52 protein-coding genes (2 of these 52 cut by a window edge) are annotated in these 56042 nt (G+C 65.7%); 36 read left to right on the top strand and 16 right to left on the bottom strand.

From position 1 onward, the window contains the following. Nucleotides 1-1789, top strand: partial view of an asparagine synthetase B family protein gene (locus ACR80S_RS12645; RefSeq protein ID WP_435403361.1) — the 3' portion only. The gene continues 107 nt to the left of window position 1, outside the view; only the last 1789 of its 1896 coding nucleotides appear in the window; the start codon falls outside the window, past its left edge; the stop codon is at nucleotides 1787-1789. Nucleotides 1790-2282: 493 nt separating this feature from the next. Then, nucleotides 2283-2567, top strand: a complete 285-nt coding sequence (locus tag ACR80S_RS12640; protein WP_435400190.1) for a PqqD family peptide modification chaperone — start codon at nucleotides 2283-2285, stop codon at nucleotides 2565-2567. Nucleotides 2568-2649: 82 nt separating this feature from the next. Here the strand turns inward: ACR80S_RS12640 and ACR80S_RS12635 are convergent, their stop codons facing one another. From ACR80S_RS12635 to ACR80S_RS12625, 3 genes are all read right to left on the bottom strand, one after another. Beyond that, nucleotides 2650-4362, bottom strand: a complete 1713-nt coding sequence (locus tag ACR80S_RS12635; RefSeq protein ID WP_435403360.1) for an ABC transporter ATP-binding protein — start codon at nucleotides 4360-4362, stop codon at nucleotides 2650-2652. A 104-nt stretch (nucleotides 4363-4466) separates the two neighbouring features. Then, nucleotides 4467-5660 carry a nucleotidyltransferase family protein gene (locus ACR80S_RS12630; RefSeq protein WP_435403359.1) on the bottom strand — a complete coding sequence of 398 codons (1194 nt, stop codon included), beginning with the start codon at nucleotides 5658-5660 and terminating at the stop codon, nucleotides 4467-4469. Further along, a complete protein-coding gene (locus ACR80S_RS12625) occupies nucleotides 5650-6678 on the bottom strand; it encodes a hypothetical protein (protein WP_435400187.1) in 1029 nt (342 codons plus the stop codon). Before ACR80S_RS12625 ends, ACR80S_RS12630 begins: the two co-directional genes overlap by 11 nt. A gap of 177 nt (nucleotides 6679-6855) precedes the next feature. On the opposite strand from ACR80S_RS12625, the gene asd reads away from it, so the two are divergent. From asd to ACR80S_RS12550, 15 genes are all read left to right on the top strand, one after another. Continuing rightward, nucleotides 6856-7968 carry an aspartate-semialdehyde dehydrogenase gene (gene asd, locus ACR80S_RS12620; protein ID WP_435400186.1) on the top strand — a complete coding sequence of 371 codons (1113 nt, stop codon included), beginning with the start codon at nucleotides 6856-6858 and terminating at the stop codon, nucleotides 7966-7968. A 300-nt stretch (nucleotides 7969-8268) separates the two neighbouring features. Next, nucleotides 8269-10965, top strand: a complete 2697-nt coding sequence (locus ACR80S_RS12615; protein ID WP_435403358.1) for a FimV/HubP family polar landmark protein — start codon at nucleotides 8269-8271, stop codon at nucleotides 10963-10965. Nucleotides 10966-10972: 7 nt separating this feature from the next. After that, nucleotides 10973-11893, top strand: a complete 921-nt coding sequence (truA, locus tag ACR80S_RS12610; protein ID WP_435403357.1) for a tRNA pseudouridine(38-40) synthase TruA — start codon at nucleotides 10973-10975, stop codon at nucleotides 11891-11893. Beyond that, nucleotides 11890-12528, top strand: a complete 639-nt coding sequence (locus tag ACR80S_RS12605; RefSeq protein ID WP_435400183.1) for a phosphoribosylanthranilate isomerase — start codon at nucleotides 11890-11892, stop codon at nucleotides 12526-12528. Before truA ends, ACR80S_RS12605 begins: the two co-directional genes overlap by 4 nt. Nucleotides 12529-12620: 92 nt before the next feature. Next, on the top strand, nucleotides 12621-13835 hold the full coding sequence (gene trpB / locus ACR80S_RS12600; RefSeq protein WP_435400182.1) for a tryptophan synthase subunit beta: 1215 nt from the start codon (nucleotides 12621-12623) through the stop codon (nucleotides 13833-13835). A 9-nt stretch (nucleotides 13836-13844) separates the two neighbouring features. Continuing rightward, nucleotides 13845-14660 carry a tryptophan synthase subunit alpha gene (gene trpA / locus ACR80S_RS12595; protein WP_435400181.1) on the top strand — a complete coding sequence of 272 codons (816 nt, stop codon included), beginning with the start codon at nucleotides 13845-13847 and terminating at the stop codon, nucleotides 14658-14660. Nucleotides 14661-14739: 79 nt separating this feature from the next. After that, entirely contained in the window at nucleotides 14740-15759 is a 1020-nt protein-coding gene (accD, locus tag ACR80S_RS12590; RefSeq protein WP_435403356.1) for an acetyl-CoA carboxylase, carboxyltransferase subunit beta, read from the top strand. Between the two features lie 22 nt (nucleotides 15760-15781). Continuing rightward, entirely contained in the window at nucleotides 15782-17107 is a 1326-nt protein-coding gene (folC, locus tag ACR80S_RS12585) for a bifunctional tetrahydrofolate synthase/dihydrofolate synthase (RefSeq protein ID WP_435403355.1), read from the top strand. Then, entirely contained in the window at nucleotides 17104-17784 is a 681-nt protein-coding gene (locus tag ACR80S_RS12580) for an SPOR domain-containing protein (protein ID WP_435403354.1), read from the top strand. The genes folC and ACR80S_RS12580 overlap by 4 nt, the downstream gene beginning before the upstream one ends. Before the next feature lie 2 nt (nucleotides 17785-17786). Continuing rightward, complete coding sequence (locus ACR80S_RS12575; RefSeq protein ID WP_435403353.1) at nucleotides 17787-18371, top strand: CvpA family protein; 585 nt, start codon at nucleotides 17787-17789, stop codon at nucleotides 18369-18371. Nucleotides 18372-18446: 75 nt separating this feature from the next. Further along, nucleotides 18447-19967 carry an amidophosphoribosyltransferase gene (gene purF, locus ACR80S_RS12570; protein WP_435400176.1) on the top strand — a complete coding sequence of 507 codons (1521 nt, stop codon included), beginning with the start codon at nucleotides 18447-18449 and terminating at the stop codon, nucleotides 19965-19967. Further along, complete coding sequence (locus tag ACR80S_RS12565; protein WP_435400175.1) at nucleotides 19960-21171, top strand: O-succinylhomoserine sulfhydrylase; 1212 nt, start codon at nucleotides 19960-19962, stop codon at nucleotides 21169-21171. The genes purF and ACR80S_RS12565 overlap by 8 nt, the downstream gene beginning before the upstream one ends. Before the next feature lie 134 nt (nucleotides 21172-21305). Continuing rightward, on the top strand, nucleotides 21306-21989 hold the full coding sequence (locus ACR80S_RS12560) for a type 1 glutamine amidotransferase domain-containing protein (protein WP_435400174.1): 684 nt from the start codon (nucleotides 21306-21308) through the stop codon (nucleotides 21987-21989). A gap of 98 nt (nucleotides 21990-22087) precedes the next feature. Next, nucleotides 22088-22642: a cytochrome b gene (locus ACR80S_RS12555; RefSeq protein ID WP_435400173.1), complete on the top strand. Its 555-nt coding sequence runs from the start codon at nucleotides 22088-22090 to the stop codon at nucleotides 22640-22642. Between the two features lie 136 nt (nucleotides 22643-22778). Next, the gene (locus tag ACR80S_RS12550; protein WP_435400172.1) at nucleotides 22779-23363 is read left to right on the top strand and encodes a YceI family protein; all 585 of its coding nucleotides are present in this window, start codon (nucleotides 22779-22781) and stop codon (nucleotides 23361-23363) included. 119 nt (nucleotides 23364-23482) lie between these two features. Here the strand turns inward: ACR80S_RS12550 and ACR80S_RS12545 are convergent, their stop codons facing one another. Then, nucleotides 23483-24277 carry a 2OG-Fe dioxygenase family protein gene (locus tag ACR80S_RS12545; RefSeq protein WP_435403352.1) on the bottom strand — a complete coding sequence of 265 codons (795 nt, stop codon included), beginning with the start codon at nucleotides 24275-24277 and terminating at the stop codon, nucleotides 23483-23485. Between the two features lie 282 nt (nucleotides 24278-24559). On the opposite strand from ACR80S_RS12545, the gene ACR80S_RS12540 reads away from it, so the two are divergent. Next, nucleotides 24560-26398, top strand: a complete 1839-nt coding sequence (locus tag ACR80S_RS12540; protein WP_435403351.1) for a putative bifunctional diguanylate cyclase/phosphodiesterase — start codon at nucleotides 24560-24562, stop codon at nucleotides 26396-26398. Nucleotides 26399-26565: 167 nt separating this feature from the next. Further along, the gene (locus tag ACR80S_RS12535; protein WP_435400397.1) at nucleotides 26566-27861 is read left to right on the top strand and encodes an MATE family efflux transporter; all 1296 of its coding nucleotides are present in this window, start codon (nucleotides 26566-26568) and stop codon (nucleotides 27859-27861) included. Here ACR80S_RS12535 and ACR80S_RS12530 read toward each other — a convergent pair. Continuing rightward, complete coding sequence (locus ACR80S_RS12530) at nucleotides 27852-28451, bottom strand: cupin domain-containing protein (RefSeq protein ID WP_435400169.1); 600 nt, start codon at nucleotides 28449-28451, stop codon at nucleotides 27852-27854. The genes ACR80S_RS12535 and ACR80S_RS12530 overlap by 10 nt on opposite strands. 179 nt (nucleotides 28452-28630) lie before the next feature. Between ACR80S_RS12530 and mobA the strand changes: the two genes are divergently transcribed. The 7 genes from mobA (at nucleotide 28631) to ACR80S_RS12495 (ending at nucleotide 33999) form a co-directional block, all read left to right on the top strand. Continuing rightward, complete coding sequence (mobA, locus tag ACR80S_RS12525; protein WP_435400168.1) at nucleotides 28631-29224, top strand: molybdenum cofactor guanylyltransferase MobA; 594 nt, start codon at nucleotides 28631-28633, stop codon at nucleotides 29222-29224. Between the two features lie 24 nt (nucleotides 29225-29248). Continuing rightward, complete coding sequence (gene mobB, locus ACR80S_RS12520) at nucleotides 29249-29881, top strand: molybdopterin-guanine dinucleotide biosynthesis protein B (protein ID WP_435403350.1); 633 nt, start codon at nucleotides 29249-29251, stop codon at nucleotides 29879-29881. After that, nucleotides 29878-31158: a molybdopterin molybdotransferase MoeA gene (moeA, locus tag ACR80S_RS12515; protein WP_435400166.1), complete on the top strand. Its 1281-nt coding sequence runs from the start codon at nucleotides 29878-29880 to the stop codon at nucleotides 31156-31158. The genes mobB and moeA overlap by 4 nt, the downstream gene beginning before the upstream one ends. A gap of 10 nt (nucleotides 31159-31168) precedes the next feature. Further along, nucleotides 31169-32023: a cyclic pyranopterin monophosphate synthase MoaC gene (moaC, locus tag ACR80S_RS12510; protein ID WP_435403349.1), complete on the top strand. Its 855-nt coding sequence runs from the start codon at nucleotides 31169-31171 to the stop codon at nucleotides 32021-32023. A 4-nt stretch (nucleotides 32024-32027) separates the two neighbouring features. Next, a complete protein-coding gene (gene moaE / locus ACR80S_RS12505; protein WP_435400164.1) occupies nucleotides 32028-32492 on the top strand; it encodes a molybdopterin synthase catalytic subunit MoaE in 465 nt (154 codons plus the stop codon). Between the two features lie 36 nt (nucleotides 32493-32528). Further along, on the top strand, nucleotides 32529-33521 hold the full coding sequence (gene moaA / locus ACR80S_RS12500; RefSeq protein WP_435403415.1) for a GTP 3',8-cyclase MoaA: 993 nt from the start codon (nucleotides 32529-32531) through the stop codon (nucleotides 33519-33521). A 187-nt stretch (nucleotides 33522-33708) separates the two neighbouring features. Then, on the top strand, nucleotides 33709-33999 hold the full coding sequence (locus tag ACR80S_RS12495) for an H-NS family histone-like protein (protein ID WP_435400163.1): 291 nt from the start codon (nucleotides 33709-33711) through the stop codon (nucleotides 33997-33999). Between the two features lie 177 nt (nucleotides 34000-34176). Here the strand turns inward: ACR80S_RS12495 and ACR80S_RS12490 are convergent, their stop codons facing one another. Further along, the gene (locus tag ACR80S_RS12490) at nucleotides 34177-35787 is read right to left on the bottom strand and encodes a ribonuclease J (RefSeq protein WP_435403414.1); all 1611 of its coding nucleotides are present in this window, start codon (nucleotides 35785-35787) and stop codon (nucleotides 34177-34179) included. A 228-nt stretch (nucleotides 35788-36015) separates the two neighbouring features. Here ACR80S_RS12490 and purU point away from each other — a divergent pair, with 228 nt between their 5' ends. Together purU and ACR80S_RS12480 are read left to right on the top strand one after the other, a co-directional pair. Next, the gene (purU, locus tag ACR80S_RS12485) at nucleotides 36016-36870 is read left to right on the top strand and encodes a formyltetrahydrofolate deformylase (protein ID WP_435400162.1); all 855 of its coding nucleotides are present in this window, start codon (nucleotides 36016-36018) and stop codon (nucleotides 36868-36870) included. Nucleotides 36871-36896: 26 nt separating this feature from the next. Next, the gene (locus ACR80S_RS12480; RefSeq protein WP_435400161.1) at nucleotides 36897-37568 is read left to right on the top strand and encodes an energy-coupling factor ABC transporter permease; all 672 of its coding nucleotides are present in this window, start codon (nucleotides 36897-36899) and stop codon (nucleotides 37566-37568) included. A gap of 35 nt (nucleotides 37569-37603) precedes the next feature. On the opposite strand, the gene dinB is transcribed toward ACR80S_RS12480, so the two are convergent. Both dinB and lexA read right to left on the bottom strand, forming a co-directional pair. After that, nucleotides 37604-38653, bottom strand: a complete 1050-nt coding sequence (dinB, locus tag ACR80S_RS12475; RefSeq protein ID WP_435403413.1) for a DNA polymerase IV — start codon at nucleotides 38651-38653, stop codon at nucleotides 37604-37606. A gap of 40 nt (nucleotides 38654-38693) precedes the next feature. Next, nucleotides 38694-39344, bottom strand: coding sequence for a transcriptional repressor LexA (gene lexA, locus ACR80S_RS12470; protein ID WP_435400160.1), 651 nt, complete (start codon nucleotides 39342-39344; stop codon nucleotides 38694-38696). 260 nt (nucleotides 39345-39604) lie between these two features. Here lexA and ACR80S_RS12465 point away from each other — a divergent pair, with 260 nt between their 5' ends. The 3 genes from ACR80S_RS12465 (at nucleotide 39605) to ACR80S_RS12455 (ending at nucleotide 41951) form a co-directional block, all read left to right on the top strand. Beyond that, on the top strand, nucleotides 39605-40267 hold the full coding sequence (locus ACR80S_RS12465; protein ID WP_435400159.1) for a TetR/AcrR family transcriptional regulator: 663 nt from the start codon (nucleotides 39605-39607) through the stop codon (nucleotides 40265-40267). Between the two features lie 63 nt (nucleotides 40268-40330). Then, on the top strand, nucleotides 40331-41341 hold the full coding sequence (nagZ, locus tag ACR80S_RS12460) for a beta-N-acetylhexosaminidase (protein WP_435403348.1): 1011 nt from the start codon (nucleotides 40331-40333) through the stop codon (nucleotides 41339-41341). 31 nt (nucleotides 41342-41372) lie between these two features. Next, the gene (locus ACR80S_RS12455) at nucleotides 41373-41951 is read left to right on the top strand and encodes a hypoxanthine-guanine phosphoribosyltransferase (protein WP_435403347.1); all 579 of its coding nucleotides are present in this window, start codon (nucleotides 41373-41375) and stop codon (nucleotides 41949-41951) included. Nucleotides 41952-41955: 4 nt separating this feature from the next. Here ACR80S_RS12455 and ACR80S_RS12450 read toward each other — a convergent pair whose 3' ends face one another. The 3 genes from ACR80S_RS12450 to pilB form a co-directional block, all read right to left on the bottom strand. Next, on the bottom strand, nucleotides 41956-42807 hold the full coding sequence (locus tag ACR80S_RS12450; protein ID WP_435403346.1) for a prepilin peptidase: 852 nt from the start codon (nucleotides 42805-42807) through the stop codon (nucleotides 41956-41958). An 81-nt stretch (nucleotides 42808-42888) separates the two neighbouring features. Continuing rightward, nucleotides 42889-44124: a type II secretion system F family protein gene (locus ACR80S_RS12445; protein ID WP_435400155.1), complete on the bottom strand. Its 1236-nt coding sequence runs from the start codon at nucleotides 44122-44124 to the stop codon at nucleotides 42889-42891. Between the two features lie 50 nt (nucleotides 44125-44174). Beyond that, nucleotides 44175-45959: a type IV-A pilus assembly ATPase PilB gene (pilB, locus tag ACR80S_RS12440; RefSeq protein ID WP_435403345.1), complete on the bottom strand. Its 1785-nt coding sequence runs from the start codon at nucleotides 45957-45959 to the stop codon at nucleotides 44175-44177. Nucleotides 45960-46449: 490 nt separating this feature from the next. Here pilB and ACR80S_RS12435 point away from each other — a divergent pair, with 490 nt between their 5' ends. Continuing rightward, nucleotides 46450-46821: a thiol-disulfide oxidoreductase DCC family protein gene (locus tag ACR80S_RS12435; protein WP_435400153.1), complete on the top strand. Its 372-nt coding sequence runs from the start codon at nucleotides 46450-46452 to the stop codon at nucleotides 46819-46821. A 200-nt stretch (nucleotides 46822-47021) separates the two neighbouring features. Beyond that, nucleotides 47022-47468 carry a phasin family protein gene (locus tag ACR80S_RS12430; RefSeq protein ID WP_435400152.1) on the top strand — a complete coding sequence of 149 codons (447 nt, stop codon included), beginning with the start codon at nucleotides 47022-47024 and terminating at the stop codon, nucleotides 47466-47468. Nucleotides 47469-47602: 134 nt separating this feature from the next. On the opposite strand, the gene ACR80S_RS12425 is transcribed toward ACR80S_RS12430, so the two are convergent. Genes ACR80S_RS12425 through ACR80S_RS12410 form a run of 4 tightly spaced genes read right to left on the bottom strand, consistent with a single transcriptional unit; the run spans nucleotide 47603 to nucleotide 51131 of the window. Next, complete coding sequence (locus ACR80S_RS12425; protein WP_435403344.1) at nucleotides 47603-48826, bottom strand: hypothetical protein; 1224 nt, start codon at nucleotides 48824-48826, stop codon at nucleotides 47603-47605. Nucleotides 48827-48829: 3 nt separating this feature from the next. Next, nucleotides 48830-49618 carry a hypothetical protein gene (locus tag ACR80S_RS12420; protein WP_435403343.1) on the bottom strand — a complete coding sequence of 263 codons (789 nt, stop codon included), beginning with the start codon at nucleotides 49616-49618 and terminating at the stop codon, nucleotides 48830-48832. Next, complete coding sequence (locus tag ACR80S_RS12415; RefSeq protein ID WP_435403342.1) at nucleotides 49615-50259, bottom strand: hypothetical protein; 645 nt, start codon at nucleotides 50257-50259, stop codon at nucleotides 49615-49617. The genes ACR80S_RS12420 and ACR80S_RS12415 overlap by 4 nt, the downstream gene beginning before the upstream one ends. Before the next feature lie 41 nt (nucleotides 50260-50300). Beyond that, a complete protein-coding gene (locus ACR80S_RS12410; RefSeq protein WP_435403341.1) occupies nucleotides 50301-51131 on the bottom strand; it encodes a hypothetical protein in 831 nt (276 codons plus the stop codon). 223 nt (nucleotides 51132-51354) lie between these two features. Between ACR80S_RS12410 and mscL the strand changes: the two genes are divergently transcribed. Further along, on the top strand, nucleotides 51355-51786 hold the full coding sequence (mscL, locus tag ACR80S_RS12405) for a large conductance mechanosensitive channel protein MscL (protein ID WP_435400147.1): 432 nt from the start codon (nucleotides 51355-51357) through the stop codon (nucleotides 51784-51786). A gap of 551 nt (nucleotides 51787-52337) precedes the next feature. Here mscL and ACR80S_RS12400 read toward each other — a convergent pair. After that, on the bottom strand, nucleotides 52338-53255 hold the full coding sequence (locus ACR80S_RS12400; protein ID WP_435403340.1) for a beta-1,6-N-acetylglucosaminyltransferase: 918 nt from the start codon (nucleotides 53253-53255) through the stop codon (nucleotides 52338-52340). 506 nt (nucleotides 53256-53761) lie between these two features. On the opposite strand from ACR80S_RS12400, the gene ACR80S_RS12395 reads away from it, so the two are divergent. Together ACR80S_RS12395 and ACR80S_RS12390 are read left to right on the top strand one after the other, a co-directional pair. Next, on the top strand, nucleotides 53762-54154 hold the full coding sequence (locus ACR80S_RS12395; protein WP_435403339.1) for a GNAT family N-acetyltransferase: 393 nt from the start codon (nucleotides 53762-53764) through the stop codon (nucleotides 54152-54154). A 79-nt stretch (nucleotides 54155-54233) separates the two neighbouring features. Beyond that, nucleotides 54234-56042: the 5' portion of a Lon protease family protein gene (locus ACR80S_RS12390; RefSeq protein ID WP_435403338.1), read on the top strand. It continues 699 nt past the right edge of the window; the window shows 1809 of its 2508 coding nt (coding positions 1-1809); the start codon lies at nucleotides 54234-54236; its stop codon lies beyond the right edge, outside the window.

The following is a 56042-nucleotide window of genomic DNA, read 5'->3' as shown; positions in this document are numbered from 1 at the left end:
CTCGGCCTTTTTCGCCGGATGTGCCTTCGGCCATCAACGCCTGGATATCACATCCGCCGCCGCCTTCGAGAGCCAGCCCCTCGAGGAGGTTGAGCTCGTTCTCGTCGCCGATGCGATCCTCGACAACCGCGAGGCGCTGTGTGACCAGCTGGGCATCGAGCGGCGTTTTCGCGCCGCGCTTCCGGACAGCCGGTTGATCCTGCTGGCCTATCGCCGCTGGGGGCGAGACTGTGTCCGGCGGTTGCTTGGTGACTATGCCTTTGCGCTTTGGGATGCCAGTGAATGTTCGCTGCTCTGCGCTCGCGACCATATCGGCGCCCGCCCGCTCTACTGTATCAGCCAGGGCGATCGCTTCTACTTCGCCTCCGATCAACGTGCCTTCAAGGCCTGGCCTGGCCTTTCTCTGGCCATCGACGAGTCAAGCGTGGCCGCCTTCCTGATCGCTCCGGGGGACTGCCATGACTTCAGCTTCTTTCGTGACGCCTATCCGCTGGCCCCCGGCGGTGTGCTGCGCGTCAATCGACATGGGCTGACCCTGGACACCCACTGGTCGCCCGAGGAGGCAACGAGTGTGCGTTACGCTCGGCGCGAAGGCTATGTCGAGCATTTTCGTGAGCTGCTGATGCGGGCGGTGGACGACCGACTCGACGTGACAGCTAAAGTAGGCACACACCTCAGCGGTGGCCTCGACTCGAGCGGTGTGACAGTACTGGCGAGCCAACTGCTTAAGGAGCAGGGTCGCCGCCTCGACAGCAGCTATTCCTGGTCCCCGCCGGTGTCTTCCCGTTACCCCCTGCCGGGGGCTGGGCGCGACGAGAGAGAAGTCATCGAGCGCATCGGTCAGCAGGAGGCGCTGGAATGCCACTTCGGCTCTACCAGCGGTGCTGACTTCCTGTCGTATTTGGAACGGGATATTGCCGTGGATGGCACCGTCGATGTCTTCGAGGAATTCGACGTGATGCGCGTGGCTGAGAAGCGCGGCGTACGGGTGATGCTGTCGGGATGGGGGGGCGATGAGTCGGCCACATTCGGTATTCGCGGCTATCCCGGTTACCTGCTGACCCATGGACGCTGGTGGAAACTGTTGACGCTCACTCGGGAGGCGGCGGGAGGCCTCCGGCGACCGCGAAATATGGCACGCTTTTTCTGGCAGCAGGCCGTTGTACCCTGTCTCCCCAACAGCCTCTTCGCCCGCTATTCACCCTTTTTCGATCCAAGGCGGTTGCCACCCCTTTATCGCGAGATGCTGATCGATCGCTTTCCAGAAGCCGCGGCAAGGCGAGGGCCGGCCTGGCGCCTTTATCCCGACCCCAATCGTATACAGTGCCTGTTGCTGCGCCATGGGCACCTGGGTAGTCGCATGTCGACCTGGGCACACTGGTCAGCTGAGCATGGCTTGATCTATCGCTACCCCCTCACCGACCGACGCCTACTGGACTTTACCCTGGGGCTTCCCCCGGAGCTTCTCTGGGAGCAGGAGCAGCCACGGCGGCTTTATCGCGATGCGATCGGCCAGCGCCTGCCGCCGGGCCTGGGCAAGAACGATAGCGCCAACGAGAGGAAGCGCATGGCAATTCGTGATGAGTGCTGGAGGCTCCTGTCATCGGCGTCTGAGCGGCAAGCGTTTCGGATGCCTTGCGAGTGGTTGAACATGGCAGCGTTTCAGAAGCGACTGCTCACGGTACCCGACGGGGGCATGAACGACAGAGATGTGCCCGGTTTTGTTATGCTGTGTTCTGCGGTACAAGTCTGGCATCTCTGGCAGCGATACATGTCATCGTCTCGATAATGATCTTTTACATACTTTCATACTATGACTTAAGCACTAGTGTAAAAGCATTGACCGGCGGGCATGGCGTAACGACAGTTAATGTATCCACGATCACTGTTTCGATGAAATTCGATGATACTGCGCTCGGCTATCGGAAAGGTCGTTTGGCGGGTGTGATGGCCAGGCCAGTGCAGGCTAGAGGTGGCCAGAAAAGTGGTAAACATATAAAAGTGGTAAACAAATAGTGGAAACAAGGAGTAGTATGATATGAAGCAAACGTTGGAAGTGACTCCGGAAAAAACCGGAAAAAGGGAGTGGATGACGCCAAATTTGACCCGCATGAGTGTGGAAGAGACCTTGTCTGCCCGATTAGATAACCCCTCAGAAAGCATGGCGTCTTCGAATAATCAGGGGAGACCTCCAGGGGGTGGTGGCTCCTGAGCGAGGATGATTCACTGACAGGGATGTTGCACAAGGCCCGTTCCCTTGATCCATTATCAGGTGTCAAACCATGCAGAAACAGTTGGCTATCGGTAGGTGCGTTCAGCGAGCCCCGTCGCCCCTGTCTTCTCAGGTAGGAGATGACCTAGTTCTACTGAGTGTCGAGCGAGGAATGTACTACGGAGTGCCCGTCGTCGGAAGACGAATCTGGGAGCTGATGGAGAAACAGATCACCATTTCTGCGATATGCGATCAGCTGATGATGGAGTTTTCGGTAGATCGTGAGACCTGTGAAAATGAGGTACTCAAATTTATCAGTCAGTTGGAAGAAGAAGAGTTGGTGGTGAAGATCTAGGGAATGGCTAGCCTGAAGTTAGTGTTCGATTGTCAGCCAAGTTTTCGGTTTTTCGTTGGGTAATGCTCTATAATTTATATGCTTACGCATCTCTGTAATGAAATGCCTGCTTGTTGAATAACTTGTAATAAATGCCTCTCTTGTCGATCAGCTCCTTGTGCGTCCCGCTTTCACAAATCCTGCCATGATCCATCACATAGATATGGTCGGCCATTCTAACCGTCGACAGCCGGTGGCTTATCATCAGGGCGCCGCGATGATGGATTCTCTCCCGAAAGTTCTCGAACATGTCGAACTCGGCCTCGGGGTCCAGCGAGCTGGTGGGCTCGTCGAGTATGATGAAGGTTGATTTCCTGAAGAATGCGCGTGCCAAAGCGAGCTTCTGCCACTGTCCGATGCTGATCTCCTGCCCATCGTCAAACATTCGGGTGAGGGCGGTGTCATAGCCGCGCGATAGCCTGCAGATGAAACCGTCGGCGCCGGCGTTGGTGGCGGCCGTCATGATCGATGGTTGCCCACCGGGAGATTGAATGTCTCCAAAGTGAATATTTTCCTTCACGCTGGCAGCGTACTGGGAGTAGTCCTGGAAGATGACGCTGAACAACTTCCGGTATAGCTCCGGACTGTACTGTCGGATATCAACGCCATCGAGGGTGATGCGGCCCTGGGCAGGGTCGTAGAGTCGGCAGAGCAGCTTGATCAGCGTGGTCTTCCCAGAGCCGTTGACGCCCACAAGCGCGACGATCTGGCCGGGCCGGATGCTCAAGTCGATGTCGCTCAGGGTCGGCTCTTTCGATCCGGGGTAGTGAAACCCCACCTTTTCAAAGCGGATTCCTTCATGAAGGGTCTCTGGAATCGCCTCCGGGCGACTAGGCTCACTGATCTCGGGGCGGATATCCAGAAACTCGAACAGTAGCCCCATGTAGAGATGGTCTTCATAGAGCTTGGAAAGTTGCTGTACCAGTTCCTGCCCCAGGGTCTGAGCGCGCTGGAAGATCAGCATGAAAAGCACCAGATCACCGACACTGCTGTGTCCCTGCGCGGTTTGCCAGGCCAAGTAGGCCAAGCTGGCAAAAAAGGCCACTGCCGCCACACTACCTACGACCACTTCCAAGCGGGTACGTCGCTGCGTGATCTGCAGTCGTTCTCGGCGAATTCGCCCCCGTAACTTGGCATATTGATCTCGCAGGTGGTCGCCCAGCTGGTAGATTCGCAGTTCCTTGGCGTGCAGGTTGGAGGTCATCAGCCAATCCAGGTAGCCGGCCCTCCGTTCCATCTGCGTCCGGCGGCGTTGCCAGTCATAGAGATGACGCGTGAAGTGCAACCGCACCAGGAGCCCCGGTAAAATGGCAACCATCAGGATGGGAAGCAGCAGCCAGTCGATTGAAACAAGGAGGACGATGACGGCAGCCAGCATGAGGCCATTTCTCGACAGCATCATCAGATTGCCAATGACCTGGGCGGGTCGCTGGTTGCCCGACTCCCGCGCTCTCTCCAGTGTGTCGAAATAGCGAGGACTCTCATAGAAAGCCAGGTCGGCATTGACGGCCCGCTCATGCACTCTTCCGTCGATATAGTCAGCTACAAGCAAGGCTTGCGCTTCCTTTGCCAGATTCGACAGAGCGCGGGTCACCAGGACCGCCAGGGTAGCTCCCCCCGTCAGGGCAACGTATTGCAACACCAACGCCATGCCCTGGGGCGCGGTGGCTTCATTGCCCAGCAGGGTAGTGACGATATCGACCAGTTGCTTGAGCAGATAGAGGGCCGTCAGACCGAAGCCGACCTCGAGTGCCATGAGGAAGGTGCTGAGGAGTGTCCACTTCCTGCTGCTGGCCCAGAGCAGCGGTAGAACGCGGCGAAGGGTGGTGAGTGGTCCCAGTAAGACTCGCGACGATAGAATCATCGTGCGGGCCACCTGATTCGGCGGCGTTTTGCCACGGCTCGGTAGAGTCGAGCGACGTAGTAGCACCATTGCCAGCGGGGTGGCAAGGGGAGGAGCTGATAATCCAAATACAGTGGCTGGAAGCGGCGAACCCACTCTCTGATCCGGCTCGCCCTTCGATAGGCTACGGACGTTTGCCAGGTGAAGCCGAACTCCGGGGTAGGTCGCTTAAAGCGCAGTGCCAGTTCCGCCTCGAACCCACCCTGCAGAGTCGTGAAGCAGGCCTCAAGCATGTCTCGGCTTCGCTGGCTTAGATGGACTGAGCTCTCAGGCTCGGGGGCGGCGAGTGCCCGATAGAATTCCATGCAGGCGCTGTACGTGGACACCAAACCTCGCTGCTCCGCACAGGCGTGAGCCCATGTTTCATCAAAATCGGGATGGTGCTGGATGGCATCCAGATCGACCAGCCAGTGTAGGTGCGACCAATAGTGGCGAGTGTGATGCAGGCAGATGTAGACGAAAAGCTCATGGGTTGGCATCGAATACAGCAGGGTATCCCCGGCCAGATAAGCGACTCGGTTGTCGAGTAGTGCCTCGGTTTGGTAGATGCCGGCGCCTCGGTCGATCTCATGATGGACTTCAATGCGTACTCCTGAAGGAGAGGCAATGGACACCACGGATTGAGTGCGTATAGCAAACGTGAGACTCTGCCTGTCGGGTGTCAAGGCCTCCGGATCGAGGGAGTGATAGCCGTGCTGCAGAGCGAATTCCAGCAGTTCTACACAGCGGTGGCGCGGTACCAGCAGGTCGATGTCTCGACAGGATCGCATGGCCGGTTCATCATAGTAGCGCGCTGCCAGGGCCGGCCCCTTGAAGAAAAGATAGGGAATGTCCAGTGGATCGAGAATCTCGACAACCAGGCGCTGCTGTTCACCGGCGACGAGCAGGTTACGCTGAACGAGGATCAGGGCTCGTTGATGCATGTGACATATATCAGCCGGAGCCAGCGTCGGCGGCGCCAGTTCGTGCAGGTGGCGATACACCAAGGGGAGCACCAGGTGCCGTTCCGCACGGCGTGCCACTTCAGGCCATGACGCGATGCTATTGCACAGGGTCAGGGCAGCCTGTCGCTGAGCCTCGGTCAGTGTCAGCCTGGCAAGTAATATCAGCAATCGAAGAGTGGCGTCAGGTTGCTTGAGATCATCTGACATGTCCCGCTCCATCATGGAGGAGTTGAGTCAGTGGCTTCAGGTTCTCTTCGACCCTTTCCAGCGACCATGGCCGTCGGTAGCGGTAGACACGGATTCGCTGCGCCAGACCTGAACCAACCTGCATCAGTCTGGCGGGACCATTGAAACGTTGCCCCCACTCAGGCAGGTAAAGGGCCGACATGACTATTCTGAATGCCTCCACTCCCTCAATTTCCTTGATGGAGGCTTGTTCATTGTCGAGTCCTCTCTCCAGCATCACGAGCGCTTTCAGTGGCTCGGATTTGCGGGTGAATCCCCGATGCCGATTCAGATGAAATTTTTCCTTGCGCGTCAGGTCCCGGACCAGGCCCGCGCGATCGATACCCAGGCGTTCCAGGGTGTCTTTCCATAGTTTAAGGCGTGGTGGTCCCGGATACAGGATGGGGAGAGATTCCTCAGGCTTGATCACCCCGACATCGTCGCTGACCACCTTCCAGCCATATCGATAATGCATCCAGGCGGCCAGCGTTGACTTGCCCGCCCCGGAGTCTCCAGCGAAGCCCCAGACGCCGGCAGGGGTCTGTACCGCGCTGATATGGAGAGGTAGCCAGTGCCTCTGATGGATCAATGCCCCCAAGGCGCTTCCCAGCAGGTAGAGGCGTACATCCCCCTCGTCAACCGTAGAGCCGCCGGCGAGACTCAGGCGACGATCGATTCGGATGCACCTTCCTTGTTCGCTGCGATAACGAGCGACTCGTTCAATAAGGAACTGGCAGTTCTTATTGTTGCATTGTAGCCAAGGCGTGCTCACCACTGCGTCTTCAAGCCGGCCTGTAAGGTCGCCGACCTGAATCCGAATGTCGGGATTCGTTTCCGGCGGCAGTGGTTCGAGTTCGGGAAGCTCGAGCTGTGAGGCGATCTTCAGTCCATAGGTGGTGTAGTACCGGTAGGAAAGAGTAGTAGGGGGACTTCGGCGCCTTTCCAGTGGGGACGGTGATGGCGCGAGGTCCTGGGCAGGGGAAATTCTTGTGCCTGGCATGATCGGTCCGCACCTCAGCTACGCCTCTGTGTAAGTACAATGTAAACGTTGGGCTCGCCATGCCAAGCATGAAAACTGTCAGTCCTGAGAGGGAGGCTCCGTAGTCCGGCGTTCAGCTGCTTGAACGTGGAGGCTCGTGTATAATGCCTATCACATTTGCTTATTGGAGGACTTCACATGTTGAAAGTCGGTTTCGTTGGTTGGCGCGGCATGGTGGGTTCCGTGCTGGTGCAGCGCATGCTGGAAGACGGGGACTTCAACGGCATTGAGCCGGTCTTCTTCACCACCTCCCAGGTCGGCCAGGCCGGCCCAGATGTCGGCGTTGATGTGCCTCCCCTCAAGGATGCCTTTGATCTCGATGCGCTCAAGGCGCTGGACGTCATCATTACCTGCCAGGGCGGCGACTATACCCAGGGGGTCTACGGCGACCTGCGCAGCAGCGGTTGGAAGGGCTACTGGATCGACGCCGCCAGTACCCTGCGCATGGAAGACGATGCCACCATCGTACTGGATCCGGTCAACCGTCACGTCATCGACGCCCAGCTGGCGAAGGGCGCAAGGACCTTCGTCGGCGGCAACTGCACCGTCAGCCTGATGTTGATGGGTCTGGGCGGTCTGTTCGAGGCGGACATGATCGAGTGGATGACCTCCATGACCTACCAGGCGGCCTCTGGCTCCGGCGCCAAGCACATGCGCGAGCTGCTTAACCAGATGGGCAGCCTGCGCGACAGCGTGGCCGGTGAGCTCGCCGACCCGGCCAGCGCCATCCTCGACATCGACCGCAAGGTCACCGCGGCCATGCGTTCGGGTGAGTTTCCCACCGAGAACTTCGGCGCTCCTCTGGCCGGAAGCCTCTTGCCGTGGATCGATGTCAAGCGCGACAACGGCCAGAGCAAGGAAGAGTGGAAGGGTACCGTCGAGACCAACAAGATCCTCGGCCTGCAGGACAACCCCATTCCCATCGATGGTCTCTGCGTGCGCATTGGTGCCATGCGCTCACACAGCCAGGCCTTCACCATCAAGCTCAAGAAGGACGTGCCCCTCGACGAGATCGAGGACCGTATCGCCAAGCATAACGACTGGGTCAAGGTGGTGCCCAACGACAAGGAGGCCACCATCCGCGACCTGACGCCCGCCGCCGCCACCGGCACCCTGACCGTTCCGGTGGGTCGCCTGCGCAAGCTGGCCATGGGCGGCGAGTACCTCTCCGCCTTCAGCGTCGGCGACCAGCTGCTGTGGGGCGCCGCCGAGCCGCTCAAGCGCATGCTCAAGATTCTGCGCGAGCAGTAGTCGCCGCTATGCAAGGCCTCGTTACCGTCGCTCGAGGCCAGTGAACACGGGGCGTCTCCTTCGGGAGGCGCCTTGTTGTTTATGGGTCGACCACCGATTCGCGGGGCCGTTGATTCGCGGGGCCGTTGATTCGCCGGCCCACGATCAATGGCTTACGTTGAAGGTATGGCGGCTGGCATGATCCCGCCCAGGCGCGACGAGACGGCGAATATGGTACACAGGTACCATAACGACACTAGGATATAGCACGGGTGCCGCGAGATTGACGCGCGGTAGCGCCGACGGACGCAAGGGACCTCCATGAAACGCAAGCTGACACTCGCCATGCTGCTTTCGCTTTCCGCCGCGAGCCCTCTGGCGCTGGCCCTTGGGCTTGGGGAGGCAGACGTTCGCTCCACGCTCAACGCGCCGCTGCGCGCTTCGCTGCCGCTGACCGACGCTGCGGGCATCCAGGCCGGGCTGCTCAACGTTTCGGTGGCCGATGAGCGCGCCTTCGCCGCGGCTGGTCTGCCGCGGACCCCCCTGGCGGCCAGCGTGCGGCTGGCGGTGGAGCAGCGCCAAGGTCGCCTAGTGGTGGAGCTCACTACCGAGCGACCGGTGCGGGAGCCCTGGGTCGACCTGCTTCTGCGCTTCGACTGGCCGGGCGGACAGCAGCTGCGCGAAGTGACCCTGCTTCTCGACCCTCCGGACTACGATCAGATGCCGGCCCTGGTGGCGGGCAGTCGCCGTCCCATGCCCGCCCCGGTCAGCGTCTCGGGGCCCCCGCTCGACGCGGCGCCCGCGCAGGCCACGGCGCCTCGCCCCACTGCGGCTCCCGCCAGGAGCGGCGATCCGACCTGGGTGCGCAGCGGAGACACCCTGTGGGCCGTGGCCGGGCGACTGCGTCCGGACAGTGGCATCAGCATGAACCAGATGATGGTGGCGCTGGTGGAGGCCAACCCCGAGGCCTTCGCCTCTGGCAATATCAATGCCATGCGCGCCGGCGTCAGCTTGGTGGTGCCGAGCCGTGAAGCGATTGCCGCGCGCGCTGTGGGGGATTCCGATCGCATCGTCGCGGAGATGAATCAGGCCTGGGCCAATCGCGGCGGGGGTGCGCCGGCACAGGTGGCGCTGGGCAGCCCGGCGGCCAGCCAGCTTGCGGCGGTCCCTGCGGCCCCGAGCGAAGTCGCGCAGACCGACACGGGGGTTACCCCGCCGCCGGAGCCTCCCTCGCCCCCCGCTGATGAACCAGCCGTCGACGCCGCCACCGCGGAGGCCGTGGAAGTCCCCGAGGCGCCGCGGCTCACCCTGCTCACCGATGCCCAGGTGGCAGCCGAGGGAGCCTTGGCTGGCGATGGCAGCGACGTCACCGCCATCAGCGAAGTTATTACCGATGGAGCCACTGCCAATGATCTCGGCGATGGGGTCGCTGAGGCCGGCGAGACCTCGGGCGCCCCGCAGGTTATGGTCGACTCCGACTTGCTGGCGGTCCTCTACGGGGACGGCGAACTGACCAGTGACGACCGCCTGCTGCGCCTCGAGGCTCGCTGGCTCGAGAACCAGCAGACGCTGCAGACGGTGCAGGAGGAGCGTGATCAACTACAGGATGAGCTGGGCGAGATACGTGACGAGATGGCCGCGCTGCGCGAGGAGCTTGCCGCGCTCGCCGCCGGCGGTGCCGGGGTGGATGGACCCGGCGCCGGTGGTGTCGCGCCTTCCGGTGGTCCGGCGGAAGAGCGCCCCTGGTGGGGGGCGATCTACCAGGGCGATGTCGATCGCAACCTGATGCTGGGTGGCGCCGGCCTGGCTGCGCTGCTGGCGATGTGGCTCGCGGTGCGTCGCCGTCGCCGCCATGAAGATGATGAGCCTGCCGCGGTCGGCGCCGGGCCAGTGCGGGTCGCCGTGCCGGGCGCCCCGGCACCAGGGCAGCCCGAGACCGCAATCCCTGCGGTCATCGCGCCGGCCCGGCCGGCCGCGCCCTCGGTGCAGGGCTCGCTACCCCAGGCCGAAGCGATCAGCGAAGCCGACATCTTCATGGCCTATGGCCGCTACGACCAGGCCCGCGAACTGCTAGAGGCGAACCTGGCCCGGGAGCCGGAGCGTGATGACCTGCGGCTCAAGCTGCTCAATGTGCATCTGGAGCAGGGCAGTCGCGAGGAGGCGGAGAGCGAGGCCTCCCGGCTGCGCGGTGGGGGTAACCCTGCCGTGCGAGACGAGGTGGAGCGCCTGCTCGGCCGTTACGGTCTGGCACCTGCTGACACTGGTGCTGTCGACGCCTTCGACGCTTCCGGCACCCCAGGCGAGCGCGCGGTGTTCAACAAGCCTGCCGAGCGTCCGCCACGGGTCTTCGACGAGACCGCCGACGGCGAGTCCGGCTCGCCGCAGCAGAGCGCGGATGACGAAGCGGCAGATGACACGGCTCCGGTCGACGCGTCTCCCTCTGCCAGCCCACCTCACGAGGGCCTTGATACGAACGCCTATCGTCGCCCATCACCCATGGATAACCTCTCGTCGCCCACAGTCGAGGCGCCGGCGGCCGAGCCTGAGCCGCAGACGCCCGAACCCGAGCCAGTCGAGGTGACCACACGACGCCTCGAGGATGGCAGCGAGATCATCGACTATCGCCCTCCGGCGCTGAAGCCCTCGCCGGCACCCAGGGAGGAGACGCCCATGCAGCCCAGCATTGACTTCTCCTCCGATGGTCTCGGACTGGGAGATAAGGACGCAGGCTTCGATCAGGGCGCTGGCCTGGATCGCCCGGAAGCCGCCGGCGATGACGCCGCCGAGGAGGCGCTTCCCCATGAATGGGAAGTGGAGGAGGTTTCCTTCCCGCCCCTCGAGGCGGATAATGATCGCTTTTCTCCCAGCGCCACCCCCGAGCGTCTGGCCGAGGCCCATCGCCGGGTCGAGGCCGGTGAGGGCGGTCGGGCCCGCGAGCTGCTCAACGAGCTGAGCCTCAGCGACGACCCGGCCATCCGCGACGAGGCGGCGGCGCTGCTCAGACGACTGGATACCTGATCGCTGCATGACCCTTTTCAAACGCCTGGATGAACGCACCCCCCTGGCCGGACGGCTGGCCATGGGGGTCGAGTATGACGGCAGCGCCTACTGTGGCTTCCAGTTCCTCAAGCACTCGCCCTCCGTGCAGGCCGCACTGGAAAAGGCCCTGGCCCGGGTGGCCGGCCAGCCGATTCGCGTCCATGCCAGCGGTCGCACCGACTCCGGCGTACATGCGACTCGCCAGATCATCCACTTCGACCCACCGGTGCCGCGTTCTCAAAAGGCCTGGGTGTTCGGCGTCAATGCCAATCTACCCCGGGATGTCGCCGTGCGCTGGGTCAAGGAGGTGCCCGAGACCTTCCACTCCCGCTTCAAGGCCCTGGCACGCCGCTACCGCTACATTCTGCTCAACCAGCCCAGCCGCCCGGTGCTGGAGCGCGCCAATGTCACCTGGTGCCGCGACCCGCTGGACGCCGACTCCATGCATCGCGCCGCCCAGGTGCTGGTGGGCGAGCACGACTTCTCCAGCTTCCGTGCCGCCGGCTGCCAATCGAAGACCCCCTGGCGACACCTGCACTTCATCGAGGTGCACCGCCACGGCCCGCTGGTGGTGGTGGACGTGCAGGGCAACGCCTTCCTGCACCACATGATCCGCAATATCGTCGGCGCCCTGGTCAGCGTGGGCCGGGGGGAGCGGGGCGAGGACTACCTGGCGGACCTGATGACACTGAAGGACCGCACCCTGGGTGATGTCACCGCGCCGGCCTGCGGCCTGCACTTCGTCGATTCCCTCTACGACGAGAGCTGGGGCTTGCCCCGTGAGCCGCTCGGCCCCCACCTGCTGGCCTTCCTCGGCGAGTGGACCGGCGAAAGGCCGCTGCCCGACTGCCCCATGGTCGAGTTCCGCCGCGGAAGGCCGGTGGCCGCCGAAGGAGAAGGAGTATGATGCAGCGCACACGCGTCAAGCTTTGCGGCCTGACTCGCCCCGAAGACGTCGACACCGCCGTGGCGGCCGGCGCCGATGCCCTGGGTTTCGTGCTCTGGCCCGGCAGCCGGCGCGCCGTGGACGAGGCGCGCCTGAGTGAGCTCGCCGCGCGGGTGCCGGCCTTCGTCACCCGGGTGGGGCTCTTCGTCGACCAGGAGCCGGCGCTGATCGAGCGTTGTGCCACCCATCTGGACCTGCTGCAGTTCCACGGTGACGAATCGCCGGCCTTCTGCGAGGGCTTCGGCCGCCCCTGGATCAAAGCGCTGCGCATGCGCGACGGCCTCGACCTTGACGCCGCCGCCGTGACTTACCATGGCGCGCGGGCGCTGCTGCTCGACGCCTATCGCCCCGGCGTGCCGGGCGGCACCGGCGAGACCTTCGACTGGTCGCGAATCCCCGCAGGGCTGGCAAAACCTGTTATCCTCGCCGGAGGCCTTGGGGCCGACAATGTGGCCGAGGCCATCGCCACCGTGGCGCCCTTCGCACTCGACGTCTCCGGCGGTGTGGAGGTCTCTCCCGGCGTCAAGGATGCTGGGCGCGTCGCGGCCTTTCTCGAGGCCGTGAAGCGAGGGGACGCGCTGCGCCTGACGCGCTGACGCTTTTCCGGCCAATGCTCGTCGCCCATCATGGCCCGCCATCACCGTGTTCCATCCCTTAGCCCTTCTGGCGATCTAGTGAGGTGTCTTTCGTGAGCAAGTTCAGTGACCTGACCCGACTGCCGGACGCCCGCGGCCACTTTGGCCCCTACGGCGGCCGGTTCGTCTCGGAGACCCTGAGCTTCGCCCTGGACGAGCTGGAGAAGACCTACCTGAGTCTTCGCGACGACCCGGCCTTCCAGGCGGAATTCGACTATGACCTGGCCCACTACGTGGGTCGTCCTTCGCCGCTCTATCATGCCGAGCGATGGTCGAAGCAGTTGGGTGGGGCGCAGATCTGGCTCAAGCGCGAGGACCTCAACCACACCGGCGCCCACAAGGTGAACAACACCATTGGCCAGGCGCTGCTGGCCAAGAAGAGCGGCAAGCCGCGGGTGATCGCCGAGACCGGTGCCGGCCAGCACGGTGTGGCCACCGCCACCGTGGCCGCGCGCCTGGGCCTCAAGTGCGACGTCTACATGGGGGCGGCGGACGTGCAGCGTCAGAAGCTCAACGTCTATCGCATGCGCCTGCTCGGGGCCAACGTCATTTCGGTGGAATCCGGCACGCGGACTCTCAAGGACGCCATGAACGAGGCGCTGCGCGACTGGGTCACCAACGTCGACGATACCTTCTACATCATTGGCACCGTGGCGGGTCCGCACCCCTACCCGATGCTGGTGCGCGACTTCAATGCCGTGGTAGGCCGCGAGGCACGCGAGCAGTCCTTCGTGGAGTTCGGCAAGCTGCCCGATGCGCTCATCGCCTGCGTGGGCGGCGGCTCCAACGCCATGGGGCTCTTCTACCCCTTCGTGGAGGATGACGACGTGGTCATGTACGGGGTCGAGGCCGGCGGCGACGGGGTCGAGACCGGCCGCCACGCCGCGCCGCTCGCCTCGGGGGCCCCCCGCGGCGTGCTTCACGGCAACCGCACCTACCTGATGTCCGACGAGGGTGGCCAGGTCTCCGATACCCACTCCATCTCCGCCGGCCTGGACTATCCCGGCGTGGGCCCCGAGCACGCCCTGTGGAAGGACGTGGGACGGGTCAACTACGTGGCCGCCAATGACGACGCCGTGCTCGCGGCCTTTCGGGAGCTGACCCTCGTCGAGGGCATCATGCCGGCGCTGGAGACCGCCCACGCCCTGGCCTATGCCAAGGTGCTGGCGCCGACCATGAGCCCCGACCAGAACATCATCGTCAACCTCTCCGGACGGGGCGACAAGGACATCCTCACCGTCGCCAAGCTCGACGGCATCGAGATCTAAGGGGCCATGATGAACCGTATCGACCAACGCTTCGCCGACCTCAAGGCCCAGGGCCGCCGCGCGCTGATCCCCTTCATCACCGCCGGTGACCCGGCACCCCAATACACCGTGGGCTTCATGCACGCCCTGGTGGAGGCGGGGGCCGATGTGATCGAGCTGGGCGTGCCTTTCTCGGACCCCATGGCCGATGGCCCGGTGATCCAGAAGGCCTGCGAGCGGGCGCTCAAGCACGGCGTACGACTCACCCATCTGTTCGAGATGGTGCGCGAGTTCCGACAGACCGACGCCACCACGCCGGTGGTGCTGATGGGCTACCTGAATCCCATGGAGCGCATCGGCCTGGCCGCCTTCGCCGAGCAGGCCGCCGCGGCGGGCATCGATGGGGTGCTGACCGTGGACATGCCCCCGGAGGAGGCCGTGGAGCTCGGCCCGCTGCTCAAGGCCCAGGGGCTCGCCTCGATCTTCCTGGTCGCCCCTACCACTTCCAGCGCCCGGGCCGCTACAATATGTGCCCACGGCGAAGGCTATCTCTACTACGTTTCGCTCAAGGGCGTGACCGGCTCCGCCATCCTGGACGCCGCCGACGTGGCCGAGCACCTGGCACCGCTGCGCGAACAGACCGACCTGCCGCTGTGCGTCGGCTTCGGCATTCGCGACGGCGCCTCGGCTGCCGAGGTGGGCAAGGTGGCCGATGGCGTCATCGTCGGCTCAGCGCTGGTCAGCCGCATCGCCGAGAACGCCGAACGCCCCGAGGTGATCGCCGGTGAGCTCAAGGCGGTGCTGGGCGAGATGCGCCTGGCCCTGGATGCCATGAGCGCGAGCTGAGCCAGGCTTTCGCCACCGTATTTGACCCATGCGCCCGGCAAGCGCCGGGCGCCGACCACATGACGGAACCCTTTCTGACATGAGCTGGCTAGACAAGATCGTGCCCTCCATGGGGCGTATCCAGCGCAAGGACCGCCGGGCCAGCGTGCCCGATGGCCTGTGGCGCAAGTGCCCCAAGTGCGAGGCGGTGCTCTACCTGCCCGAACTCGACAAGCATCACAACGTCTGCCCCAAGTGCGACCACCACATGCGGCTGACCGCGCGCAAGCGTCTCGACTGGTTCCTCGACAGGGAGGGCCGGGAGGAGCTGGCCGCCGAGGTCGAGCCCGTCGATCGGCTCAAGTTCCGCGACTCCAAGAAGTACAAGGATCGCCTGGCGGCGGCCCAGAAGGAGACCGGCGAGAGGGACGCTCTGATCGCCATGCGCGGCCGGTTGGACGGCTTGCCGGTGGTGGTGGTGGCCTTCGAGTTCAGCTTCATGGGGGGTTCCATGGGCGCAGTGGTCGGCGAGAAGTTCGTTCGCGCCGCCACCCTGGCCCACGATGAGGGCATCCCGCTGATCTGCTTCTCCGCCTCCGGTGGTGCGCGCATGCAGGAAGCACTCTTCTCGCTGATGCAGATGGCCAAGACCTCCGCCGCCCTGGAGAAGCTCAAGCAGGTCGGCGTGCCCTACATCTCGGTGCTCACCGACCCAGTGTTCGGCGGTGTTTCGGCGTCGCTGGCCATGCTGGGCGATCTCAACGTGGCCGAGCCCAACGCGCTGATCGGCTTTGCCGGCCCTCGGGTCATCGAGCAGACCGTCCGTGAGAAGCTCCCCGAAGGCTTCCAGCGCAGCGAGTTCCTGCTCGATCACGGCGTCATCGACATGATCGTGCGGCGCAGCGAGATGCGTGACCGCCTGGGAGCCGTGCTGCGCAAGCTGACCCACCAGCCCGCCCTGGGGCTCCCGGAGATGCCTGTCGATGAGCCCGATCTGGTGGATGCGGCGGAGCAGGCCTCGGCCGAGAAGGGTACCGAGGGGCCTGCCGAGGCCCAGGCGCCCGGTGCCGACGAGGCGACATCCCTGCCCGGCGGCGGCCAGGACGACGGCCGTCGCTGAGCCGATGGCCGACGCTGAACCGATGACCCGTGCAGCGCTACCCACCACCCTCGACGCCTGGCTGGCCCGGCTGGAAGCGGCCCATCCGGTGGACATCGCCCTCGGCCTTGACCGCGTGGCGGAGGTCGCACGTCGCATGGAGCTGCTTGACGGCTCGATCGGCAGCCGGGTGATCACCGTGGCCGGCACCAACGGCAAAGGGTCCACCGTGGCCATGCTCGAGGCGCTGGCCCAGGCCCACGGACTCACCACAGCCGCCTATACCTCCCCCCATCTGATCCGCTACAACGAGCGCCTGCGCCTGAACGGCGAGGAAGCCGATGACGCCACCCTGATGGCGGGCTTCGCCGCCGTAGAGCGCGCGCGCCAGGAGGGTCCCCCCGTGAGCCTGACCTACTTCGAGGTGGGCACCTTGGGCGCGCTCTGGGCCATGGCCCGGCGTCCGGCGGAAATCACCCTTCTCGAGGTGGGGCTCGGTGGGCGGCTGGATGCGGTCAACGTCATCGACCCGGACGTGGCGGTGGTCACCACCGTGGCCCAGGACCACGCCGCCTTTCTCGGTACCGATCTGGCGCAGATCGGCCGCGAGAAGGCGGGTATCCTGCGCTCCGGCCGCCCCGCGGTGCTCGGCAGCACCACGCTGCCCGCCAGTGTGCGAGAGGTGGCAGAAGAGCTCGGCGCGTCGGTTTATGCCCTGGGTGAAACCTTTGGGCGTGAAGGGGCGGGGGAGGGCTGGCGATTTTGGGGTGGCGTTGAGGGTCAGCCTCCCATCAGCGACCTACCGGACCCCGGCCTGCCCCTGGACAACGCCGCCACAGCGCTCCAGGCCCTGGCCCTGGCCGGCGTGACGCTCGATCCCGTGGCCTGCCGTCAGGCGCTGGCCGAGGTGCACCTTCCCGGGCGCATGCAGTGGCTGGGCCAGTGGTGCCTGGACGTGGGTCACAACCCCCATGCTGCCGCCTATCTGGCCGGGCGTCTCGCTTCGCGCCCCTGTACCGGGCGCACCTTCGCGCTGTTGGCCATGCTCGGCGACAAGGACGCCGAGGGCGTGATCGCCGCCCTGGCGCCGGTGGTGGATGGCTGGGTCGCCGCGAGCCTCGCCGGCGAGCGAGCGCGCAGCGCCGATGACCTGGCCGACCGCCTGGCGGGGCAGGGGGCCGACGTGCTCCACCGCGCCGGCTCGCCCAGCGCCGGCGCCGCCTGGTTGGCCGAACGGCTGGCACCGGAAGATCGCGTGCTGGTAGTAGGCTCCTTCTTCACCGTGGGGGAGGTACTCGAGTGGTTGGCGCCGGGCCCGTCCGCGGGGCAGACTGATGATGACACTAGCGTTAGCGAGGAAGCCCGATGAAATACGGATGGCGTGAACGCATCAGCGGCGCGGTGATCGTGGTCGCCCTGGCGGTAATCTTCATACCGCTGCTGATGAGCGAGCCGGCGCCGCGCAGCGAGCGGCCCCAGCCGGTGCTGACCATCGAGCAGCCCGTTGAGGTGCCGCGCACCGAGGTGCCGGAGCCCCGACCGCCGTCGAGCCTTGGAGAGTTCGGTGCGCCCATGGCGACGCCCCAGGCCGAGGAGCCGCCCGCCGAGGAGGCTCCCGTCGAAGACATCGCCGAGATCGCCGAGGAGGCCACCGAGCAGCTGGCCCAGGCTGAGGCGCCCGCCGAGCCCTCCCCGCCGCCTGCCGCCGAACCGGCTCCCGACCCCATCGCCGAGCTGGCCCGCGCCGCCGACCAGCGGATGGCGGAGAGCGCCAGCCGCAGTCAGAGCGATTCCGCAACCTCCCCCGCCGCTTCCGGTGGCGAATGGGCGGTGCAGGTGGGCAGCTTCGGTGAGCCGACCAACGCCGAGCGCTTGCTCAACCAGCTGCGCGAGCAGGGCTTTCCGGCCTACAGCCGGCCCCGGGGCAATAACCTGACCACGGTCTATGCGGGCCCCTATGACTCCTCGGAGGCCGGCGAGCGGGCCATGAACGAGCTCAAGTCCCAAGCCAACCTGCAGGGCCTGCTGGTGCGGGCGAGGAACTGAGCATGGCGCTGACCTGGCTGGACTGGATCTTCGTCGCCCTGCTCACTGTGACGGCCATCACCGGCTTCATGCGCGGGCTGGTCCGCGAGGCCCTGGGCCTCGCCGCCTGGGTTATCGCTTTGATGGCTGCCCGTTTGCTGGCCCAGCCGGTGGCGGACCTGCTTGCCGGAGTGATTGATAACCCCGATGGGCGCTTGGTGCTGGCCTTCGTGCTGGTGATCTTCGGCGTGGTGCTGCTGTGCGGCATCATCATCCGCCTGGTCCACTCCGCGGTGGAGTGGGTTGGCATGGGTCTGTTCAACCGGATCATGGGCGCCGCCTTCGGCGCCGCCAAGGGGGCGGCGATCCTGGTGCTGGCCACCATCGTCATCGGCCTGACCCCGCTGGCCCAGCTCGAGGCCTGGCGCGATGCCCAACTGCGGCCCCACTTCGAGCAGCTGCGCGACTGGGCGGTCAGTCAGTTCGAGGCCTGGGAGGGGCGGATGCCCGAGGTCCCCGGTTCCCTCGCCGAGATCTCCCTTCCCGGGCGTGGCGGTGCGACTGGCGACGACGCGGCCGATGGCGACGCGACACCCCCTGACAGATGACCCCCGGGCGGGCCGGCCCAGCCGGTGTCGCCCCGACCCTTCACAGCAAGTACCAGGCAAGCGAGGTAAGGTGGAATGTGCGGTATCGTGGGCCTTCTGGCCAAGCAGGCGGTTAACCAGGGCATCTATGACGCCCTGACGGTGCTTCAGCATCGCGGACAGGACGCCGCCGGCATGATGACCTGGCATGAGGGCCGCTTCCTGCTGCGCAAGAGCAACGGACTGGTGCGCGACGTCTTCCATACCCGCCACATGACGCGGCTAAGGGGTAACCTGGGTATCGGCCATGTGCGCTATCCCACCGCTGGCTCCTCCAGCGAGGCGGAATCCCAGCCGTTCTACGTCAACTCCCCCTTCGGCCTCGCCCTTGCCCACAACGGCAACCTGACCAACTCCGATCAGCTCAAGCAGGAGCTGTTCACCTCGGACCTTCGCCACATCAACACCAGCTCCGACTCCGAGGTGCTGCTCAACGTCTTCGCCCACGAACTGGGCAAGCAGGGGCTGCACCTGGAGCCCGGCGACATCTTCGACGCCGTGCGCCGGGTACACCGCCGCTGCAAGGGTGGCTACGCGGCGGTAGCGGTCATCAACGGCATGGGCCTGGTGGCCTTCCGCGACCCCAACGGCATCCGCCCGGTGGTGTTCGGCACCCGCGACGAAGGGGCCGGTCAGGAGGTGATGATCGCCTCCGAGTCGGTAGCGCTGGATGTGGGCGGCTTCCAGCTGCACCGCGATCTGGACCCCGGCGAGGCGATCTTCGTCGACATGCAGGGCCGGATCCACACCCAGCAGTGCGCCGATGCCCCCTTGCTGTCGCCCTGCATCTTCGAGCACGTCTACCTGGCGCGCCCCGACTCTATCCTCGACGGCGCCTACGTCTACGGCACTCGCATGGAGATGGGCCGCAAGCTCGGCGACCGCATCCAGAGCGAGTGGCCAGAGCACGACATCGACGTGGTGATCCCGATCCCCGACACCTCGCGCACCTCGGCGCTGGAGCTCGCTCAGCACCTGGGGGTGACCTACCGCGAGGGGTTCATGAAGAACCGCTACATCGGGCGGACCTTCATCATGCCCGGCCAGACCCAGCGCAAGAAGTCGGTGCGCCAGAAGCTCAACGCCATCGGCGTGGAGTTCAAGGACAAGAACGTGCTGCTGGTGGACGACTCCATCGTGCGCGGTACCACCTGCAAGCAGATCATCCAGATGGCCCGCGAGGCCGGCGCCCGCAAGGTCTATTTCGCCTCCGCCGCGCCGCCGGTGCGCTACCCCAATGTCTACGGCATCGACATGCCGGCGGCCAGCGAGCTGATCGCCCACGGCCGCAGCGAGGCCGAGGTGGGGGAGCTGATCGGCGCCGACCGCATCTTCTACCAGGATCTCGAGGACCTGAAGACCGCCTGCCGCGACGTCAATCCCAACCTCGACGCCTTCGACTGCTCGGTGTTTGACGGCAACTACGTCACCGGTGACATCGACGACGCCTACCTCTCCGCCCTGGAGGCCTCGCGCAGCGACGGCGCCATGCAGCAGCAGAGCGCCGGCGACCACGCTCTGGTTGGCCTGCACAACCAGGATGACATCGATGACTGAGGCCCCCATGGATCCGCACTCCACCTCCGAGCACGACTGGGCGCTGGCGACCCTGGCGATCCGCGCCGGCCACGACCGCACCCATGAGCAGGAGCACGCCGAGCCGATCTTCCCGACCTCGAGCTTCGTCTACGGCAGCGCGGCGGAAGCCGCGGCCAAGTTTTCCGGCGAGGAGCCGGGCAACGTCTACTCGCGCTTCACCAACCCCACGGTGCGCACCTTCGAGCGCCGCCTCGCGGCCCTCGAGGGCGGCGAGCGCTGCGTGGCCACCAGCTCCGGCATGTCGGCGATCCTCTCAACCGCGCTGGCGCTGCTGTCGGCCGGCGACGAGATCGTCGCCTCCCGCTCGCTGTTCGGCTCCACCGTCAGCCTGTTCGACAAGTACCTGGGCAAGCTGGGCATCACCACCCGCTACGTGGAGCTTTCCGACCTCGCCGCCTGGGAGGCGGCAATGACGCCGGCCACGAGGCTGCTGTTTGCCGAGACCCCGTCGAACCCGCTCTCCGAGCTGGTGGATATCGAAGCGCTGGCCGAGATCGCCCATCGCCACGGTGCCTGGTTGGCCATCGACAACTGCTTCCTTACCCCGGCGCTGCAGCGGCCCCTGGCCCTGGGCGCGGATCTGGTGATCCACTCCGCCACCAAGTACCTGGACGGCCAGGGCAGGGCGATCGGCGGCGCCGTGGTGGGCCGTGACAAGGAGCTCGAGGAGGTGTTCGGGGTGGTGCGCACCTGCGGCCCTTGCCTGAGCCCCTTCAACGCCTGGATCTTCACCAAGGGGCTCGAGACCCTCGCCCTGCGCATGAGGGCCCACTGCGAGAACGCCCAGATCCTGGCCGAGTGGCTCGAGGCCCATCCCGCGGTGGTCCGGGTCTTTTACAGCGGACTTGCCAGCCACCCCCAGCATGCGCTCGCCGCCCGCCAGCAGCAGGGCTTCGGTGCCGTGCTCGGCTTCGCGGTGAAGGGCGGGCGCGAGGCGGCCTGGTCGGTGATCGACGCCACCCGGCTGCTCTCCATCACCGGCAACCTGGGCGACGTCAAGACGACCATTACCCATCCCGCCACCACCACCCACGGCCGCCTCTCCGACGACCAGAAGGCCATCGCCGGCATCACTGAAGGGCTGATACGCGTCGCCGTGGGCCTGGAGGCCATCGACGATATCCGCACCGACCTTGCCCGGGGCCTTGACGCCCTGGTGTGAGGTTGCCTCGCGCACCTCGATGACGCACGCTCCACCACCGATGGAGCGGGCGTTGTCGTGTCTGGCCTTGAACTCTCGTCGATCGGCGCCATCTCATCAGGGCATGCATTGACTGCCGCCCCAGGAGGGTAACGATGAAGATCTTGATGGTACTGACGTCCCACGACCGCATGGGCGATACCGGCCACGCCACCGGCTTCTGGCTCGAGGAGTTCGCTGCCCCCTACTACGTCTTCAAGGACGCCGGCGCCGAGATCACTATGGCCTCCCCGAAGGGCGGACAGCCACCGGTGGATCCCAACTCCATGGCCGATGAGGCGTTGACAGACGAGACGCGGCGATTCGAGGCGGATGACGAGGCGAAGGCGCAGCTTGCCGAGACGCTCAAGCTTGCGGACGTCCAGGTGGGCGACTTCGACGCGCTCTTCTTCCCGGGCGGCCACGGTCCGCTCTGGGACCTCACCGAGAATACCGACGCCAAGCGCCTCATCGAGGGCTTCCTGGCCGTCGAGCGCCCGGTTGCCACGGTCTGCCATTCCCCCACCGTTCTGCTGCAGGCACGTACCGCGGAAGGCCAGCCGCTGGTCAAGGGCAGGCGCGTGACCGGCTTCGCCAACAGCGAGGAAGATGCCGTGGGGCTCTCCGCCGTGGTGCCCCATCTGCTCGAGGATGCCCTCAAGGAGCAGGGCGCGGACTACCAGCGCAGCGCCGATGACTTCGCCCCCTTTCAGCTTCGCGATGGCCTGCTGATCACCGGTCAGAATCCGGCCTCCAGCGCGCCCACCGCTGAGCTGCTGCTGAAGGCGCTAGCCAGCTAACGGTTTTTTTTGAAAGGTTGGTTCGGCTTTTTTCAGCAGATGCTGATGATGCGCTGCGGTAAGCTTCGTCTATCAACGAGATCGCGAGGACTATCGCCATGTGGCGCAACACCCGTTCCGGCTGGGGCATCGTCAGCATCCTCCTGCACTGGCTCAGCGCCGTGACCATCGTGGGGCTCTTCGCGCTAGGCTGGTGGATGACCGATCTGGGGTATTTCGATGCCTGGTACAACCGGGCCCCCTGGTGGCACCGCTCCATCGGAATGCTGCTGCTGTTCGCCACGTTGATGAGGCTGGCATGGCGCTTCATGAATCCCACTCCGGCGGCCCACGGCAGCCGCCTCGAGCGCCTGGCCGCCCACCTGGGTCACCTGCTGCTCTACGTGCTGCTGCTGGTGGTGCTGGTCAGCGGCTACCTGATCTCCACGGCGCGCGGTCGCGGCATCAGCGTGTTCGACTGGTTCGAGGTGCCGGCGCTGATCAGCGGCCTGCCCAACCAGGAGAGCATCGCCGGCGAGATCCATTGGTATGCCGCCGTGGCGCTGATGGTGCTGGCCGGTGGTCATCTGCTGGCCGCTCTCAAGCACCATGTTCTGGATCGCCAGGACACCCTGACTCGCATGCTCAACCCGGCGCGTTCCCGGCGCCCTTGAGCGCGTGCCAACCGACTCGCTCCGCGAGACCATTCGATGGCTGCGTATCGACTGCCGTGCATCGACCACCGTGTAGCAACAACCCTGTACGACAACTGTCACGACAACTGTTACGCCAACTGGAAAGGAGAACTCCATGTTCAAGAAGACTGCTCTCGCCGCTGCCCTCGGTGCCGCCGCCCTGATCGGCATCAGCCAGGCCCAGGCCGCCGACTACGTGGTGGACACCGAAGGCCAGCACGCCTTCGTCCAGTTCAAGATCAACCACCTGGGCTACTCCTACATCCTCGGCAACTTCGAGTCCTTCACCGGCCAGTTCCACTACGACCCGGAGAACCTCGAGTCCACAAGCGTCGAGATGGAGGTCGATGTCACCAGCCTGAACAGCAACCACGCCGAGCGTGACCGCCACTTCCTGAGCGATGACTTCCTCAGCGCCGGGGACTACCCGGCCGCCACCTTCGTCTCCACCGGCTTCGAGCCCACCGGCGACGCCGAAGGCGTGCTGACCGGCGATCTGACCCTCAAGGGCGAGACCCAGGCGATCGAGATGCCGGTGACCCTGATGGGCGAGGGCGAGGATCCCTGGGGCAGCTACCGCGCCGGCTTCGAGGGCAGCACCATGCTGACCCTCGGCGACTTCGGCATCGACATGAGCGCCTTCCCGGAGGTCATGCACGAACTCGAGCTCTACGTCACCTTCGAAGGCGTGCGTCAGTAAGATCTGTAAATACGTCCGGCCTACCCCCCGGCAAAACAGCGCCCCCCCGAGCAGTGCTCGGGGGGGCGCGCGTTTGTGCCTAGCCGATGTTGGCCGACCCATCAGGGCCGGCCATCTGCTCAGCGAGTCTCGTTGAGCACCGCGTCCGGGAAGTGACGGCGCAGCATGCGGTTCTGGAACTCGTCGACGAACCGGCTGTTGATGATGATGATGAAGCGCTCGAAGGGTACATCGGGATCCTGCTGGCCGATGCCGTCGATGCTGTGGAAGAGATGGTCGTCACGCAGATGCAGGATATCGCCCGGGGCCAGGGTGACATCGGTCAGCGGTCGGGTGCCGGCCTTGTCGGCATACAGGTGGTTCTCTCCGCCGGTGACGTTCTCGCGGTTCATGACCAGGATGCTCAGCGCTTTGCAGCCGTCGGCATGAATCCCCTGGCCTTGCAGCGGGTCCACCTGGCCCTCGCCGCGAACACCGGTGATCTGCATCAGGATCGGTTCCTGCGGCACGATCTCCCACAGCTGAGCCCAGGCGCGCACGAAGGCCCTGACGTCGGGCCGTGACAGAAACTCGCTGGTCAGCGGTTCGTAGTAGCGCAGCCGGTCGGCCATGCTCTCTGCATCGTTGAAGGCGCCGCCCTGTGCCATGGGACACTCGCCCATCTGCTGCATGTCGCCCTGGTCGTCGAGGCACAGCCAGGACATGCGTTTCCAGCGACGGTTGACGTAGGGGTCCCTCGGCAGATCCGCCAGGAAGGTCTGCCAGGCGTCCAGGTCGATTCGCTCGCGGATGTCGGTCAGGCTCCAGTCGCGCTGCCTGAGCTCACGGCTGACGTCGGACTTCCAGTACTCGGACAGCGGGTTGGTGGGCATGGAGGTCATGTCATAGCCATGCTTGAGGGTATCGAGTTTCATGGGTCTTTCTCCTTGGGATGGGCGGAATTGCCCGAGTGTTGCCGGCCTCATGGCCGCTCAACGACTAGACTGTGCAAAGTTGTGCAACGAAATGATGCGTTCCTGTTTCATTATTTTGCGTTGAAGTTGCAAGTTTAGGACGCGAAATTATATGAGGCGTCTAGTCACCCAGAGGAGGGAGGTTCGTAGGAGATAAACGACAAAGCCGTGTAGGATGAAGGTCGAAGACCCCGAAAGAGGCGCATTCAGCGCCCATGACGATCCCCATCGGCGAGAGAGCGAATGATTGGCCGAGATTTCCGCTTCACGCGTTGGCTAAGGCAACAGCTGACGCAGCTGCTCGATCGACTGCCCGAGGGGAGCGAACCTGGCTCCGCAAAGGGCGGCGAAGCCGAGCTCGTGCGCCGGCAGTACCTGGAGAGCGAACAGCGCTTTCGCGCCCTGCTGGAGAGCCTGCCGAAGGTCGCCGTTCAGGGGTACGATCATAATCGCCGGGTGATCTACTGGAACGACGCCAGCACGCGCCTGTATGGCTATTCGGCGGACGAGGCCCAGGGGCATCTACTGGAGGATCTGATCATTCCGGCGCCGATGCGTGAGGGGGTCATCCAGGCCCATCGCGACTGGATGGTGCAGGGGAAGGAGATCCCCGCGGAGGAGATAGAACTGCGGCACAGCAGCGGCGAGCTGGTGCCGGTCTTTTCACACCATGTGATGCTTAATGAGCACACCGCCGACCCGCTGATGTTCTGCGTGGACGTCGACCTCTCCGACCAGAAGCGTGCCCACCGTGAGCTGGACTTCGCGACTCGCTTCGACCGCCTCACCCACCTGCTGAACCGGCACAGCTTCGAGGAACAGCTGGACCTGGCGTTGGCCCAGTGTCGTTGCCAGGCCGGCTCCCTGGTGCTGGTCTACCTCGACGTCGACCACTTCGTGGAGATCAACGATGCGCTGGGATACGAACAGGGGGACCAGCTGCTGGTGGAGCTGGCCCGCCGGTTGAATCGAGACCGTCGCGCCACCGATATCCTGTCCCGGGTTTCCGGCGACGAGTTCGTCATCGCCTTCCCGGGCATCCATGATTCGGATGACATTCCGCGGCTGGTGCGCAAGATGGAGGAGGTCATGCGGGCGCCTTTCCTCCTTGAGGAGCGCCGCTGCAAGCTGAGCGCCTGCCTCGGTGTCGCTATCTTTCCCGGCAACGGTGAGACGGCCGGCGAGTTGATTCGCAACGCCGATGTCGCCAAGAACCGGGCCAAGCTCGCCGGGCAGGGCCAGGTGATCTATTTCAATCAGGAGCTCCACGACGAGCTGCTGCATCAGCATCGCCTGTCCGACCGGCTGGAGCGGGCCGTGGAGGCGGGAGAGCTCGTCTTGCACTACCAGCCTCAGGTGTCGGCCATCAGCGGCCGGGTCGAGAACCTCGAGGCCCTGCTGCGCTGGATCCCGGCAGAGGGACCGCCGGTCTCGCCGGCCGAGTTCATCCCGCTTGCCGAGCGTTCGGAGCTGATACACCGAATCGGTGACTGGGTGCTGGAAGAGTCGTGTCGTCAACGGGCGGAGTGGCGGGCCGCCGGCCTTGCGCTCGAGCGTATCGATATCAACTTTTCCGGACGCCAGATCAAGCGACCCGGCATCTTCGAGCACTTCGAGGCGTGCGTGGAGCGCCACGGCCTGGGGCCACGGGACATCGGCATCGAGCTCACCGAAAACGTCCTGATCGAGGCCGACGACGACATCCTGGCGGGGCTGCGCCGACTCCACCATCGCGGCTTTCGTATCGCCATCGATGATTTCGGCACCGGTTACTCGTCGCTGAGCTACCTCAAGCACTTTCCCGTCACGGCCCTGAAGATAGACCGCACCTTCGTGCGTGATGCGCCGAACCAGCCCGAGGACCGGGCGATCATGGAGGCCACCGTCTTCATCGGCCACCGGCTGGGGCTCGAGGTGGTGGCCGAAGGCGTGGAGAACCGCGAACAGCTCGAGCTGGTCCGCGAGATGCGCTGCGACCTGATCCAGGGCTTCTACTTCTTCCGCCCCATGGCAGCGCCGAACATCGAGCGCCTGCTGGCCGGCATGGTGGCAGGCAGCGGCAGCAGTGAGCTGTCCAGCTGAGGGTCTTTACGTCTGGGCGTCGCCCTATTGCCTGGAACGTTTGAGTCGCCCTTTCGCGTAGCGCTTTTGCGTACAATATGGGGTCTTCTTCCGGCTCAGGATCTTCAGTGACGCAACCCCGTTCCTCCGACGCCCTTGGCGTGACCCTGTGGCGCCAGACCTGGCCCATGGCCATCGGCGTGCTGGCGCTGCTCGGCTTCCAACTGGTGGACAGCGCCTTCATCGCCCGCCTGGGCACCGCACCGCTGGCCGCCCAGTCGTTCACCTTTCCGCTCTCCTTCCTGATCATCGGCCTCCAGGTGGGGCTCGGCATCGCCATCGCCGCGCTGATCTCTCGGGCCCTGGGGGCCGGCCAGGAAGCTCGGGCCCGGCGGCTGGGCAGTTTGGTGCTGCTGATCGGCACCGCCACCATCGCGGTGCTGGCGCTGCTGCTGTGGGCGATCCAGACGCCGGTGTTCGCCGCCCTCGGGGCCGATGCGGCCACTCGCGGGCTGATCCGTGGCTACTGGGCGCCGCAGCTGCTGGCCGCCTGGCTGGGGGCTGGGCTCTACTTCGGCTACAGCCTGTTTCGCGCCCACGGCAATACCCGCCTGCCGGGCACCCTGATGGTGGTCACCAGCCTGGTCAACCTGGTACTGGACCCGCTGCTGATCTTCGGCATCGGCCCCTGGCAGGGGCTGGGGCTGCCAGGGGCGGCCTGGGCCACGGTGGCCGCCTTTGGCGTGGGACTGGCGGTGCTGGGCAAGAGCCTCCGCCGCACCAACTGGCTGAGCCGTGAGGAGCTGGGCCAGGAGGTGCGCGAATCGGCGCGACCCTTCGCCGGCATCGCCGGGCCGGCCATGATCGGCCAGCTGATGCCGCCGCTGGCCGCGATGCTGGCAATCACGGCGGTGGCGGGGCTCGGCGAGGGCGCAGTGGCGGCTTGGGGCCTGGCCAGCCGCCTGGAGACGCTCTCGCTGATGGTGGTGCTGGCCATGACCATGTCGCTGCCCCCCTGGCTAGGACGCTGCTACGGCGCCGGCGACTGGGCCCAGGTGCACCGCCTGCTGCGCCTGGCGCTCAGAGTCATCATGGTGTGGCAGCTGGGGCTTGGCCTGGTCATGGCCCTGGGGGCCCCCTGGGTGGCGCTGGCGCTTTCCGGCAACCCCGAGGTGCGCGATGACCTGGCGATGCTGATCCGCTTCTTGCTGCCCAGCTATGCGGCGCTGGGGGTGTGCATGGTCGTGGTCTCGGCGGGCAACGCCCTGGGCTGGCCGCTGCGCGCCATGCTGATGTCCGCCGCCCGGCTGTTTATCTTCTACCTGCCCTGCCTGTGGCTGGGCGCCTATCTGGGTGGCCTGGCGGGGCTCGCCGCCGGCGCCGCGGTGGGCAACTTGCTGGCCGGGCTGGCCGCCTGGCAAGTGCTGCGGCGCATCCTGGCCAGCCCCCGGCGGCGCGGTGCCGAAAGCAGCGTTCAGGCGTGATGCAGCTCGCGCCCGCCGTCGGAGAAGGTGGGCGGCGTGTTGGCGCTGACGATCACGCACTCCTGCTCGCCTACGTTGCGAAAGCGGTGGGGCAGGCGGGAATCGAAGTAGTAGGCGTCGCCGGCCCCTAGCACGGCGACCTCGCCGCTCACCGTGATCTCGATCTCGCCGGCCACCACCACCCCGCCTTCCTCCCCGTCATGCTCGAGCATCTCCTCGCCGGTGTCCGCTCCCGGGGGGTAGCGCTCGTGGATGATCGACATGCTGCGCTCCGCCTGGCGCGCTGCCACCAGCCGGAAGGAGAGGCGCCCGTCGCCGATCTCGGTGAGCTCCTCGGCGCGGTAGAAGGCCCGCGGCGAGCTCGGCTCGTCGCCGGCGAAGAAGGTGCTGATCGATACCGGCAGGGCATCGAGGATCTTCTTCAGCGAGCTCACCGAGGGACTGACGCTGTTCTGTTCGATCAGCGAAACGGTGCTGTTGGTCACGCCGGCGCGGCGGGCCAGCTCCCGCTGGGAGAGGCCGCGGGCGAGGCGCAGCTGGCGTAGCCGTCCGCCGACGTTGAATCCAGCATCCGGGGGGGATTCGCTCAAGGGAGTGGCTCCTGTCAAGAAAACGGCTGTCAAGAAAACTGCACATAGGATACCGGCTCCCGCCGTTGCGAGTAAGGCCGGCTTGACCCGTGTCACGACAAGGACTTGCGCGGCGGTGCAGCGTGGCACCCCGCAGCCGGCTCAGGCATCATGGAGGGCAGACCACAGGAGGGGCCAAGATGACGCAACACGAACTCACCGGCCTGATCCTGGCCGGCGGCCAGGGCCGCCGCATGGGCGGCGTGGACAAGGGGCTGGTGGCTTTCCACGGCCGCCCCCTGGTGGCCCATGTAGGCGAGCGGCTGGCCGGGCGGGTCGCCGAGGTGCTGATCAATGCCAACCGCAGCCAGGCGCAGTACGCCGCCCTGGCGGATCGCGTCATCGAGGACGCCGAGGGGGGCTTCCAGGGCCCGTTGATGGGCATCTACAGCGGCCTGCGCGCCGCCGCGACGCCATGGCTGGTGGTGGTGCCCTGTGACACCCCGGCGCTGCCCGACGACCTGGTGGCACGCCTGGCGGCGGGCCTGGGCGATGCCGATATTGCCGTGGCCTGTGACGGCGAGCGCCTGCATCCGGTGGTGGCGCTGATCCGCACTGCCCTGGCCGATGACCTCGCTATAGCGTTGGCGGGCGGCGAGCGCAAGATCGACCGTTGGTACGCTCGCCACGCCTGGCGCCGGGTCGACTTCTCCGATTGCCCGGCGGCCTTTGCCAACCTCAATACCGACGACGAGAGACAGCGCCTGGAAGCGGTGCTGAGCCCTGAACCATGATCTCTGAAACATGAGCCCCGACCCATGAGCTCGACCCAGCACCCCCGACCGTGTGATGAGAGCGCCCCGACGCCGCTGCCGCTGGAGGCAGCGCTGCCGCTGCTCGGCATCGCCGCCTGGAGCGGCACCGGCAAGACCACGCTGCTCGAGGCGCTGCTCCCGCGCCTGGCCGAGCGTGGCCTGCGCGTGGCGGTGATCAAGCACGCCCACCACACCTTCGACGTCGACCAGCCCGGCAAGGACAGCCATCGCCTGCGTCAGGCCGGCGCCGCTCCCATGCTGGTAGCCTCCCGGACGCGGATGGCGATGATGATGGAGACGCCCGACCAGCAGGAGCCCGACCTGGCCGAACTGGTGGCGCTGGTGGCCACCCAGCGCCCCGACCTGGTGCTGGTGGAGGGCTTCAAGGCCTGGCCCCTGCCCAAGCTCGAATTGCACCGCCCGGCCCTGGGCAAGCCGCTGCGGGTAGCCCAGGACTCCTGGGTGAAGGCGGTGGCCTCGGACGAACCGCTGGTGCTGCCTGACGGCGTCGAGGCGCTGGACCTCAACGACCTCGCGGCGCTGGCCGACTGGATTGCCGCCTGGCCGGCGCGCTGGCCCCGGGAACGCCAGCCGCGCGTCCCGCGCCCGTCCAATGAGCGGGTGTCCTCGCCATGACCCTCTCTTGCTTCGAGCTGGGCGAGCGCATGCTGGCCGTGGAGGAAGCCCGGGCGGCGGTGCTCGCCCTGGTCGCGGGCGCGCTGCCCGCCGAGGCCGAGCCTCTGGCCATGGCCCACGGCCGGGTGCTGGCCCAGGACGCCGTCTCGCCCATTGATGTGCCCCAACGCACCAATGCCGCCATGGACGGTATCGCCGTGGCCTGGCCCGCAGGGCTCGGGCAAGAGAACACCGCTTCGGCGCGCTTCCGTCGGGTCGCGGAGATCCACGCCGGCCACGCGCCCACCTACGAGTTGGCCCCCGGCCAGTGTGCCGGCATCACCACCGGCGCGCCCCTGCCCCCTGGTGCCGATACCGTGATCATGCGCGAGCAGCTGGCGGTAGAAGAGGGCGCCGACGGCGCTCGCTGGGCCATCGTCGATTCCCCCGAGCGGGTCCGGTGCGGCCAGAACGTGCGCCGAGCCGGCGAGGATATCGCCCGTGGCGCTGTGGCGCTTGCCGCCGGCACCCGAATCGGAGCCGCCGAGCTGGGCCTGCTGGCCTCCCTGGGCCGCGCCGAGGTGATGGTCCACCGCCGCCCCCGGGTGGCGCTCTTCTCCACCGGCGACGAGGTCACCGCACCGGGCGAGACGCTGCCCGAGGCGGGCATCTATGATGCCAACCGCTACAGCCTGATGGCGCTGGCCGCCGAGCACGGCGCCGAGGTGCTCGACCTGGGCATCCTGCCCGATTCGCGCGAGGCCATCGCCGCGGCCCTGGCCCGGGCCGCGTCCGAGGCGGATCTCGTGATCACCAGCGGTGGGGTCTCGGTGGGCGACGCCGACCACACCCGGGCGGCCCTGGCGGCGCGGGGCGAGCTCGGCTTCTGGAAGATCGCCATCCGCCCCGGCCGCCCGCTGGCCTGCGGGCGGCTCGGCCTCCGAGGGGTCCCCTTCCTGGGCCTGCCCGGCAACCCGGTGGCGGCCATGGTCACCTTCCTGCAGGTCGTCGCCCCGCTGCTGGCGAAGCTGCAGGGCAGGGCGGTGGTGGAGCCGCCGCGTCTCACGGCCATCGCCGAGCAGGCGCTGAAGAGCCGCGTCGGGCGCGTCGACCTGCTGCGTGGCGTCTATCACAGCGATGCCGACGGGCGGCTGCGGGTCGCCGTCACCGGCGCCCAGGGCTCCGGCATCCTCTCCTCCATGGTCCAGGCCAACTGCCTGATCGAGATCGCCGCCGAGCGTGCGGCCGTGACCGCCGGCGAGGCGGTGACCCTACAACCCCTGTTCCGTTATCCGTGAGGCACTGACCATGTCACTGACCCATCTCAACGCCCGCGGCGAAGCCCATATGGTGGACGTCGCCGACAAGCCGGAGAGCCGCCGGGAGGCCAGCGCCTCCGGGCACATCACCATGCGACCCGAGACCCTGGCGCTGCTCGCCGAGGGCGGCCTGCCCAAGGGCGACGTGCTGGCCACCGCGCGCATCGCTGGCATCCAGGCCGCCAAGCGCACCCATGAGCTGATCCCGCTCTGCCACGCCCTGGCGCTGTCGAAGGTGGCCATCGACTTCACCCTCAACGAGGCACAGAGCTGCGTGGAGGTCACCGCCACCTGTCGGCTTAACGGCCGAACCGGGGTGGAGATGGAGGCGCTCACCGCCGTCTCGGTGGCCTGCCTGACCCTTTACGACATGTGCAAGGCGGTGGACAAGGACATGGTGATCAACGCGATCCGGCTGGAGGCCAAGACCGGCGGCAAGTCCGGCGACTATCGCCGCGGCGAGGTCGTCGGTGAGGGCATCGGCCAGGCCGCCGGTGAGACCGTGGTCACCGGCGCCGAGGGACCCATCGTCACGGGCCAGTACCACGGTGGCCGGGTGGCCCTGGGCAGTCGCTGCGACATCGCCTCGCCCTGCATCCGCGTCAAGTGTCTGGCGGAGCTGCGCGAACGGCTCGGCGTGGGCGAGCTCTCCGTGCCCCTTGCCGACCTGGCACGGCCCGACGTCGGCGGCCTCAAGGCGGCCCTCAAGGGCCTGGATTCGCGCTTCGCGGCCCTCGATGAGGGGCGCGTGCTGGTGGCGGTGAACCAGGTGATGGCCAGCGACGTCACCCCGATCACCGATGAGGACGAGGTGGCCTTCTTTCCCCCCGTCACCGGAGGTTGAGACCATGACCGATGACGCCCTTGTTCGCGTGCAGGAAGCGCCCTTCGATGCGGGCGACGAGCAGCGCGCGCTGCTGGCCGGTCGCACCGATATCGGCGCCGTGGTCTGCTTCACCGGCCTGGTGCGCGACTTCAACGAACGTCCGGAGCTCACCGCCCTGACCCTGGAGCACTACCCCGGCATGACCGAGTCGGCGCTCGCGGCCATCGTCGCCGAGGCCCGGGGTCGCTGGGCCCTGGACGGCGTGCGCGTGATCCACCGCATTGGACGCCTGGCCCCCGGAGACCCTATCGTGTTGGTGGCGGTGGCCAGTGCCCATCGACGAGCGGCCTTCGAGGCCTGCGATTTCATCATGGACTACCTCAAGACCCGCGCCCCCTTCTGGAAGAAGGAGCACGCCAGCGAAGGTGACTACTGGGTCGCCGAGCGCCACTCCGACCACGAGGATGCGAGCCGCTGGAAGGCCTGATTCGCGCCACAAGCACGAGGAATGACAATGACAACGCTGCCCCAGGAATTGATCGACGACTTCGGCAGGCGCGTGCGCTATGTGCGTATCTCGGTGACCGACCGCTGCGATTTCCGCTGCGTCTACTGCATGAGCGAGGAGATGACCTTCCTGCCTCGCGCCCAGGTGCTGACCCTGGAAGAGCTCGCCCTGGTGGCCCGCGCCTTCGTCGAACTGGGGGTCGAGAAGGTGCGCCTCACCGGCGGTGAGCCCCTGGTTCGGCGCGATATCGACCAGTTGGTGGAGCAGATCGGCGCGCTGCCGGGCCTGCGTGACTTCGCCATGACCACCAACGGCGCGACCCTGCCGAAGGTCGCCAGGCGGCTGCGCGAGGCGGGCCTGACGCGGCTCAATATCAGCCTGGATTCCCTCGACCCCGAGCGCTTTCGCCAGCTGACCCGCACCGGCGATCTCGCCCGAGTCATCGATGGCATTCGTGCCGCCCGGGAGGCCGGCTTCGAGCGCACCAAGCTCAACGCGGTCATCCTCAAGGGGCGTAACGATGACGAGGTGATCGATCTCGTCGAGTTCGCCCGCCTTGAGGGGCTCGATATCAGCTTCATCGAGGAGATGCCCCTGGGCGATGTCTCCGACCATCGTCGCGATGAGACCTACTGCTCCAGCGACGAGGTTCAGGCGCTGATCGAGACACGCTACCCGCTGAACCCCACCACCGAGAGTACCCTCGGCCCCTCACGCTATTTCCGCATGGCCGACAGCGATATCAGGGTGGGTTTCATCTCACCCCACAGCCACAATTTCTGTTCTACCTGCAATCGGGTTCGTGTCACCGTGGAGGGGCGGTTGCTGCTCTGTCTCGGTAACGAGCACTCGGTGGATCTGCGCCGCGTACTGCGTGCCCACCCGGGGGATATCGACGCCCTCAAGCGGGCCATCGTGGCGGCCATGCCCCTCAAGCCCGAGCGCCACCACTTCACCACCGACGGCGAGGTCCAGGTGGTGCGCTTCATGAACATGACCGGCGGCTGAGCCAGCTTCCCCGACCACGTCTCCCGGTCATTTTCCCTGACCTATCGCCGGCCATGGCGGACATTTATGGCCGGCCTTTCTTTCCCTGAATCGTGCGGCTTTTCTTGCCAAGCCGACCATGATGCATATACTTTTCCCTTACACACACGCTAAGCCCGTCTCATTATTCCGGTTCAGGAGGGGATCCATGTCCAGCGAATCCTTGGAGCGTATCGCTCGCAACAAGAACGTCGCCCGCGCCGCCGCTCGTCAGCTCAGCATGGAGCAGCTGCACAAGCTCTCCGAGGTGATCGAGGAAGTGATCGAGCAGAAGAAGGATGAAGAGCGTCAGCGCCAGGATGAGGAAGTGCAGAAGGAGCGCAAGCGCTCCGAGATCCTCGATGCCATCAGCGAGGCGGGTCTCTCCGTCGATGACCTGGTGCTCGACCCGCCGCGTCGCAAGCGCGGCCGTCCGCCGAAGAACGCCACCAAGGCTTGAGCCATTCCCTTGGCAACGAGGCTGTTTCTACTGGTGGGAGCTCAGCCTTGCTGAGCGAATGGAGGCCGAAGGCCTCCTTGAAATCGTCACTCAGCCCAGAAAAAAGCCGCTCGATGAGCGGCTTTCTTGTTCTCTTTCGGCATCTCTGCGCCTGCCCTGTTCCTGCTGCAATGGCGCTTACCCCAGTTCGGACGTCGAGGGCGCCTCCACGGCCAGGATCTGCAGGTGGATCTCCGGAAGTCGGCGCAGGTGATCGGCGAACCAGCCCACGAGCCTCGGCTGCAGCGCCAGGCGCAGCTCGGCCAGCGTATCCCCCACCAGTGACTCCAGGGTGCCGTCCAGCCAGTCGGTGAAGGCCTCCTCGTCGATGGGGCTGGCCTGGCTCGCGTCCAGCATCAGTCGGCCGATGCGCGTCCAGCCGCCCTCGCCGGTGGCGGTGACCGACACCGCCAGGTAGAGGCTACCGTGGCGCGGGCCCGGGCTGTCACCGGCCAGGCCAGGCAGCGGCGCCACGGCGTTCTGGCTGATGATGCAGGGCGGCTGGGGATGGCGGGCCACCCGCGTCAGCCCCTCGGCGTCCAGGCGGATCATGTCGCCGTTCAAGGGCGATAGCGGCGCCTGGATGCCCAGCGACTCGGCCAGCTCCCGGTGGGCCTGCTGGTGGCGCGGCTCGCCGTGCACCGGCAGCAGGTGGCGGGGCTTCACCCAGCCATAGAAGGTGTGCAGCTCCTCCTGAGCGGGGTGGCCGGAGGCGTGCAGCTCCGGATGGCTGAACTCGTCGAGCAGGGTCGCGCCTAGCCGCTTCAGGCCGCTCTTGAGCCGCTCGATCATCAGCTCGTTACCAGGGATCGCCTTGGCCGAGAAGATCACGCTGTCCCCTGCGCCCAGCTCCATGGCGTGGTGGCGCCCGCGGGCCAGACGACTCAGCGCCGCCCTGGGTTCGCCCTGGCTGCCGGTGGCGATCACCAGCACCTCGTTGGGGGGCAGGTAGCCCAGGTCCGAGGTGGGGACCAGGGGCGGGAAGTCGTCCAGGTAACCAAGGCCCCTGGCCACCGCCACCATGCGCTCCATGGAGCGCCCCATCAGGCTCACCCGGCGGCCGCTGCGTCGGGCCGCGCGGCCGATGGCCAGCACCCGCGCCAGGTTGCTGGCGAAGCAGGAGACGATCACGCGCCCCTCGCAGCGGGCGATGGTGTGCTCGAGCGCCCGGGCCACCTCGCCCTCGCTGCGCGAGTGGCCCGGCATGGGGGCATTGGTGGAGTCGCCGATCACGAGATCCACTGGCGCGATGGCGCGGAAGGTGGACGCGGAGATGGGCTTGCCGATCAGCGGCTCGGGGTCGAGCTTCCAGTCGCCGGTGTGCAGCACGCGGTGTTCGCCCGCGGCTAGCAGCAGGGCACAGCTCTCGGGAATCGAGTGGGTCAGCGGGAGGTAGCGCAGGGTGAAGGGGCCGGTCTCCAGTGCCTCGCCGGGCTCGATGACCCTGATGGCATCGGTGGCGAGGCCCCGCTCGATGAACTTGGCGCGCAACAGGCCGGCGGCCAGCGGGGTGGCCCAGATGGGGCAGCCCCACGTGGGCCACAGCCAGGCGGCGGCGCCGATATGGTCCTCGTGGCCGTGGGTGATGATCAGCCCCCGAGGGCGGATCCCCAGGGTGGTCAGGGTGTCCAGGTTGGGCACCTGAAGCGGGCTGTCGGGGAGGTCCTGGCGGATCATCATCCCGCAGTCCACCGCGACCCACTCCTCCTCGTGGTCTCTCTCACCATACCCATAGAGGCTCAGGTTCATGCCGATCTCGCCGCAGCCGCCCAGCGGCAGGAAGTGCAGGGGAGGGCGGCGGCGAGGGCGAATCTGGACTCTGTGCTGGGGCATCGGGGGCAGTGGGCTCGGAAAATGTGCCTTCACTATACGGGAAGGCCCCGGGCAGCCACAACGCGCGCCGCTTCGCGGGTGCCGGAACCCCCTGTTTTCGTTAAACTGTCGGCCTTTACTCCTAGCCCAAGCCAGAGGCACGCCATGTCACACTACTACCGCCTGGTGGTTTCCTGCCCCGATTGCGTCGGCATCGTCTCCCGGGTGTCCGGATTCATCGCCGGCCACGGCGGCTCCATCACCGAGGCGAGCCAGCACTCCGATCTGGAGACAGGGCGCTTCTTCATGCGCTACGAGATCCTGGCCGACTCCATCGGCATGCCCCCCGAGGCGCTGCGCGAGGCCTTCGCGCCCATCGCCGAGGCGTTCGACATGACCTGGGCACTCTCTGACACCCGCAACCGCCCCCGGGTGGTGCTGATGGTCTCCAAGGAGTCCCACTGCCTGGTGGACCTGCTCTACCGCTGGACCGCCGGCGAGCTCGACTGCGACATCGCCGCGGTCATCTCCAACCACGAGACCATGCGCGGCCTGGTGGAGTGGCACGGCATCGCCTACCACCACGTGCCGGTGCGCCCCGATGACAAGCAGGCCGCCTTCGGCGAGGTCGTGCGTCTGGTGGATGAGGTTCGGGCCGACTGCGTGGTGCTGGCGCGCTACATGCAGATCCTGCCGCCGTCGATCTGTGAACGCTACGCCGGGCGGGTGATCAATATTCACCACAGCTTCCTGCCTTCGTTCGCCGGTGCCAAGCCCTATCACCAGGCCTACGAGCGTGGCGTGAAGCTTATCGGTGCCACCTGCCACTACGTCACCGAAGAGCTCGACGCTGGCCCGATCATCGAGCAGGACATCCACCGCGTCAGCCACTGCCACACCCCCGGCGACCTGGTGCGCTTCGGCCGCGACGTGGAGAAGGCGGTGCTGGCTAGGGGGCTGCGCTGGCATCTGGAGGATCGCGTGCTGATCCACGGCAACAAGACGGTGGTCTTCGCCTGACCGGGCGAGTCGACGAGAGGCGCCCCATGTCCTTTTCCCAAGCGGTGCTCGCCCCCTGGCTGCTGATGCTGTGTGGCCTGCTATCGCTTGCGCTCTATGGCATGGCGCTGGCCCAGCGGCCCTGGCGGGCGCTGCTCGATGACACCGCGCTGCAGCATCGCTGGCTCGCCGCCACCGTGGCGGTGCTGCTGATGTGGCAGCTGCGCGCCCAGGCGGTCGACTGGCTCTCCCTGCACCTGATGTTCACCGCATTGCTCACCCTGGTCTTCAAGGCCCCGCTGGCGCTCGCCTCGATCCTGATCGTCAATCTCGCAGCGGTGGTCACCGGCCGGGTCGACTGGCCGCTGCTGGGCGTCAACCTGCTGGTTACCGGGGTGATGCCGGCGCTGGTCACGGTGCTGGTCTGGCGCCTGGTGGATCGCCGCCTGCCGGACAACCTGATGGTCTTCCTGTTTCTGTGCGGCTTCTTCGGCGCCGCGCTTTCCACGCTGGCCGCAGGTCTCACAGCAGTAGGGCTGATGGCGCTCGGCGCCAGCGACGCCCACGCCCTCTACCAGGCCATGGAGTATGCCCGCTTCCTGCCGCTGCTGATGCCCTCGGAGGCCTTCATCACTGGCATGCTCATGGCCATCCTGCTGGTCTACCACCCCGGCTGGGTCGCCACCTTCAACGACCACCGCTATATCGATACGAAATAGAGCCAAGGGCCAAGGGCCAAGGACCAAGGGCCACGTTAGAGGAGCGGCAGGCCCAGCTGGCGGCGCCGTGCCGCCGGCAGCAGCCGGGCGCCGACGCCGAGCAAGCGCACCGGGCGCCGGGCGCGCTCCCAGGCCTGCTCCAGCAGGCGGGCGAAGCTCTCGGGGGAGGGCGCCAGGCCGCGGCTCTCCAGGGTGGTCAGGCTGAAGTCGTCGAAGCGCACCTTCACCACCAGGCCGGCCAGGGGCGGGTGGCCGTGGCGGGCCAGGCGTTCCTCCAGCCGCTGGCAGAGCGGGGCCAGGGCCTCGCGGCAGCTGGCCAGATCCGGCAGGTCATGGGCGAAGGTGGTCTCCACGCTGACCGACTTGCGCTCCCGCTCCAGGCGCACCGGGCGCTCATCGATGCCCCGGGCCAACTCAAACAGCCGCTTGCCGAACTTGCCGAAGGCCTCCAGCAGGCGCTCCAGGGGCACCTCGCGCAGCGCCGAGCAGGTGGTGATGCCCATGGCGTCCAGGCGCGCCCCGGTGGCGGGGCCCACGCCGTGGAGCTTCTTCACCGGCAGCGTACGCAGGAAGGCCTCCATGCGCTCCGGGGTGATGACGGTCAGGCCGTCGGGTTTCTCCCAGTCGCTGGCGATCTTGGCCAGGAACTTGTTGGGCGCCACCCCCACGGAGAGGGTGATGCCGGTGCGCGCCAGGCACTCCTGCTTCAGCCAGCGGGCCATCCAGGTGGCGCTGCCGGAGAAGCGCTCCACCTCGCCGACATCGAGGAAGGCCTCGTCCAGGGAGAGGGGCTCCACCAGCGGGGTGAGCTCATGGAAGATCGCCTGGATCTGGCGCGACACCTCGCGGTACTTATCGAAGCTGCCGGGCAGCAGGGTGAGGTGGGGGCAGAGGCGCAGCGCCCGGGCGGTGGGCATCGCCGAATGGATGCCGAAGGCCCGGGCGGGATAGTTGCAGGTAGCGATCACCCCGCGCCGCTCGGGGCTGCCGCCGATGGCCAGCGGCACCTCGGCAAGCGCCGGGTCATCGCGCATCTCCACCGCGGCGAAGAAGCAGTCGCAGTCGGCGTGGAGGATCTTTCTCACCGCGGCTGTCTCATCCATCGGCAGCGCGCCTTTTCAGCGCCTAGCCCAGCGCCTGGCCGCTGCCGCCGCGGATCACCCCCACGCCGATGCCCTCGATCTCCAGCGCCTGATGGCGCAGGTCCACCTCGATGGGGGCGAACTCCGGGTTCTCCGCGCTCAGGGTCACCACGTGGCCGCTGCGCTGGAAGCGCTTCACCGTCACCTCGTCCTCCAGGCGGGCCACCACGATCTGGCCGTCGCGCACCCGTTCGGTGCGGTGCACGGCGAGCAAGTCGCCTTCCAGGATGCCGACATCCTTCATGGAGAGGCCGCGCACCCGGAGCAGGTAGTCGGCTCGGGGGGTGAAGTACTCCGGGGGCAGCGGACAATAGCGGTCGATATGCTCGGCGGCAAGGATCGGGCTGCCCGCGGCCACCTCGCCGATGATCGGCAGCCCCTGGAGCGGGGCCTCGCCCTCGGCGGGGGCCTCCTGCTCCTGGGCGGGCAGGCGGATGCCGCGGGAAGTGCCGGCGATCATGCGGATGGCACCCTTCTTCTCGAGGGCGCGCAGGTGCTCCTCGGCGGCGTTGGGCGAGCGGAAGCCCAGGGCCCGGGCAATCTCGGCCCGGGTGGGCGGATAGCCAAGCTCCTGAATGGTCTTGACGATGAAGTCATAGACGTTTTGCTGGCGCTGGGTGAGGGGGCGTGTCATGCGACCTCCGGGGCGGAAAGCGGCGACTGGATGGTTACGTTAGTGATCAAGTATACAGCATGATGTTCCATCCAGTAATACGGGATGCCATGGCTCGCTCCAGAAAGAACAGCCTAGGGGGTAACGGGATAGCACCGTTTAAAACACACTCCCTACACGGCCATTGAGCAAGAGTACGTGGCTGGTTTACAATTCGGACACGTTTGAAACAGCTGTTTATTACCGCGACTCTTATCGGGACTCACGTCAGGACTTACCAGATGGCCCAGACCGACACCGTCACCCGCATCCTCGATACGGCCGAGGTGCTGTTCGCCGAACGCGGCTTCGCCGAGACCTCGCTGCGCACCATCACCAGCAAGGCCAGGGTCAACCTGGCCGCGGTGAACTACCACTTCGGCTCCAAGAAGTCGCTGATCCAGGCGGTGTTCGCCCGCTACCTCGACCCCTTCACCGAGCGCTTCCACCGCGCCCTGGACGAGCTCCAGGCGGACTACGGCGACGAGGTGATCCCCCTGGAGGCGCTGCTCGAGACCATGGCGCGAAGCGTGCTGGAGGTGCCGGCGGAGCGCAACAGCCTCAAGGTCTTCATGCGCCTGCTAGGGCTCGCCTACAGCCAGGCCCAGGGCCATCTACGCCGGTATATCCAGGAGGAATACGGCAGCGTCTTCACCCGCTTCACCGACCTGGTGCGCCAGGCCACCCCCGAGCTGCCCGACGCCGAACGCTTCTGGCGCCTGCACTTCATGCTCGGCACCGTGATCTTCACCCTCTCCGGCCTTGACGCCCTGCGCGATATCGCCGAAAAGGACTATGGAGAGCATGTCACCGTGCGCGACCTGATTCGCCGCCTGCGCCCGGTGGTGGTCTCGGCCATGCAGGCCCCGCTGCCGACTCCCGTTGCGCAGGCAGTCCATGCCTGAGCGGCTGTCACTCCCGCCGGTGATGCCCTAGTATCTCACTCCTTTCATGCCAAGGAATCGACCATGCCTCCGACCCTCGGTCCGGTGATGCTTGACCTGGAAGGCATCGCCCTCACCCCTGAGGAGCGCCAATTGCTGGCGCGGCCCGAGGTGGGCGGAGTGATCCTCTTCACCCGCAACACCGAATCGGCCGAGCAGGTCCGCGAGCTGAGCCACGCAATCCGCTCGGTGCGCCCTGAGCTGCTGCTGGCCATTGACCAGGAGGGCGGCCGGGTGCAGCGCCTGCGCCAGGGCGTCACCCGGCTGCCGGCCATGGCGCGGCTGGCGGCTGGGCTCGCCACCCAGCCCGAGGTCACCCGGCGGCTCTGCCAGGACGCCGGCTGGCTACTGGGCATGGAGATGGCCGCCTGCGGCCTCGATCTCAGCTTCGCGCCGGTGCTCGACGTCGATGACGGCACCTCCAGCGTGATCGGCGATCGCAGCCTCTCCGCCGACCCCGAGATCGTCGCCGCGCTCGGCGGCGCCTTCATCGACGGCCTCCACGAAGCCGGCATGGTCGCCGTGGGCAAGCACTTCCCCGGCCACGGCGGCGTGGCGGCGGACTCGCACCTGGAGCTGCCGGTGGACCCGCGCCCCCTCGACGCCCTGCGAGCGCGCGACCTGGTGCCTTTTGCTCGTCTCGCCGGACGCCTGAACGGCATCATGCCCGCCCACGTGGTCTACTCCGACTTCGACCCGCGCCCCGCCGGCTTCTCGCCCGCCTGGCTCGGCCTGTTGCGCCAGAGCCTCGGCTTCAAGGGGGTGATCTTCTCCGACGACCTGAGCATGGCCGGCGCCGCCAGTGCCGGCCGCCCCGGCGAGCGGGCCCTGGCGGCACTGAATGCCGGCTGCGACATGCTGCTGGTCTGCAACGACCGCGCCGCCGCCCTGGAAGTTATTGATGCCTGCCGCGAGCGACCCGGTGCAAGCCGCCTGACCCGGCTGCGCTATGGCCGCGCCCGCCCGGAGCTCGCGAGCCTCCCCGCGCTCTCTCGCTGGCGCCGCGTACACGCCCATCTCGAGGCCCTGGCCTGACCCCCCTTTCTTTCGACCGCGAGCCTATGTAATGCCCAAACTCGATGCCGATTTCCACCAGTCCCTCGCCGACATGCGTGAGGTGATGGACAACGCCGACTGCCTGATCACCCACGAAGCCGTGGAGCGCGCCCTGGACCGCATGGCCGCCGAGATCACCCGCGACCTCGGCGATAAGCTGCCGGTCTTCTACTGCGTGATGAATGGCGGCCTGATCACCACCGGGCACCTGCTGCCGCGCCTCGGCTTCCCGCTGGAGGTGGACTACCTGCACGCCACCCGCTACCGCGGCGCCACCCGCGGTGGCGAGCTGTTCTGGCGCGTCTCCCCGGAGGTGCCCATGGCCGGCCGCCACGTGGTGATCGTCGACGACATCCTCGATGAGGGCGCGACCTTGGCCGCCATTCTTGCCTACTGCCGCGAGGCCTGCGCCGCCAGCATCTCTACTGCGGTGCTGGTGGACAAGCAGCACGACCGCAAGGCGGTACCCGACCTCAAGGCCGACTACTGCAGCCTGGAGGTCGCCGACCGCTATGTGTTCGGCTTCGGCATGGACTACAAGGGCTACTGGCGCAACGCCCCGGGTATCTTTGCGCCGAAGGGGATGTAGTGGTTTACAGCAAAAAGAACTGCCCATACACCGCCATCAACGGCTCGCCGGCGAGCAGCGCCACCCAGCCGGCCAGCGCCAGGTAGGGCCCGAAGGGCATGGGGGCGCCGCGCAGCCGCGGCACCGCCAGCTGCACCAGGATGCCGACGATGGCGCCGATTCCCGCGGAGAGGGTCAGCAGCAACGGCAAAGTCTGCCAGCCCATCCAGGCGCCCAGTGCGGCCAGCAGCTTGAAGTCGCCGTAGCCCATGCCCTCCTTGCCGGTGATCAGCTTGAACGCCCAGTAGAAGCTCCACAGCACCAGATACCCCGCCATGGCGCCGATCACCGCGCTGGGCAACAGCAGCGGCTGGAACAGCAACTGGTAGAGCAGCCCCGCCCACAGCAGCGGCAGGGTGAGCAGATCCGGCAACAGCTGGGTACGCAGGTCGATCACCGCCATGGCCAGCAGCGACAGGCAGGCTCCCAGCACGAAGAGCCCCTGCCAGCTCGGCCCGAACAGCGCCACCACGGCGAGCGTCAACGCCCCGCCGGCCAGCTCCACCAGCGGGTACTGCGGGCTGATCGTGGCGTCGCAGTGGGCGCAGCGCCCGCGGCGCTTGAGCCAACCGACCACCGGCAGGTTGTCGTGCCAGGCGATGGGTGTCTCGCAGCTCGGGCACATGGAGCGCGGGGTGGCCAGGTTGAAGCGGGCGGGCTCCTCGGGGGCCAGCTCCAGCGCCTCGCGCGCTTCGGCACGCCAGCCCAGCATCAGCATCACCGGCAGGCGCACGATCACCACGTTGAGGAAGCTGCCCAGGCACAGGCCGATGAAGGCGGCCAGAGGCCACAGCAGGGAAGAGGGTACGTCAAGCACAGCAAAGTCCTTAGGGATCAAGGGATCAAGGGAACAAGGAGTCAAGGGGTGCCTTGCTCCTTGACCCCTCGAACCTTGTTTCTAGATGACAGAACCTAGCTCGAAAATCGGCAGGTACATGGAGATCACAAGGCCACCCACCAGCACGCCGAGCACCACGATGATGAAGGGCTCAAGCAGGGAGGTGAGCGTATCGACCATGTTGTCGACTTCCTCCTCGTAGTAGTCCGCCACCCGGTTGAGCATGGCGTCCAGCGAGCCCGCCTCCTCACCGATGCCGACCATCTGGATGGCCAGTGGCGGGAACTGCTCGGTCATGCGCATGGCGAAGGCGAGCTGCTGGCCAGTGGAGACGTCCTCGCGGACCTGCTCGACCGACCGCTCGTAGACCTTGTTGCCGGTGGCGCCGGCGGCGGTGTCCAGGGCCTCTACCAGCGGCACGCCGGCGCCGAAGGTGGTGGCAAGCGTGCGCGAATAGCGCGCCACCGCCGATTTATCCAGGATCTGGCCCAGCACCGGGATCTTCAGCGACCAGGCGTGCATGCGGTAGGCGAAGGACTCGGATTTCTTCATCCCGGTGCGGATAAAGTAGATGAAGCCGATCACGCCCAACACGAACCACCACCAGTAGGCCTGGGCGAACTCGGACATGGCGATGGTCATGCGGGTCATCGCGGGAAGCTCCGCGCCGAAGCCGTGGAACAGGCTCTCGAACTGGGGCACCACCTTGATCAACAGCAGGGCGGTGACGCCCATGCCCACCGCGATCACCGCCGCGGGGTACCAGAGCGCCTTCTTCACCCGGCTCTTGAGCGATTCCACCTTCTCCTTGTAGGTGGCCACCCTCTCGAGCATACGATCCAGGGAGCCAGACTGTTCGCCGGCCTCCACCAGGTTGCAAAACAGCCGGTCGAACTGCTCGGGGTGGCGCTTCATGGCGTCGGAGAAGCTGGTGCCCGAGGATACATCGTTCATCAGCTCCTGCACCAGGGCGCTCATGGCTGGCTTCTTCATGCTTTCCGCCACGACTTGAAGCCCCTGCAGCAGGGGAACGCCCGAGCGGATCATGGTGGCCATCTGGCGGGCGAACAGCATGATATCGCGGGGCTTGATCTTGCCCATGCCGCCGCCGAAGCCGCCTTTGCGCTTGACGTTCTTGATCAGGATGTTCTGGCCCTGGAGGATGCGCTCGACCTCCATCTTCTGGGCGGCGATGATCTCCCCCCCCACCTTGCGCCCCCCCGGGCCCTTGCCGCTCCAGTTCCAGCGATAGAGCTTGGTCTTCCGCTGGGAGCTCAGTTTTCGTGCTGTGGCCATCTGGTGCTCCCTCAATTCCCTGTGTGAGTTACCGCGGGCTTCTGCAGCGGCTAGTCCTTCGTCACCCGGTTGATTTCGGCCAGGCTGGTCATCCCCTGCATGGCCTTCAACAGGCCGCTGCGGCGCAGGTCCGGGTGGCCCTCCTGGCGGGCCAGGTCGTGAAAATCCATCGAGTTGCCGTTCTTCATGATCAACTGGCTCATGGCGTGGCTGATCGGCACCACCTCGTAGATGCCCACCCGGCCCTTGAAGCCCTTGGTGCAGTGCTTGCAGCCCACCGGCTCGAAGAAGGTGGCCTGGTGAATCTCCTCCTCGCTGAAGCCCTGGGCGGCCAGCGCCTCGTGGGGCAGGTCCGCCGGCTGCTTGCAGTGCTTGCAGAGCTTGCGCGCCAGGCGCTGGGCGATGATCAAACTCACGGAGCTTGCGATATTGAACGGCGCCAGGCCCATGTTGGCGAGGCGGGTCAGGGTCTCCGCGGCGGAGTTGGTGTGCACCGTGGAGAGCACCAGGTGGCCGGTCTGGGAGGCCTTCACGGCAATCTCGGCGGTCTCAAGATCGCGAATCTCGCCCACCATCACCACGTCCGGGTCCTGGCGAAGGAAGGCGCGCAGAGCGCTGGCGAAATCCAGGCCGATCTTGGGCAGCACGTTCACCTGGTTGACTCCGGGCACCTTGATCTCAACCGGGTCCTCGGCGGTACAGATGTTGCGCTCGATGTCGTTGAGCAGATTGATGCCGGTATAGAGGGTCACCGTCTTGCCGCTGCCGGTGGGGCCGGTGACGAGTATCATGCCCTGGGGCTGGTCCAGCACCGTCTCGTACATCTCGCGCTGTTTGGGGGTGAAGCCGAGCTGCTCGATGCCCATCTGCGCCGAGGCGGGGTCGAGGATACGCAGCACCACCTTCTCGCCGTACACCGTGGGCAACGAATTGACGCGAAAGTCGATGGAGCGGGTCTTGGAGAGCCTGAGCTTGATGGCGCCATCCTGAGGCAGGCGGCGCTCCGAGATATCTAGCCGCGACATCACCTTGAGGCGCGCGGCGATGCGGGTGCGCATGGCAAACGGCGGGTGGGCCACGTCATGGAGCATTCCATCGATGCGAAAGCGCACCCGGTAGCTGGTCTCGTAGGGCTCGAAGTGGATATCCGAGGCACCGCGGTGGATGGCATCCAGCAGGATCTTGTTGACGAACTTGATGATCGGCGCGTCTTCGCTGGCGGCGTTGGCCGCAGCGTGGGGGTCCACCTCGCCGCTGCCCTCCTCCTCGCCGCCGTAGCCCAGCTCGCCGATGGCGTCGTCTACCCCCTTGAGCTCGTCGAGCATGCTCTTCTCGCTGGAGGCGAGATAGCTCTCCAGCACCGGGCCGAGCTGGTCCACCGGGGCCAGCACGCCCTCTGGCGTAAGGCCAGTGGCGAACTGCAGCTCGTCGAGCAGCGCCAGGGTGGAGGGGTAGGGAACCGCCACGGTGAGGCGGTGGCCGCGCTGCGTCAGCGGCAGCACCTTGAGCTTGCGCAGGATCTTCTCGGGGAAAGCGTCGGCCCGGGGCAGCGTCTCCGGGCGGATGGCGTCGAGATCCAGCATCGGCAGGCCATACTCCCAGGCCGCGGAGAGGGTGGCCTGGCGGGCGGAGACTAGCCCGGTATCGATCACATGCTCCAGCAGCGACACCTCGCCCTCCTGGGCTTCTTCTTCCGCGCGAACCGCCGCGGCCTGGCTCACCCGCCCGTCCACCACCAGGCGCCGCGCGAGGCCGCGCAGGCCCGCGCCGTCGCGGGTGTTCTCCAGAGGTGAGCCCAAGGGGGGCGCGCTCGGTGGGGTGCGGTAGTCGTTCATGGGCGCTCGCTTGGCTGGCTTGGGCGTTGGCATGGTCTGGTCGACATCATGCCCCATTCTAGCCGGCCCAGCCCCCACCCGCCCAGTACGGAACCACGCGCCTTCAACCTTTTGTGGGGGGATTTTCATCCCTACGGGAGAGATTTCTGGTGCTTGGGGGTTATTCCCCCTGCAAGCTTGCGAAGCGTAACTTAACGCAAGGAAGCGAGGGTGACACCGGACAGGATGCCGCTCGGGTAGATAAAAGGTAGAAGAGGTAACAGGGGTTCGGGGTCTTGTGGAAGCGCAGCTTGCTGCACGAAAGCCATGACGCTAACGCCTCCACCAGCGTAAATCCGCAATGTGGTACCAGAAGACTGCCTTTAGGGCACCACGGGCGTCATCAGGATGCCTGGGAGCAAGGAAATGGTAGAGCCCTTGGACGTCGGCCAGAGCCTAATCGGGGGCAAGCCCCATAGCCTTTCCATCACCCTCTGCCGAGACTGGGGCCATGACAACGACGATCTACTACGACGGTGACTGCCCCTTCTGCCGGCGCTACGTCGACCTGCTGAGGCTGCGCGAGGTGGCCGGCGAGGTGCGCCTGGTGTCGCTGCGAGAGGCACCCGAGGCCTGCCGTCGCTTCCGGGCGCTGGGTATCGATCTCGATGAGGGCATGGTGGTCGAACAGGGTGGTCGCCTCTATCACGGCAGCGATGCGGTGCACTACCTGGCGCTGATGACGACCCCGGTGGGGGGCTTCAACCGCCTCTCCTCGGCGATCCTTTCCCGTCGCTGGCTGGCCCGTGGCCTCTACCCCGGCATGCGCGCTGTCAGGAATGCCACGCTGCGGCTGATGGGGCGTGATGGGTTGGGCAAGTAGCCTTGGCGCACTCTCCCCGGGCCAGCGCCACGCAGCGCTCGTCGCGGGGCGCTTCCCTCACTCTCCGTGGCGCTGGCAATGCCCCTGCCTTCGTTGATGTTGCACTGCATCATCAGTCCTGCTATTGTGCACTGCAGCAGAGCGGGGCTTTCATCAGGAGAATCCCGCTTCCGATCACCAAGAACCGGGAGGTTCCCATCATGACTAACGCATTCGCCTTTGACACCAAGCAGTTTGACACCGCCCAACTCGAGTCGCTGTTCTTCGCCCCGGCCCGCGCCTTCGCCGCGCTGTCCGTCGATTACAGCGAGAAGCTGATCAACGCCCAGATCGAGGCCGCCAAGGCTTACACCGACACCAGCGTCGCGCAGCTGCGCCGCCTGGTAGAAGTCAAGGACGCCGAAGGCCTGAAGAGCTACATGGAAGGCCAGCAGGAAGTCGCCAAGGAACTGACCGAGCGCCTGAAGGGCGATGCCGAGAAGGTCGTGGCTCTGCAGCAGGAGTACGCTCAGGAAAGCCAGAAGCTGACCGAGAACAGCGTCAAGCAGGTTCAGGAAAGCGTCCAGGAAAGCGCCAAGGCTAACACCGAGACCGCCAACAAGGCCGTCAAGGAAGCCACTTCCGCTTCCAAAGCCAAGCAAGCCTGAAGCAAGCGCAAGTCAGCGTGATTCGATAGACCCGCTTCGCGGGCCTCGATAACGCCACACCAGCAGGCCGCCGATCCATGATCGGCGGCCTGCTGGTGTGTGGCTGACGGTGGCAAGGCCCTTCACAAGTGGGGTCAGCGGCCCTCTTTTCTGGGGGCTCGACTTGGGGTCTTTGCGAACCACCGTCGTCTGGCGTGACAGTGTAGGGTCCTGCGCCTCAGGAGGCGTTGGTTGGATCTGTCACCGTCACTTTTCCAACCCAGGCGTCGTAGCAGCTTTCCTGCCTGTCCGCTCAGTCGCGTGTAGACCCCGTCCAGCAGCCGCTGAATCAGTGCGAACAGGGCGGTGAGCGCCAGGGGGAGGATCGCCTGCATGCTGGGCTCATTGGCCAGCACATCCCAGGGCCGAGGCTCCAGTGAGCCGGTACGCGCCCCGAAACGGCTGATCGCCAGGGAGCGGCCGCTGGCGTGGCAGGCCAGATCGATGCCCGTTGCGTCACTCGTAGCTCCGGCCACAGAGAAGGTGCAGGTGAAGGGGGCGGTCGCTTCCTGGAGTCGCTCCTGATCGGGGTCGTCCAGAGCCAAGCGGCGGGTCAAAACGCGAACTTCATCCCCCAGACGCAACGGCATGTTCATCACGGTGTAGAGCAGCTCGGACCCCAGCCGCCTGCCGACCACCGAGACGTCGCCGTTTCGCAGCAGCGGCGGTGACACGGGCACCGTGGGAGGGGAGACAACGTCGCCGACGGTACCCAAGCCCTGAAGGGTGCCGTTCAGGGGGTGCTCATCCAGGGTGACCTGCAGTTCGATGTCGCGGGTCGAGTGACCCTCTTCCTCCGAGAGAGGTCTCAATACCGCGGCGGGCAGGGCGCTTGTCTTATCTTCTGCAACGTCGCGGGCCTCGGCGATATGAATCGACAGGGGGCCGTTTCCCTGTCGCGTCAGCCTGACCCGTGCATGTGGGCCCACCTCCACATAACCCGTGAAGGGCTCCCAGGCCAGGGGCTCCCGGTCGGCAGGCAGTTCGAAGAATGTGGCAGTGTCGTCTTCGGAGCTGCCGACGGCGGCGGCGGCCGCCGCTGCCGCCTGAAGCGGAGACTCCTGCCGCGCCTGGGCGTTCTCCAGGTACCAGCCCGTACCCGTCAGCGCTTCGGTGGTCAGCGTGAGCACCTCCGTATTGGCGTTGACGTGGAAGGTGTAGGAGCGGTCCATCACCAGGGTCAGCGCTTCCATGAGCAGCGGAATCGCCCCGGCGGTAAGGACCAGCGACAGTAGGGTCTGGCCGAGCGGCCGCCCCTCCCATAGGCCTGAGAGCAGGGCGGCGTGGGCACCGCGGGTCCTGGCATGTGGCGGCTTCATGGCTCACTGGGCCAGCGGGATGGGAATCGCTCTGGCCGGGCTGGGGCCGTGCATCCGCACCAGCTGCGCTTCGTCCAGCCGCAAGGTGCCCTCATCGTCCAGGCTTGCCAGATCCACGCGGCAGAGGGTGTCGAAGGCGATGCGCTGGGTGACGTCGATCTCGGCGCATTCCACGGCCAGATGCCGGGCCCGCCCTTCCGGGGAAGGCGGGTCCACTTTCACCGCAAACAGCGTACGCATGCGATTGCTGTTGACCATGATGCTCAGGGTGCCGGGGGCCTCGAATTTGGCCCAGGAGACGGGCAGTATCAGCACGGTGGGCTTGGCCGGGTTGCAGTCAGGCTTGATTTCGGCAAGCACGGCGAGCCGATGGGGGGGCGGGGTCTCCTGGTACCGAGAATAGTACTCAGGTATCTGTGTTTCGAACTTAACGCTGAAGCGCTGTGGCGGAACAGCCTCGGCAAACGGCCGCTCCATCGAGGCTTGCAGCAGGCCGGTGTAGAGCCCATCCCGGGAGGTGAGGGTGATGCACAACTGTTGGCCTTCCGTTTCGAGCTTGGCGGGTAACCAGACATGCAAGCGCTGTTCTCGCTGCTGATGATGCGGGTGGCCCTCGGGTTCCAGCATCACCCCCGCCAGGGCGCGACCGGAAACGGTCACCGCCGGTGAAAAACCTTCACTGAGGAAGCTGGCATCAATCTCAAGCTCGTCGGCTGGCTGCGCCAGCACCTGAGCGGTGAAGAGCAGGCATGCCGTCGCCCAGGCCCAGGTCGGCCATCGCCGCGCCCTCATGACAGCCGGATCCTGAAGGGCAGGGAGGCGGTTTGGCCGCCGGCGTATCTCTCACCTGCTGTTGAACCACCGATGGCGCAGTGCAGGGCGCCCGAGAGGTCGACGCCGCTGACCTGGGTCAGCTCGAGGCTGCAGCTATAGCCGGTTCGGGACAACGCGATTCGCCAGCCTCCCCGGGTGAGATGACCGGCGAAGCTTCCCGAGGCTCCGCCGCTGTTGAAGCGGCCGCTGAGTTCATCCGTGGCCCGATCGATTCTCAGGTTGCTGAGCATCAACTCACGCCAGATATTGAAGGTGTAGGCCTGCGCCTGGGTCGGCTCCCGGGGTTCAATGATCTCCACGGAGAGCAATTCGCGGTCCTGGAAGAGCTGGCGAAGGCCGGCGGTCTCGAGCCGGTCGTCGCCGCTGGCCAGGGCGGATTCCAGGGCCATGCTGCGCAGCACTGGGTCGTCGGATTTCATGACCTCCTCGAACACCGCCAGGCGCACCGAGGCGCTGTCGTCGGCCAGTAGGGTTCGTACTCGGTCCAGCATGCCGGCACGCTCCTGGGCCGCTTCCAGCTGACTCATGTCAAGAGCCAGTGTCGGTGTGGCCCCAAGTACCAGCAGCAGGGCCATGGCCCTCATCCCCTTGTGCTTCATGTTGCGCCTCCTCGCGGTGATATTGTTTTTTGGTGGAGTCGTCAGCGTGTTGTGGTATCGGCGATTCGAATGAAGCCTTCCGTGGTCTGGTACCAGGGAAGGCCCACGACCTTTCCGGTCAGCTCAATGCTCTGCCCGACGGAGAGCCAGCGGCGCGCCGGCGACCAGGGGCTGGGGGCTTCACGGATCGGCGTTTGTGTCGTAGCGACGACACTGCCCTGGCGGGGCTCGATGGGCAGGTCGGAGGGAGGTAGCTGGGGGCTGCCCTGGCTGTCGAAGAAGCGGCCGATTCGCTCGTTCAGGGCATCCTGGCGGTAGGCGCGAATCAGGCCTGCCTCGGTGTTGAGAACCATGCCGACCGGCTGGCCTTGCAGCATCAGCTGGGAACCGCTCATGCCTTTGAAGGCCTCGCTACTCGCAGAGAGGGGCATGACCTCGATGTGGCGATGGTCCACGGCAACGAATCGAACGCCGTAGGCCTCGACCCCTCCGGTGTCGCGGACACGCAGAATCACCCCCTGGCGACCCTGGGTCACGGCGTCTCGCAGGGTGGCATCGAGAGGTTCCGGACGAGGCCAGCCCATGCCGCAGCTCAGGCGTCCGCGAGCATCGACGCGAATCACCGAGATGTCGTCGCCAAAATCGGTGATCAGTTGGGCCGGGGCTCTCACGCGCTCCGTGCTGACGACTTCAAGCCCCAGGCCCATGCCCACGACATGGGTGGGCGTTACGGCAAAGCACTCCCCGCTGCGTGCCCGCAGAATGCCCTGGCCAGATTCGAGACCTTCCACCAGCACCGGCTCCGCCACCGCCGGCCATGTGTAAGCCGTCGTCAAGACGGCAATCACAATTCGCTGAAGTGCCCTGCGCATCCTCGCAAGCTCCCGATAGGAATCTTTTGTCAAGCGTAGACGATGGTGAGTCGGCGAGGCTCCGGGTGAATCCAACGTTATTTCCTGGGACAGGGGCTCATCGGTGTTTGTCTTCGAAACCGAACTACACTTCATTCGACCGGTCTGGCCGGCGCGGGCGGGGCGAAAGGCTAACGGTCGACTCATGAGCGCGGATAGTGGAAGGAAGAAGGGAGGGCGAGTGATGTTCAAGGAGTTCAAGGAATTTGCCGTGCGCGGCAACGTGGTCGACATGGCGGTGGGGATCATCATCGGCGGGGCCTTCGGGACCATCGTTTCGAGCCTGGTCAACGACGTGCTGATGCCGCCAATCGGGCTGCTGATGGGGGGCGTCGATTTCTCCGATATCTTTCTGGTGCTGAAGGGTGAGGGGCCCTATGCAACCCTGGCCGATGCTGCGGCGGCAGGGGCGGTGACCATCAACGTGGGAGTGTTCGTCAACAACGTGATCAGCTTTCTGATCGTGGCGTTCGCTGTGTTCCTGCTGGTGAAGGGGATCAACCGCCTGCGCCGCCAGCAGGCCGCGGCGCCGACGGAGCCCACCGCCCCGCCCGAGGACATCCTGTTACTGCGCGAGATCCGCGATAACCTGGCGAGGCGAACCAAGGAACCGTGAGGGGCTTGGTCTGACTGCTTGTCAGGCTGGCATGGAACACAATGACAGCGCCGCGGCAGATGCCGCGGCGCTGGGGTCTGAGAATTTTCCTGGAATCAAGCCTGGCGGACGTTCTGGCGCCGGCGCTGTGTAGAGCGGTCAGCGGCCGCCGGCCGGTTCCAGAGGGTGAGGAAGCGGGCGGCGTTTCGGCTGCGCTGTCGAACCCGGCGGCTGGTGCTGGGCAGTGTCTGGTCCAGTAGGGACGGAACGCGTTCGGTCGTCATGGTGGAGCCTCCTGGCATGGTCATTTTGCGGAAAGTATTTCCAGGCAATCTATCTTCGACTAAGGTCGTAGGCAAGCTTTTTTGGAAAATACTTTCGCCAATGCCTGGGTGTGCCTGAGGCTCTGGGCGAGGTTTCCGACCCGCGCCGAGGCCCTGACCCTGCCCTCGACCGTCTTCAGCGCGTGCGGTCGCTACCTGCTTGACCCTGGATTCATAGAATCACATCAGTCGCATTGACGTGCTGGCGGACAACCTGGTTGATCGTCCTCGAGAGTAGGGGGTGAGAGTTTACCGCTCCCGATGGTGAACGGAATCGATATGGTCAAGCAACTCCCTGCTCTCGCTGGTGGCCTTGCGGAAAAACAGGCAGCCGCTCTGCTCCAGGGTGGGGTAATCGGCCTTTTGGGTGAAGATGGTGACCTGGTCGGGGTATTCGCAATAGGTCAGGTTTAGCAGCGCGTCCAGTGAGATGTCATCAGTTGGCCCCTTGTCTGGGGTCTGGTTGATGAAGGGGGAGTTGTAGAGAATGGTGTGGAAGTAGCTCTCGTCCGGCGCATAGACATGCATGAAGAACCGGTTGAATTCGAGATAGCTATCGTGGAAGTCGAGGATATAGTCGATGGCCCGGCCGGTCAGCGCGAAGTGGCCCCAACCCCGGTAGATCGTCAGCCTGGCATTGCCGACCTTCACCGTCGGCTTCTTGAATCGGATCAGCCTACCAAGCTTGGATATCAGGATGTTGCCGGCATTGACGAGACGCCATGAGCGCTTGTCCCGGTCCATCGACCAGCGCAAGCGGTACTTCTTCAGGTCATTGGTGTCTCTGGTAAGCGTCTCGTTCCGGGCGCGCATGAACTCGGTGTCGGGGTGCTCGTTGAAGAACCCCTCGATCTCCCGGTTGGAGCGGATGGGGTACTCAAGCCCCTGTAGCACGACGAAGCGATCGAACCCCCCGTGTTGCCGCGCCTGGCGGAAGGCATTGATCGTCGCCTCGACCAAGGAGTAGCCACCCCAGTACGCCTTGATCCGCGGCTCGACAAAATGGACGCGGGCCTCATCCTTGAGCAGCGCACGGAAGGGCTCGATGGCCGACTTTTGGTCAAGGTGAAGGAAAACGGCATGCTGCGTGCCTTTCACGAGCTTTTTTGCCAGGCGTGCAATATGCTCAGGATCAGTATGGGCTAGAACGATATACGCAATTTTCATCGGTGATCTTCATTCCGGCCATAACGTAGCTAGTAAGTTTTTGATTTTATTGGGTTATATTTTATAAGTTACGTTTACTGGGTAGTTGAGACTAATGGTGCATGATTTAGAAAGCTGTCACGACTGATATTTTTGGTTATTAACCGGAAAAAAAATACGTAAGCTAAGCTCTGTAGAGTGCTAGTCATCTAATTCGCTAGAGGTTAAATTCCCCCTTATTATTTATTATTTACTTAAAAGATTGTACAGGGGTGATACCTTCTGGGAACCGTTCATCAAGCCGTTCTGACACGGCTTGTCGTTTTGCGAGATGAAATCTATTCCTTGTTTCCCTGGTCATTGCAGTGCTGGAAAATCATGAGCTGTTTTTTACACGAGTGTGTCAATGTTTATGCTTAGTAACCTGCAGAAAATTTCGGTATCAGCTTTACCAGGAAAAAGGATGAAGTTGATAATATTTTTTCAGAGCTTGATTGATCGATAATCACTTCGGCTCGAGGTATGACATGACAGTGACTGAACTGATATGCCTGATGCAGGTGGAGGGAGAGCGCATTAAACCCGGTTTTTGGCACGATGTCGACCTCACTGAATATGCCAATAAACTGTTGAGTAGAGCCGAAATAAGACTGCATTACAGCCACGGTAATTGCCTGGGGTTAATTGCCTATTATTGCAACGATAAGCAGGGTCGTTGTGGCTATATTTCCTTGATTCTGGTGGCGCACCCTGCGCAGGGCAGTGGATTGGCTGACGAACTGTTGGAGCATGTGGTCGATGCCATGGAGCGTCGGAGATTTTATCGGGTCAGGTTGCAGGTAGATCACGACAATCTGCGGCCGATCTCGATATTACCGCAGCGGGAGTTCAGGACGAAGACGCCGAGCGAGGGGCTGTGACGCTCTGGCGGTAGCGGTCACTATGAGGCATCTTGGCAGCAGGCGAGCTTTCACTCATCTGGCCTGGCAGGGAGGTGCAATGGTCGAGGCGCTGACGGTTTCCGAGGTCTACCGGGCCTGCCCGGAGGCGGGCTTCTCCTTCGAGGTGACCAGCGAACTGGAATCGCTGGACCTGCTGAGCGGCCACGACCGAGCGCGGGAGGCGCTGGACTTCGGCACCGCGATCCGCAGCGACGGCTTCAACCTCTTCGTGCTCGGCCAGCCGGGCCACGGCATGCACGGCCTGGTAGGGGGCTATCTGGAGGAGCGCTCCCGGGACGAGCCGGCCCCGCCGGACTGGGGCTACCGCTACAATTTCGAGGACCCCTCGGTGCCGCTCTACCTGTCGCTGCCACCGGGCCTGGGTCGTCAGCTGCGCCGCGACATCGAGGCGCTGGTGGATGAGCTGCGCGGCGCCATCCCGGCGGTGTTCGAGAGCGAGGAGTACCAGAACCGCCTGCAGGAGCTGAAGCAGGCCATGGGCGAGCGCCAGCGCGACGCCATCGAGGCGGTGCGCCGCGAGGCCCGGGAGCAGGGCGTGCTGCTGCTCTCCACCCCCAACGGCTTCACCTTCGCGCCGGCGGGCGACGACGACAAGATGCTGTCGCCGGAGGAGTACGAGACGCTGCCCCAGGAGGATCGCGAGCGCATCGAGCACACGGTGGAGATCCTGCAGCGCAAGCTGACCCAGGCGATCCGCCGCATGCCGAAGCTGGCCAAGTCGCTGCGCGATCAGGTCTACGGCCTCAATGAGGAAGTGCTGCAGACGGCCATCGGCGCGCCCCTGACCGAACTGGAGGAGCGCTACGCCGAGGAGGTGGGGGTGATCGCCCACCTGACGGCGATTCGCGAGGCGATCCTTGCCCACGTCGATTCCTTCCTCTCCGATGAGCCCGAGATTCCCCCTGAGGCGGTGTTCAGCCGCTTCCACCTCAACCTGCTGGTGGACAACGCCGACACCGAGGGCGCGCCGGTGATCTACCAGGACCTGCCGGGCCACCAGCACCTGGTGGGGCGCATCGAGCACCACGTGCACAATGGCACCCTGCTTACCGACTTCTCGCTGATCCGCGCCGGTGCCCTGCACCGGGCCAACGGCGGCTACCTGGTGCTGGACGTGCGCGGCGTGCTCACCCAGCCCGGCGCCTGGGAGACCCTCAAGCGCATCCTGCGCGCCGGTGAGATCCGCACCGAATCCCTGGAGCAGGCCTATGGCCTGATCAGCACGGTGGGCCTGGAGCCTCAGCCGATCCCGCTGGACGTGAAGATCGTGCTGCTCGGCGAACGGCTGCTCTACTACCTGCTGTGCGAGCACGACCCGGAGTTCCTGGAGCTGTTCAAGGTGCAGGCGGACCTCGAGGACGAGCTGCCGCGCAGTGAGGACAACCTGATCCTCTACGCCCATATGGTAGCGACCCTGGCCCGGGAAGCGGCGCTGCGCCCGCTGGATCGCAGCGGGGTGGCGGCGACCATCGAGCGCGCCGGCCGCCTGGCCGATGACCAGCAACGCCTCACCGCCCGCCACCGCGATCTCAGCGACCTGCTGCAGGAGGCCGACCACTGGGCGGCCGTGGAGGATGCCACGGTGATCACCCGCGCCCATGTGGAGAAGGCGGTGGTCCAGCAGCTCTATCGCGCCGGGCGGATCCGCGAGCGCAGCCACGAGCAGATCGTTCGCGGCACGGTGATGATCGCCACCGAGGGTCGCGCGGTGGGGCAGGTGAACGGGCTCTCGGTGCTAGCCCTGGGCGACTTCGCCTTCGGTCAACCGACCCGCATCACCGCGACTGCCAGGCCCGGCGCCGGCCAGGTGGTGGATATCGAGCGCGAGGCGCGCCTGGGTGGGCGC

Origin of the sequence: Halomonas salsilacus (assembly GCF_051216275.1) — a bacterium.
Classification (GTDB): Bacteria; Pseudomonadota; Gammaproteobacteria; order Pseudomonadales; family Halomonadaceae; genus Halomonas.
Note: the sequence above shows the minus strand (reverse complement) of the source record. Positions and strands in the feature narration are given on the sequence as shown.

What these genes read in the sequence shown, in the direction of transcription:
- ACR80S_RS12640 (WP_435400190.1), top strand. Translation starts at nt 2,283, where the DNA reads ATGCAGAAACAGTTGGCTATCGGTAGGTGCGTTCAGCGAGCCCCGTCG.
- ACR80S_RS12635 (WP_435403360.1), bottom strand. Translation starts at nt 4,362, where the DNA reads ATGGCACTCGAGGTCGGCTTCGGTCTGACGGCCCTCTATCTGCTCAAG.
- ACR80S_RS12630 (WP_435403359.1), bottom strand. Translation starts at nt 5,660, where the DNA reads ATGTCAGATGATCTCAAGCAACCTGACGCCACTCTTCGATTGCTGATA.
- ACR80S_RS12625 (WP_435400187.1), bottom strand. Translation starts at nt 6,678, where the DNA reads ATGCCAGGCACAAGAATTTCCCCTGCCCAGGACCTCGCGCCATCACCG.
- asd (WP_435400186.1), top strand. Translation starts at nt 6,856, where the DNA reads ATGTTGAAAGTCGGTTTCGTTGGTTGGCGCGGCATGGTGGGTTCCGTG.
- ACR80S_RS12615 (WP_435403358.1), top strand. Translation starts at nt 8,269, where the DNA reads ATGAAACGCAAGCTGACACTCGCCATGCTGCTTTCGCTTTCCGCCGCG.
- truA (WP_435403357.1), top strand. Translation starts at nt 10,973, where the DNA reads ATGACCCTTTTCAAACGCCTGGATGAACGCACCCCCCTGGCCGGACGG.
- ACR80S_RS12605 (WP_435400183.1), top strand. Translation starts at nt 11,890, where the DNA reads ATGATGCAGCGCACACGCGTCAAGCTTTGCGGCCTGACTCGCCCCGAA.
- trpA (WP_435400181.1), top strand. Translation starts at nt 13,845, where the DNA reads ATGAACCGTATCGACCAACGCTTCGCCGACCTCAAGGCCCAGGGCCGC.
- accD (WP_435403356.1), top strand. Translation starts at nt 14,740, where the DNA reads ATGAGCTGGCTAGACAAGATCGTGCCCTCCATGGGGCGTATCCAGCGC.
- folC (WP_435403355.1), top strand. Translation starts at nt 15,782, where the DNA reads ATGACCCGTGCAGCGCTACCCACCACCCTCGACGCCTGGCTGGCCCGG.
- ACR80S_RS12580 (WP_435403354.1), top strand. Translation starts at nt 17,104, where the DNA reads ATGAAATACGGATGGCGTGAACGCATCAGCGGCGCGGTGATCGTGGTC.
- ACR80S_RS12575 (WP_435403353.1), top strand. Translation starts at nt 17,787, where the DNA reads ATGGCGCTGACCTGGCTGGACTGGATCTTCGTCGCCCTGCTCACTGTG.
- purF (WP_435400176.1), top strand. Translation starts at nt 18,447, where the DNA reads ATGTGCGGTATCGTGGGCCTTCTGGCCAAGCAGGCGGTTAACCAGGGC.
- ACR80S_RS12565 (WP_435400175.1), top strand. Translation starts at nt 19,960, where the DNA reads ATGACTGAGGCCCCCATGGATCCGCACTCCACCTCCGAGCACGACTGG.
- ACR80S_RS12560 (WP_435400174.1), top strand. Translation starts at nt 21,306, where the DNA reads ATGAAGATCTTGATGGTACTGACGTCCCACGACCGCATGGGCGATACC.
- ACR80S_RS12555 (WP_435400173.1), top strand. Translation starts at nt 22,088, where the DNA reads ATGTGGCGCAACACCCGTTCCGGCTGGGGCATCGTCAGCATCCTCCTG.
- ACR80S_RS12550 (WP_435400172.1), top strand. Translation starts at nt 22,779, where the DNA reads ATGTTCAAGAAGACTGCTCTCGCCGCTGCCCTCGGTGCCGCCGCCCTG.
- ACR80S_RS12545 (WP_435403352.1), bottom strand. Translation starts at nt 24,277, where the DNA reads ATGAAACTCGATACCCTCAAGCATGGCTATGACATGACCTCCATGCCC.
- ACR80S_RS12540 (WP_435403351.1), top strand. Translation starts at nt 24,560, where the DNA reads ATGATTGGCCGAGATTTCCGCTTCACGCGTTGGCTAAGGCAACAGCTG.
- ACR80S_RS12535 (WP_435400397.1), top strand. Translation starts at nt 26,566, where the DNA reads ATGGCCATCGGCGTGCTGGCGCTGCTCGGCTTCCAACTGGTGGACAGC.
- mobA (WP_435400168.1), top strand. Translation starts at nt 28,631, where the DNA reads ATGACGCAACACGAACTCACCGGCCTGATCCTGGCCGGCGGCCAGGGC.
- mobB (WP_435403350.1), top strand. Translation starts at nt 29,249, where the DNA reads ATGAGCTCGACCCAGCACCCCCGACCGTGTGATGAGAGCGCCCCGACG.
- moeA (WP_435400166.1), top strand. Translation starts at nt 29,878, where the DNA reads ATGACCCTCTCTTGCTTCGAGCTGGGCGAGCGCATGCTGGCCGTGGAG.
- moaC (WP_435403349.1), top strand. Translation starts at nt 31,169, where the DNA reads ATGTCACTGACCCATCTCAACGCCCGCGGCGAAGCCCATATGGTGGAC.
- moaE (WP_435400164.1), top strand. Translation starts at nt 32,028, where the DNA reads ATGACCGATGACGCCCTTGTTCGCGTGCAGGAAGCGCCCTTCGATGCG.
- ACR80S_RS12495 (WP_435400163.1), top strand. Translation starts at nt 33,709, where the DNA reads ATGTCCAGCGAATCCTTGGAGCGTATCGCTCGCAACAAGAACGTCGCC.
- ACR80S_RS12490 (WP_435403414.1), bottom strand. Translation starts at nt 35,787, where the DNA reads ATGAACCTGAGCCTCTATGGGTATGGTGAGAGAGACCACGAGGAGGAG.
- purU (WP_435400162.1), top strand. Translation starts at nt 36,016, where the DNA reads ATGTCACACTACTACCGCCTGGTGGTTTCCTGCCCCGATTGCGTCGGC.
- ACR80S_RS12480 (WP_435400161.1), top strand. Translation starts at nt 36,897, where the DNA reads ATGTCCTTTTCCCAAGCGGTGCTCGCCCCCTGGCTGCTGATGCTGTGT.
- lexA (WP_435400160.1), bottom strand. Translation starts at nt 39,344, where the DNA reads ATGACACGCCCCCTCACCCAGCGCCAGCAAAACGTCTATGACTTCATC.
- ACR80S_RS12465 (WP_435400159.1), top strand. Translation starts at nt 39,605, where the DNA reads ATGGCCCAGACCGACACCGTCACCCGCATCCTCGATACGGCCGAGGTG.
- nagZ (WP_435403348.1), top strand. Translation starts at nt 40,331, where the DNA reads ATGCCTCCGACCCTCGGTCCGGTGATGCTTGACCTGGAAGGCATCGCC.
- ACR80S_RS12455 (WP_435403347.1), top strand. Translation starts at nt 41,373, where the DNA reads ATGCCCAAACTCGATGCCGATTTCCACCAGTCCCTCGCCGACATGCGT.
- ACR80S_RS12445 (WP_435400155.1), bottom strand. Translation starts at nt 44,124, where the DNA reads ATGGCCACAGCACGAAAACTGAGCTCCCAGCGGAAGACCAAGCTCTAT.
- pilB (WP_435403345.1), bottom strand. Translation starts at nt 45,959, where the DNA reads ATGAACGACTACCGCACCCCACCGAGCGCGCCCCCCTTGGGCTCACCT.
- ACR80S_RS12435 (WP_435400153.1), top strand. Translation starts at nt 46,450, where the DNA reads ATGACAACGACGATCTACTACGACGGTGACTGCCCCTTCTGCCGGCGC.
- ACR80S_RS12430 (WP_435400152.1), top strand. Translation starts at nt 47,022, where the DNA reads ATGACTAACGCATTCGCCTTTGACACCAAGCAGTTTGACACCGCCCAA.
- ACR80S_RS12425 (WP_435403344.1), bottom strand. Translation starts at nt 48,826, where the DNA reads ATGAAGCCGCCACATGCCAGGACCCGCGGTGCCCACGCCGCCCTGCTC.
- ACR80S_RS12420 (WP_435403343.1), bottom strand. Translation starts at nt 49,618, where the DNA reads ATGAGGGCGCGGCGATGGCCGACCTGGGCCTGGGCGACGGCATGCCTG.
- ACR80S_RS12415 (WP_435403342.1), bottom strand. Translation starts at nt 50,259, where the DNA reads ATGAAGCACAAGGGGATGAGGGCCATGGCCCTGCTGCTGGTACTTGGG.
- ACR80S_RS12410 (WP_435403341.1), bottom strand. Translation starts at nt 51,131, where the DNA reads ATGCGCAGGGCACTTCAGCGAATTGTGATTGCCGTCTTGACGACGGCT.
- mscL (WP_435400147.1), top strand. Translation starts at nt 51,355, where the DNA reads ATGTTCAAGGAGTTCAAGGAATTTGCCGTGCGCGGCAACGTGGTCGAC.
- ACR80S_RS12400 (WP_435403340.1), bottom strand. Translation starts at nt 53,255, where the DNA reads ATGAAAATTGCGTATATCGTTCTAGCCCATACTGATCCTGAGCATATT.
- ACR80S_RS12395 (WP_435403339.1), top strand. Translation starts at nt 53,762, where the DNA reads ATGACAGTGACTGAACTGATATGCCTGATGCAGGTGGAGGGAGAGCGC.